Source organism: Sphaerisporangium sp. NPDC051017 (assembly GCF_040683095.1).
Classification (GTDB): Bacteria; Actinomycetota; Actinomycetes; order Streptosporangiales; family Streptosporangiaceae; genus Sphaerisporangium.
On sequence record NZ_JBFBCI010000059.1, the window covers coordinates 1 to 51515 of the forward strand.

48 protein-coding genes and 4 pseudogenes are annotated in these 51515 nt (G+C 71.2%); 31 read left to right on the forward strand and 21 right to left on the reverse strand.

Features of this window, described 5'->3' with window-relative positions:
• The first annotated feature begins 172 nt into the window (after nucleotides 1–172).
• From tnpA to AB0M95_RS32835, 4 genes and pseudogenes are all read left to right on the forward strand, one after another.
• Nucleotides 173–566: pseudogene (tnpA, locus tag AB0M95_RS32820) on the forward strand (IS200/IS605 family transposase).
• 159 nt (nucleotides 567–725) lie between these two features.
• Nucleotides 726–1746, forward strand: a pseudogene (locus AB0M95_RS32825) (DUF4158 domain-containing protein).
• A gap of 42 nt (nucleotides 1747–1788) precedes the next feature.
• A complete protein-coding gene (locus AB0M95_RS32830) occupies nucleotides 1789–1971 on the forward strand; it encodes a hypothetical protein (protein ID WP_363773085.1) in 183 nt (60 codons plus the stop codon).
• A gap of 5 nt (nucleotides 1972–1976) precedes the next feature.
• Entirely contained in the window at nucleotides 1977–2111 is a 135-nt protein-coding gene (locus AB0M95_RS32835) for a hypothetical protein (RefSeq protein WP_363773088.1), read from the forward strand.
• A gap of 60 nt (nucleotides 2112–2171) precedes the next feature.
• Here the strand turns inward: AB0M95_RS32835 and AB0M95_RS32840 are convergent, their stop codons facing one another.
• Entirely contained in the window at nucleotides 2172–2789 is a 618-nt protein-coding gene (locus tag AB0M95_RS32840; RefSeq protein ID WP_363773210.1) for a DUF6264 family protein, read from the reverse strand.
• Between the two features lie 72 nt (nucleotides 2790–2861).
• On the opposite strand from AB0M95_RS32840, the gene AB0M95_RS32845 reads away from it, so the two are divergent.
• Nucleotides 2862–3506, forward strand: coding sequence for a TetR/AcrR family transcriptional regulator C-terminal domain-containing protein (locus AB0M95_RS32845; RefSeq protein WP_363773090.1), 645 nt, complete (start codon nucleotides 2862–2864; stop codon nucleotides 3504–3506).
• Nucleotides 3507–3658: 152 nt separating this feature from the next.
• On the opposite strand, the gene AB0M95_RS32850 is transcribed toward AB0M95_RS32845, so the two are convergent.
• The 5 genes from AB0M95_RS32850 to AB0M95_RS32870 form a co-directional block, all read right to left on the reverse strand.
• Nucleotides 3659–4111: a hypothetical protein gene (locus AB0M95_RS32850; protein ID WP_363773093.1), complete on the reverse strand. Its 453-nt coding sequence runs from the start codon at nucleotides 4109–4111 to the stop codon at nucleotides 3659–3661.
• A gap of 69 nt (nucleotides 4112–4180) precedes the next feature.
• Nucleotides 4181–4438, reverse strand: a complete 258-nt coding sequence (locus tag AB0M95_RS32855; RefSeq protein ID WP_363773096.1) for a DUF308 domain-containing protein — start codon at nucleotides 4436–4438, stop codon at nucleotides 4181–4183.
• 118 nt (nucleotides 4439–4556) lie between these two features.
• Nucleotides 4557–6002: an NAD(P)/FAD-dependent oxidoreductase gene (locus AB0M95_RS32860; protein WP_363773098.1), complete on the reverse strand. Its 1446-nt coding sequence runs from the start codon at nucleotides 6000–6002 to the stop codon at nucleotides 4557–4559.
• Nucleotides 5999–6268 carry a (2Fe-2S)-binding protein gene (locus AB0M95_RS32865; protein WP_363773101.1) on the reverse strand — a complete coding sequence of 90 codons (270 nt, stop codon included), beginning with the start codon at nucleotides 6266–6268 and terminating at the stop codon, nucleotides 5999–6001. The genes AB0M95_RS32860 and AB0M95_RS32865 overlap by 4 nt, the downstream gene beginning before the upstream one ends.
• Nucleotides 6265–7431 carry an FAD-binding oxidoreductase gene (locus AB0M95_RS32870; protein ID WP_363773104.1) on the reverse strand — a complete coding sequence of 389 codons (1167 nt, stop codon included), beginning with the start codon at nucleotides 7429–7431 and terminating at the stop codon, nucleotides 6265–6267. Before AB0M95_RS32870 ends, AB0M95_RS32865 begins: the two co-directional genes overlap by 4 nt.
• 189 nt (nucleotides 7432–7620) lie before the next feature.
• On the opposite strand from AB0M95_RS32870, the gene AB0M95_RS32875 reads away from it, so the two are divergent.
• The 9 genes from AB0M95_RS32875 to AB0M95_RS32915 all read left to right on the forward strand — a co-directional run bounded on the left by AB0M95_RS32875 (nucleotide 7621) and on the right by AB0M95_RS32915 (nucleotide 19210).
• Nucleotides 7621–8691, forward strand: a complete 1071-nt coding sequence (locus tag AB0M95_RS32875) for a sugar ABC transporter substrate-binding protein (protein WP_363773106.1) — start codon at nucleotides 7621–7623, stop codon at nucleotides 8689–8691.
• Between the two features lie 24 nt (nucleotides 8692–8715).
• Nucleotides 8716–10287: a sugar ABC transporter ATP-binding protein gene (locus tag AB0M95_RS32880; RefSeq protein WP_363773108.1), complete on the forward strand. Its 1572-nt coding sequence runs from the start codon at nucleotides 8716–8718 to the stop codon at nucleotides 10285–10287.
• Complete coding sequence (locus AB0M95_RS32885) at nucleotides 10284–11294, forward strand: ABC transporter permease (protein WP_363773111.1); 1011 nt, start codon at nucleotides 10284–10286, stop codon at nucleotides 11292–11294. The genes AB0M95_RS32880 and AB0M95_RS32885 overlap by 4 nt, the downstream gene beginning before the upstream one ends.
• A 59-nt stretch (nucleotides 11295–11353) precedes the next feature.
• Nucleotides 11354–12250, forward strand: a complete 897-nt coding sequence (locus AB0M95_RS32890; protein WP_363773114.1) for a dihydrodipicolinate synthase family protein — start codon at nucleotides 11354–11356, stop codon at nucleotides 12248–12250.
• Between the two features lie 101 nt (nucleotides 12251–12351).
• Nucleotides 12352–13035, forward strand: a complete 684-nt coding sequence (locus AB0M95_RS32895) for a GntR family transcriptional regulator (protein ID WP_363773117.1) — start codon at nucleotides 12352–12354, stop codon at nucleotides 13033–13035.
• A 212-nt stretch (nucleotides 13036–13247) separates the two neighbouring features.
• Nucleotides 13248–14126, forward strand: coding sequence for an LLM class flavin-dependent oxidoreductase (locus tag AB0M95_RS32900; RefSeq protein WP_363773120.1), 879 nt, complete (start codon nucleotides 13248–13250; stop codon nucleotides 14124–14126).
• Nucleotides 14127–14208: 82 nt separating this feature from the next.
• On the forward strand, nucleotides 14209–16293 hold the full coding sequence (locus AB0M95_RS32905; protein WP_363773122.1) for a hydantoinase/oxoprolinase family protein: 2085 nt from the start codon (nucleotides 14209–14211) through the stop codon (nucleotides 16291–16293).
• Nucleotides 16290–18011 carry a hydantoinase B/oxoprolinase family protein gene (locus AB0M95_RS32910; protein WP_363773125.1) on the forward strand — a complete coding sequence of 574 codons (1722 nt, stop codon included), beginning with the start codon at nucleotides 16290–16292 and terminating at the stop codon, nucleotides 18009–18011. Before AB0M95_RS32905 ends, AB0M95_RS32910 begins: the two co-directional genes overlap by 4 nt.
• A complete protein-coding gene (locus AB0M95_RS32915) occupies nucleotides 18008–19210 on the forward strand; it encodes an amidohydrolase family protein (protein ID WP_363773128.1) in 1203 nt (400 codons plus the stop codon). Before AB0M95_RS32910 ends, AB0M95_RS32915 begins: the two co-directional genes overlap by 4 nt.
• A 153-nt stretch (nucleotides 19211–19363) precedes the next feature.
• Here the strand turns inward: AB0M95_RS32915 and AB0M95_RS32920 are convergent.
• The 3 genes and pseudogenes from AB0M95_RS32920 to AB0M95_RS32930 form a co-directional block, all read right to left on the reverse strand.
• A pseudogene (locus AB0M95_RS32920) lies at nucleotides 19364–20074 on the reverse strand (sulfite exporter TauE/SafE family protein); the annotation flags it as partial.
• Between the two features lie 61 nt (nucleotides 20075–20135).
• Nucleotides 20136–21458 carry an MBL fold metallo-hydrolase gene (locus tag AB0M95_RS32925; protein ID WP_363773131.1) on the reverse strand — a complete coding sequence of 441 codons (1323 nt, stop codon included), beginning with the start codon at nucleotides 21456–21458 and terminating at the stop codon, nucleotides 20136–20138.
• A gap of 92 nt (nucleotides 21459–21550) precedes the next feature.
• On the reverse strand, nucleotides 21551–21820 hold the full coding sequence (locus AB0M95_RS32930) for a metal-sensitive transcriptional regulator (RefSeq protein ID WP_363773133.1): 270 nt from the start codon (nucleotides 21818–21820) through the stop codon (nucleotides 21551–21553).
• Between the two features lie 102 nt (nucleotides 21821–21922).
• On the opposite strand from AB0M95_RS32930, the gene AB0M95_RS32935 reads away from it, so the two are divergent.
• Together AB0M95_RS32935 and AB0M95_RS32940 are read left to right on the forward strand one after the other, a co-directional pair.
• On the forward strand, nucleotides 21923–22858 hold the full coding sequence (locus tag AB0M95_RS32935; RefSeq protein WP_363773136.1) for an SDR family NAD(P)-dependent oxidoreductase: 936 nt from the start codon (nucleotides 21923–21925) through the stop codon (nucleotides 22856–22858).
• Between the two features lie 85 nt (nucleotides 22859–22943).
• Nucleotides 22944–23090, forward strand: coding sequence for a hypothetical protein (locus AB0M95_RS32940; RefSeq protein WP_363773139.1), 147 nt, complete (start codon nucleotides 22944–22946; stop codon nucleotides 23088–23090).
• A gap of 168 nt (nucleotides 23091–23258) precedes the next feature.
• Here the strand turns inward: AB0M95_RS32940 and AB0M95_RS32945 are convergent, their stop codons facing one another.
• The 5 genes from AB0M95_RS32945 to AB0M95_RS32965 all read right to left on the reverse strand — a co-directional run bounded on the left by AB0M95_RS32945 (nucleotide 23259) and on the right by AB0M95_RS32965 (nucleotide 26610).
• Entirely contained in the window at nucleotides 23259–23924 is a 666-nt protein-coding gene (locus AB0M95_RS32945; protein ID WP_363773142.1) for a dihydrofolate reductase family protein, read from the reverse strand.
• On the reverse strand, nucleotides 23924–24445 hold the full coding sequence (locus tag AB0M95_RS32950; protein WP_363773145.1) for an SRPBCC family protein: 522 nt from the start codon (nucleotides 24443–24445) through the stop codon (nucleotides 23924–23926). Before AB0M95_RS32950 ends, AB0M95_RS32945 begins: the two co-directional genes overlap by 1 nt.
• Nucleotides 24429–24791: a metalloregulator ArsR/SmtB family transcription factor gene (locus tag AB0M95_RS32955; protein ID WP_363773148.1), complete on the reverse strand. Its 363-nt coding sequence runs from the start codon at nucleotides 24789–24791 to the stop codon at nucleotides 24429–24431. Before AB0M95_RS32955 ends, AB0M95_RS32950 begins: the two co-directional genes overlap by 17 nt.
• Nucleotides 24792–24914: 123 nt before the next feature.
• Nucleotides 24915–25613, reverse strand: coding sequence for a DUF4386 domain-containing protein (locus tag AB0M95_RS32960; protein WP_363773151.1), 699 nt, complete (start codon nucleotides 25611–25613; stop codon nucleotides 24915–24917).
• Nucleotides 25614–25875: 262 nt separating this feature from the next.
• Nucleotides 25876–26610 (reverse strand): NAD(P)H-binding protein, encoded by a 735-nt coding sequence (locus AB0M95_RS32965; protein WP_363773154.1) that lies wholly within the window; start codon nucleotides 26608–26610, stop codon nucleotides 25876–25878.
• A gap of 131 nt (nucleotides 26611–26741) precedes the next feature.
• Here AB0M95_RS32965 and AB0M95_RS32970 point away from each other — a divergent pair, with 131 nt between their 5' ends.
• The 3 genes from AB0M95_RS32970 to AB0M95_RS32980 all read left to right on the forward strand — a co-directional run bounded on the left by AB0M95_RS32970 (nucleotide 26742) and on the right by AB0M95_RS32980 (nucleotide 29215).
• Complete coding sequence (locus tag AB0M95_RS32970) at nucleotides 26742–27416, forward strand: TetR/AcrR family transcriptional regulator (RefSeq protein WP_363773213.1); 675 nt, start codon at nucleotides 26742–26744, stop codon at nucleotides 27414–27416.
• A 294-nt stretch (nucleotides 27417–27710) separates the two neighbouring features.
• Entirely contained in the window at nucleotides 27711–28574 is an 864-nt protein-coding gene (locus AB0M95_RS32975; RefSeq protein WP_363773157.1) for an ATP-binding protein, read from the forward strand.
• Complete coding sequence (locus AB0M95_RS32980; RefSeq protein WP_363773160.1) at nucleotides 28571–29215, forward strand: response regulator transcription factor; 645 nt, start codon at nucleotides 28571–28573, stop codon at nucleotides 29213–29215. The genes AB0M95_RS32975 and AB0M95_RS32980 overlap by 4 nt, the downstream gene beginning before the upstream one ends.
• A gap of 94 nt (nucleotides 29216–29309) precedes the next feature.
• Here the strand turns inward: AB0M95_RS32980 and AB0M95_RS32985 are convergent, their stop codons facing one another.
• From AB0M95_RS32985 to AB0M95_RS32995, 3 genes are all read right to left on the reverse strand, one after another.
• The gene (locus tag AB0M95_RS32985; protein WP_363773163.1) at nucleotides 29310–30524 is read right to left on the reverse strand and encodes an Ig-like domain-containing protein; all 1215 of its coding nucleotides are present in this window, start codon (nucleotides 30522–30524) and stop codon (nucleotides 29310–29312) included.
• A gap of 463 nt (nucleotides 30525–30987) precedes the next feature.
• On the reverse strand, nucleotides 30988–33204 hold the full coding sequence (locus AB0M95_RS32990; protein ID WP_363773166.1) for an ATP-dependent RecD-like DNA helicase: 2217 nt from the start codon (nucleotides 33202–33204) through the stop codon (nucleotides 30988–30990).
• A 164-nt stretch (nucleotides 33205–33368) separates the two neighbouring features.
• On the reverse strand, nucleotides 33369–33947 hold the full coding sequence (locus tag AB0M95_RS32995; protein ID WP_363773169.1) for a CGNR zinc finger domain-containing protein: 579 nt from the start codon (nucleotides 33945–33947) through the stop codon (nucleotides 33369–33371).
• A 125-nt stretch (nucleotides 33948–34072) separates the two neighbouring features.
• Here AB0M95_RS32995 and AB0M95_RS33000 point away from each other — a divergent pair, with 125 nt between their 5' ends.
• The 7 genes from AB0M95_RS33000 to AB0M95_RS33030 all read left to right on the forward strand — a co-directional run bounded on the left by AB0M95_RS33000 (nucleotide 34073) and on the right by AB0M95_RS33030 (nucleotide 42265).
• Complete coding sequence (locus tag AB0M95_RS33000) at nucleotides 34073–35425, forward strand: serine hydrolase domain-containing protein (RefSeq protein ID WP_363773172.1); 1353 nt, start codon at nucleotides 34073–34075, stop codon at nucleotides 35423–35425.
• A gap of 546 nt (nucleotides 35426–35971) precedes the next feature.
• Nucleotides 35972–37774 carry an endonuclease/exonuclease/phosphatase family protein gene (locus AB0M95_RS33005; protein WP_363773175.1) on the forward strand — a complete coding sequence of 601 codons (1803 nt, stop codon included), beginning with the start codon at nucleotides 35972–35974 and terminating at the stop codon, nucleotides 37772–37774.
• Between the two features lie 351 nt (nucleotides 37775–38125).
• On the forward strand, nucleotides 38126–38575 hold the full coding sequence (locus tag AB0M95_RS33010; RefSeq protein ID WP_363773177.1) for an AraC family transcriptional regulator: 450 nt from the start codon (nucleotides 38126–38128) through the stop codon (nucleotides 38573–38575).
• Between the two features lie 5 nt (nucleotides 38576–38580).
• Entirely contained in the window at nucleotides 38581–38991 is a 411-nt protein-coding gene (locus AB0M95_RS33015; RefSeq protein ID WP_363773180.1) for a VOC family protein, read from the forward strand.
• Between the two features lie 211 nt (nucleotides 38992–39202).
• Nucleotides 39203–39424 (forward strand): hypothetical protein, encoded by a 222-nt coding sequence (locus tag AB0M95_RS33020; protein ID WP_363773183.1) that lies wholly within the window; start codon nucleotides 39203–39205, stop codon nucleotides 39422–39424.
• Nucleotides 39425–39447: 23 nt separating this feature from the next.
• Complete coding sequence (locus AB0M95_RS33025; protein ID WP_363773216.1) at nucleotides 39448–41832, forward strand: excinuclease ABC subunit UvrA; 2385 nt, start codon at nucleotides 39448–39450, stop codon at nucleotides 41830–41832.
• A gap of 82 nt (nucleotides 41833–41914) precedes the next feature.
• The gene (locus tag AB0M95_RS33030) at nucleotides 41915–42265 is read left to right on the forward strand and encodes a hemerythrin domain-containing protein (protein WP_363773186.1); all 351 of its coding nucleotides are present in this window, start codon (nucleotides 41915–41917) and stop codon (nucleotides 42263–42265) included.
• Here AB0M95_RS33030 and AB0M95_RS33035 read toward each other — a convergent pair.
• Entirely contained in the window at nucleotides 42217–43020 is an 804-nt protein-coding gene (locus AB0M95_RS33035; RefSeq protein ID WP_363773188.1) for a TioE family transcriptional regulator, read from the reverse strand. The genes AB0M95_RS33030 and AB0M95_RS33035 overlap by 49 nt on opposite strands.
• Before the next feature lie 94 nt (nucleotides 43021–43114).
• On the opposite strand from AB0M95_RS33035, the gene AB0M95_RS33040 reads away from it, so the two are divergent.
• The gene (locus tag AB0M95_RS33040; RefSeq protein ID WP_363773191.1) at nucleotides 43115–45505 is read left to right on the forward strand and encodes an excinuclease ABC subunit UvrA; all 2391 of its coding nucleotides are present in this window, start codon (nucleotides 43115–43117) and stop codon (nucleotides 45503–45505) included.
• 102 nt (nucleotides 45506–45607) lie between these two features.
• Here AB0M95_RS33040 and AB0M95_RS33045 read toward each other — a convergent pair whose 3' ends face one another.
• Complete coding sequence (locus tag AB0M95_RS33045; protein ID WP_363773194.1) at nucleotides 45608–46222, reverse strand: histidine phosphatase family protein; 615 nt, start codon at nucleotides 46220–46222, stop codon at nucleotides 45608–45610.
• Nucleotides 46223–46314: 92 nt separating this feature from the next.
• Entirely contained in the window at nucleotides 46315–47712 is a 1398-nt protein-coding gene (locus AB0M95_RS33050; protein ID WP_363773197.1) for a PEP/pyruvate-binding domain-containing protein, read from the reverse strand.
• Nucleotides 47713–47772: 60 nt separating this feature from the next.
• On the opposite strand from AB0M95_RS33050, the gene AB0M95_RS33055 reads away from it, so the two are divergent.
• The 4 genes from AB0M95_RS33055 to AB0M95_RS33070 all read left to right on the forward strand — a co-directional run bounded on the left by AB0M95_RS33055 (nucleotide 47773) and on the right by AB0M95_RS33070 (nucleotide 51015).
• A complete protein-coding gene (locus tag AB0M95_RS33055; protein ID WP_363773199.1) occupies nucleotides 47773–48168 on the forward strand; it encodes a DNA-binding protein in 396 nt (131 codons plus the stop codon).
• Entirely contained in the window at nucleotides 48165–48800 is a 636-nt protein-coding gene (locus AB0M95_RS33060; RefSeq protein WP_363773202.1) for a transcriptional regulator, read from the forward strand. The genes AB0M95_RS33055 and AB0M95_RS33060 overlap by 4 nt, the downstream gene beginning before the upstream one ends.
• A 248-nt stretch (nucleotides 48801–49048) precedes the next feature.
• The gene (locus tag AB0M95_RS33065; protein ID WP_363773205.1) at nucleotides 49049–49606 is read left to right on the forward strand and encodes a MarR family transcriptional regulator; all 558 of its coding nucleotides are present in this window, start codon (nucleotides 49049–49051) and stop codon (nucleotides 49604–49606) included.
• On the forward strand, nucleotides 49603–51015 hold the full coding sequence (locus AB0M95_RS33070) for an MFS transporter (RefSeq protein ID WP_363773208.1): 1413 nt from the start codon (nucleotides 49603–49605) through the stop codon (nucleotides 51013–51015). Before AB0M95_RS33065 ends, AB0M95_RS33070 begins: the two co-directional genes overlap by 4 nt.
• 22 nt (nucleotides 51016–51037) lie before the next feature.
• Here AB0M95_RS33070 and AB0M95_RS33075 read toward each other — a convergent pair.
• Nucleotides 51038–51515 (reverse strand): annotated as a pseudogene (locus tag AB0M95_RS33075) (monooxygenase); the annotation flags it as partial.

Below are 51515 nucleotides of genomic sequence, written 5' to 3' on the forward strand. Positions count from 1 at the left end.
CAGCAGGTTCCACAGCGCGCGAGCGGTGTGCGCCTGACCGTCCAGCACCGCCGCCTGGGCCACGCTCAACTCCAGGCGGGCCACATGCGCCCGCGTCCGCTTTACCGTCCCCACACCGTGATCGTATCGTTTCGTTGCGTCACCGGGATGGAAAACGAACCCCGACGTCCAGTTGGGGCGCCATGTTGTCTGCAATCTTCACGCGCACTTGGTGTTCGTCACCAAGTATCGGCGGGGGGTGTTCAAAAACGAGATGCCGGCCCGCTGCGAGGAGATCATGCGGGAGGTGTGCGCGGACTTCGAGGTCGAGTTGCGTTGAGTTCAACGGCGAACACGACCATGTCCATCTGCTGATCCACCACCCGCCGAAGGTCGCCCTGTCCAAACTGGTCAACAGTCTCAAGGGCGTCTCGGCACGGCTCTTGGGCAAGGAGTACGCCGCGCATGTCCGCAAGTATGTGTGGGGTGGACACTTCTGGTCCGGGTCCTACTTCGCCGGATCGGTCGGCGGTGCACCGCTCGCGGTACTCACGCAGTACATCGAGCAGCAGCAACGCCCACTGTGACCTGCGGGTGAAGGCACGCTCGCGCCCTAGCGGGCACTCCCGCGCGGGCCTTCACCCCCGGCCTGAAGGCCGGAGCACTGGCCCGCATTTCGGTAGACAGTGCCCTGGGACGCCGCCGCCTCGCCCGCCGCCCCTCGGACACGCGGACCCCGCGCGGTCGTGGCCCTCTACGACGCTGCCGTCAGAGCGACGCCCGGCGCCCACTGGCCTCATCGCGGCGCAGCAGCGCGTCCCCGCCCGGCCCCGAGGAACCGATTCAGGAGTGGCAAGCGCGGTGCCACGCGCCCCGCCCTCGCGATCTTGCTGAAGTTCTACACGCAGTACGGCCGTTTCCCGCGTGGCCGCTCGGAGCTGCCCGACCAGGTCGTCGAGCACGTGGCCAAGCGGGTTCAGGTTCCCGCCTCGGAGCTCGGCTTCTACGAGTGGTCCGGCTCCACGATCGAATACAACCGCAATCAGATCCGCACGCAACTCGGCTTTCGCGCCTGCACGACCGCCGACGCGAGGAAGGTGACGGTGTGGCTCGCCGAGGTCGAAGGGGTCGAGGTCGGCGACCACGTGTTCGGCGAAGGCTCGAGCACCTATGCCGAGTTCTCCGTGCTGTCGGCCTGGGCCCGTATGCCCGAAGGTCTGACGTTCGAAGAGGCGGCCGGGTACCCCTCCGTGGTGGAGACCGCACTGCACATCATCCGCCAGGTCGGTGTGCAGTCCGGGCAGACGCTGCTGGTCAGCGGTGCGTCCGGGGGAGTCGGATCGGCGGTGCTGCAGATCGCCCGCGACCGCGGCATTACGGTGATCGGCACGGCTGGGGCCGCGAACCAGGACTATCTGCGTAGCCTGGGTGCCGTCGCCACGACGTACGGCGAGGGCTGGGTCGAGCGGGTGCGGCAGCTCGGCCATGTCGACGCAGCTTTCGATCTGGCCGGCTCGGGCGTGATCCGGGAGCTCATCGAGCTGACCGGTGATCTCCATCGCCGATCTCGGTGTGCCGGAGCTCGGGGTCTGATTCTCCGGCGTGGCCGGGAGTGTGCCGGAAGCGCTCGCCAAGGCCGTCGGCCTCATCTCGCGGGGAAAGCTCCACATCCCGGTCGAGAAGTCGTACCCGCTCGCCGAGGCCGCGGCGGCGCACATCGACAGCCATGCCGGTCACGCGCGCGGGCGCCGGGTCGTGGTCATCTGAGCCTGATCCTGCGCAGTCGCACGGCCCGGCAAGCTGGATTCCTTGGCGGTGGTGAGCGTGCGTCCCGTCGCCGAGCCCGCCGGGCAGGGATGGCTGCAGGTCTTCGAGCTGGTGCTCGCAGCATGCGGTTCGCGCAATGACCGACGTGGTTGGGTTGCCCGGCTGATCAAGGGTTTCGCCAGTGGCCGGGCGATCATCGTCGCCCTCGTCTCGGAGCCGACCTGATCCGGGTGCTGAACGTGATCGCCGGGATCGGCGCGGTGTTTCATAGGTGGTCGCCTGTGAAACAGGCGATCATCCGGCGGTCCATCTCGGAGAAGATCTCCACCCGCGCCACCCAGCGCCTCGATACGTCGAGCGCTTGAGCGCCGCGACCCCACGGATGACGGTGGGGCCGATGTTCGAAGGTCCCGTACGCCTGGCGGTCATCCCGCCCTTTTCCACAGCAGCATGACTGCTGCGAGACCGGGGATCAAAGGAAGGACCTGAAGCCAGCCCAGCAGCGGCGCAAGACCGACTTCACCGTTGGTGTCCTGGACAGTCACGGCCGCGATCGCGATGCAGACCGCGATCGCGAACATGCCGGATGCCAGCGGGCGGGCCCAGCCTTTGCCGGCGCGGGCGGCCCAGACGGTGCCGAGCCAGCCGAGGAGTCCCAGTACTCCTACGACGGACAGGATCACCGTGTACGCGGTGACGGCGGCGTTGATCTCCCCCAGCCCGTAAGCCGGGTAACCCGCGTGGATGTGGTCGGCCAAGCCGGCCCGGTCAATGAACGCGAAGAGGGTAGCGATCACCGTGAGTCCGGCGCCGCCGTACATCAGGGCGAGAGCTACTTGCTTGTCTGGTTTCCTTGCCGACCTTGTCATGGCATGAGTCCTTCCATTTGCGTGGAGTGGCGAGGTGTGGCTGACGCTTCTTGCGGCTGGACCGCCTTCTTGGCGAGGCGGTACTGGCGCGCCTCGCGGCGCAGTTCGCCTAGCCTTCGCTGGACGATCTTGTGCTTGAACTCGGGGATCGCGACCGCGTCCATCAGACCAGATTCTTACAGCGTAAGTTTGTCATGCCCCCACTATGCTTACGACGTAGGAATCGCCGATGTGAGAAAGGCCACAATGTCCTCGAAGCGCGCCCGCGGCCAGAACGCTGGGCTGACCCGCCAGGCCATCCTTCAGGCGGCTCTGGCGCTGGCCGAGCGCGAAGGGCTGAAGGCGTTGTCGATGCGCCGCATCGGCCAAGAACTCGGGGTCGAGGCCATGTCTCTTTACCAGCACGTCGCCAGCAAGGACGCGCTGCTGGACGGGCTGGTCGAGCAGCTCTTCACGCAGGCCGCGCCGCCGCCGGCCGTGGCGGCCTCATGGCAGGAGTGCCTGCGCGAGTACGCCTACTCGCTGCTGCGCGTCCTGATCGCGCACCCGAACATCATCCCCCTGGTGGTCAGTCGGCCCGCGATCACCCCGCAGAACCTGCACCTCATGGAGGACGCGCTCCAAATGCTGCACACTGCGGGATTGCCGCTGGAGCGGGCATTGGACATGCTGTACGCCGTGACGGGTTTCGTCGTCGGCCACGTCGCCATCCTGGCCGCCGGCGGGCGTGCCCGGCACACGCCGGCCAACCGGATGCAGGCGATACCCGATCTGGACCTGCGGGAGACCCCACTCCTCGCCGAGGCCACACGAACCCGGCGTTCCTCCGGGACGGACCCCCGCTTCGGCTTCGCGCTCGAGGCTATGCTGCGCGGCTTCGACACACGTTGACCCGTCCGGACGAACCCGGGCTCCGTCACGCCGATTCCCCGGATCACGCGGTCAGGCGGCACGCTGAGGTTGATGTTCGTCACTGCGGCCGGGCGAGATATGCGACGGTCGACCTGGACGCCACTATTCCTCGCCGCGCGATCGTGCCTGTATTACATGCCAAGCGATGATCTCCCGCGAGTGGTTGCCGAGTCGCCGTAGGACTCGGCGTTAACGTCGGCAGCAGCGCGCCGCTTCTGGTCGCGATGACCACCGCGTGCCGGGCCGTCAACGTGACCGGGACGCCGTCGTCGACGGTCACCTCGACCACGCCCGGGGACACGATCCGGCCCTGGCCACGGTGCAGAGCGATCGCGGGCCGAATCGAGCCAACCGACTTGACCGTCGTCCTTCCAGTGCGAGGCGAAGGAATCCCGCCGGCCCAGCACCGCGGCCGCGTCGAGACCACCGGTCACCGCCTCGCGCGCACCCGGCAACTGACGCGCCACCCGCAACGCCGCCGCGCTGCGCAGCAACGCCTTGGTCGGCATGCGGGCCCAGTAGGAGCATTCCCCGCCGACGAGCTCGCGCTCGACGACGGCGGCGCCCAGCCCACCCTGCACCACCCGGTCGGCGACGTTCTCCCCGACCGGGCCGGCCCAATGACGACGACGTCGTACGTTTTGCCGTCCATGTCAGTTCCCCTTCGCGGCACGGCCGAGGCGGAAGGCCGAGACGAGGAAGAAGATGCCGCCGGGAATGGCATAGCCGGCCGCATTGATCAACGTCGGGTTGGCCGCGGAGGCGCCGACGATGAACGACGCACCAGCGAGTACGGAGACACCGCCGCTGATGATCATCGGCCACTGGCCGCCCATCTTGCGGCGGGTGACACCCACGATCAGCTGGACCAGCCCGGCCACCACCGCCCAGGCGCCCCACACGCGCAGCACCGCCGGGATGCCGGACGCGCAGTTGGGTGGTGCTGCGCCGCCGGTGGGTACCGGCCATCGGGCACGAGCGCCGTCACTCCTGCGTCAGGCGGCGGTCTTCTCGCGGGGCTGTTCGTGATCAGGGCTCGGGTGGGGTCGCCAGGAGGCCGAGCGGGATGGGGGCGGCGATCGGCCGCTCGGCGAAGGCCCGCAGGTCCGCCTCGCCGACGGGCCGCCGGCCGGCCCGCGCGGTCATGCACGCGGTGGCGAAGCCGCACACGCGGCCCTGGCACCAGCCCATGCCGGGACGGGCGAGCAGCTTGACGGTGCGCGGCTCGGTCGCCCCCAGCTCCGCGACGGCATGCCGGATGGCGCCGGCGGTCACCTCCTCGCACCGGCAGACGATCGTCTCGTCGTCGCACCCGTCGATCAGCGTCTCGGGGACCGGGTAGACCTGGTGCATGGCCGCGGCGAACGCGCGCAGGGCCGCGCGGCGCTTGCGCAGCGCCCCGGCGGGCCGACGGGGCGCCGCGGCGAGTGACGCGGCGGCGGCGTGCCCGGCGAGCTCGCCCTCGATGAAGGCGAGGTCGGCGCCGCCGACGCCCGTCGACTCGCCGGCCGCCCACACTCCCTCCACGCTGGTCCGCTGGTCGTCGTCGACCCGCACCACCAGGCTGGAGTCCACATCGACCCGGGTGGCGCAGCCGAGCTGGAGGTGCAGTTCGAGCTGCGGGGTGAATCCCCAGCCGACGGCGAGCACGTCGCAGGGGATGACCCGCTCGGTGCCCGTGAGCACCCGCCCGTCCCCGCCCATCCTGGCGACGCGCACGCCCTCCAGCCGGTCGCGTCCGAAGGCGCCGATCACCACGTGCCGGTGCCGTATCGGGATGCGGTGGCGCAGCAGGGCGGCGGCGTATTCGGCGGCCTCGCCGACCTTGCGCGACGCGCCGAGCACCGCCCGGGGGAAGCGGGCGAAGGCCAGCGGCGAGTTCGCCTCGGCGACGGCCGCGACCCGCGCGCCGTAGCGTGCCAGGCCGACGGCCACGGGCAGCAGGAACGGGCCGGTCCCGGCGACGACCGCGGTCGCGCCCGCGACGACGAGCTGGCCTTTGAGCAGCGCCTGCGCCCCGCCTGCCGTCATCACGCCCGGCAGGTCCCAGCCAGGGAACGGCAGCTGCCTGTCGTAGGCCCCGGTGGCCAGGACCAGCCGCCGCGCCCTGATCACGACGTCCCGGCGGGCGTCGCCGCGGCGGGGCTCGGCGCCGACCGCGCAGTGCGCCGACCACAGGGCTTCGGTCCGCTCGACGGACCAGACGTGATGCTCGGCGAGACGGGTCACTCGCCCCGCCGCGGCCAGTTCGTCCAGCCTGGCGTCGGCCGAGGTGAAGCGGTGCCATGCGTGGTGCAGGGTGTGCGGCCGGAACGCGCCCGCGCCGGGGGCGGGCGAGCGCCAGTACTGCCCGCCGGGGCGCACGCCCGCGTCGGCGATCGCCACGGTGACCCCGGACTCCGCGGCCGCCAGCGCCGCCGCGAGGCCGGCCGGGCCGGCGCCGACGACCGCGACATCGTAGACAGGGGATTTCATCGCCCGGTTCCTTCCTGCGTGCGCACCTCATCGCCCGGGCGGGCGGGGGTGAGGCACGCCCGCAGCGAGGGCTGCCCGTCCACGGTCACAAGACAGTCGAAGCAGACGCCGATGCCGCAGAACAGGCCGCGTGGCCGCTGCCGGTGCCGGGTCGTCCGCCATGACCGGATCCCGGCCGCGGTCAGTGCCGCGCCGATCGTCCAGCCGTCCCTGCACGGGATCGGCTCGCCGTCGAAGTAGATCTCGAACTGGGGCGGAGTGGTCACGCGGCGGCCTCCGTGCCGAATCTGTCCGGGCGGAACGGGCGGGTGTCGATGTCGGGCGTGCCGCCGGTCAGCGCCTGGGTGACCAGGCGGGCGGTGCCGAGGGACAGGCCGATTCCCGCGCCCTCGTGCCCGCAGGCGTGGTGCAGGCCGGGGGCCCGGGGGTCGGGCCCGATCACCGGGAGGTGGTCGGGGCAGTAGGGCCGGAAGCCGCGGTAGGCGCGCAGTACCGCGACGCCGTCGAGCACGGGGAACAGCCGCAGGGCTCCGGCGGCGAGCAGCCTGAGCGCGGGCAGGGAGAACGCGCGGTCGAAGCCGACGCGTTCCCTGCTGGCGCCGATGAGCACGGTGCCCGCCTTGGTGCCCTCGACGACGGCCGATGTCTGCAGGGCCGCGGAGTCGCTCGCCACGTCGGCGATGTAGTCCGCGAAGTACACCTTGCGCCGGATCATCGGCGGCAGGGGCTCGGTGACCAGGACGAACCCGCGCCGTGGTGCGACGGGAACCGGCACCCCGGCCAGGGCGGCGAGCTCGCCCGCCCAGGTTCCCGTCGCGTTGAGCACGGCGCCGGCCGGGATCTCCCGGCGGGGTGTGCGCACGCCCGTGACGCGTTCGCCGTCGCGCAGGAACCCGGTCACCGGCTCGTGCGGCAGCACGGTGGCGCCGGACGCGCGCGCCATCCTGAGCAGGTGCGCGGCGGCGAGCATCGGCTGGACCTGCATGTCCTGGGGGTACAGGTAGCCGCCGGCGAGGTCGTGGGCCAGGTGCGGCTCGTGGTCGTGCAGCCGCCTCGCCGGTACGGCGACGGCCTGGACGCCGGCTGAGCGCTGCTCGGCCGCCAGCCGGCCGAGCCCGTCCAAGGACGCCTGACGGGAGGCGACCACGAGCCCGCCCTTGTGCTCGAGTTCGACCGCGGCGGCGAAGGTCTCACCGTCCAGTGGCAGGCCGGCGAGCTCGCGCCACTCGCGGTTGGACAGCAGGGCCAGGTCGAGTTCCGGTCCGGGTTCCTTGTCGGAGACGAGGATGTTGCCCTCGCCCGCTCCTGTGGTGCCGCCGGCGATCGGGCCGCGGTCCACGACGGTCACCGACAGGCCCTCGCGGGCGGCGTAGTACGCGCAGGCCGCTCCCACGATTCCGGCGCCGGCGACGACGAGGTCCGCGCTCACGCCCGCTCCGCCTGGGGAGACGCCGGGTGATGAGGTGAAGCGTTCATGAACCTGCTCCTGCTGTTACTCGACTGGCCGGAGTCGTTGACGGGGCAGTTGTAGTGTGACATTGTACTGCGCACTCGGTCGAGGGGCCCGAGAAAACAATCCGCGATCCACCGAGATCGTCGACATCTCCACCCTTGCGAGGTGCCTGTGCCAGGAACCCCACTTCTCCGCATCCGCGCCGCCGCCGTCGCGGCGGCCGCGCTGACCCTTTCCCTGTCGGCCTGCAGCTCCGACGTCACCGCCTCGCAGGAGGCCGGCCCGAGCGCTGGCGGCCAGGCCGGGCACACCGGCCCGGTACGGATAGCGCTGCTGGCCTCCTCCAGCCAGAACGGCTTCAACAAGGCCGTCTATGACGGCGCCGTCGCGGAGGCCAAGCAACTCGGCGACGTCGAGGTGACCATCTTCGACGGCAAGTTCGACAGCCAGACCCAGTTCAACCAGCTACAGAACGTGGCGAGCCAGAACAAGTTCGACGGCATCGTCATCGTGCCCAACGACAACGTCGGCATCGCGGCGGCGGTCCCCGCGGCGGCCCAGGCGAAGATCCCGGTCGTCACGGTGCTGTTCCCCATCGGTCCCGACCTGACCAAGCTGACCCCCCAGGTGCCCGGCATCGTGTCCACCGTCGCCTCGGACGCGGAGGCCGACGCCAAGGCCCAGGCCGAGGACGTGGTCAAGTACTGCGAGGGCAAGAGCCCCTGCAAGGTCGCGCTCCTGATCGGCCAGCTGCAGTTCCCGTTCGACAACCTGCGGTACAAGGCCTACCGGTCGGTCCTCGACCAGCACGCCAACATCAAGGTCGTCGCGACCGGCCAGGGCAACTACGACCGCGACACCTCGCTCAAGGCGATGCAGAACATCCTGCAGGCGAACCCGAAGCTCGACGTCGTGCTGTCGAACGCCGACCAGCAGACCACCGGCGCGCAGATCGCGCTGGAGAGCGCCGGGGTGGACCTGTCGAAGATGTACGTCTCCGGCGGCGGCGGCAACACCGAGGCCATCAAGCAGGTACGGGCGGGCAAGTGGGCCGCCGACCTGGTGAACTTCCCGGTCAGCATGGGCAAGGTCGCGCTCGAGCAGGTGGTGAACGCGGTCAAGGGCAAGCCGGTGACCGCGGTCGTCGACGCCGACAAGCTCGGCGACGTGCCGCTCATCGTCAACAAGGAGATCCTCGACCAGCACCCCGACTTCACCGGCGAATGGTCCGACTGATCCGGCATGGAAGGAGGTGAGGGCGTGGCCGCGGCACGGCATGCGGGAGACGTCCAGTTCGCGGAACCGGCGGTCTCCGTACGGAATCTCTCCAAGCGGTTCGGGTCCACGCAGGCCCTGAGCGCGGTCACGCTGTCGATCGCCAGGGGCGAGGTGCACGGCCTGGTCGGCGAGAACGGCGCGGGCAAGTCGACCCTGGGCAAGGTGATCGGCGGCCTCTACCACCCCGACGACGGCGAGCTGGAGGTGTTCGGCGGACGGGTGCGGCGCTGGGACGTCCGGCGCGCCCAGGACGCCGGCGTCGTCATCATCGCGCAGGAGCTGTCCCTGGTACCCGCGCTCACCGTCGCGCAGAACGTCTTCCTCGGACGTGAGAGGCGGACGCTCGGCGTGCTCCATCCGGGGCTGGAACGGCGCTACCAGGAGCTCGAGCGGGTGTGCGGGTTCGGACTGCCACCCGACGTGCCCGTCGACAGTCTGCCGATCGCCGACCAGCAGAAGGTCGAGATCATGCGCGCGCTCGCCCGCGACGCCAAGGTCATCGTGATGGACGAGCCCACCTCGTCCCTCACCGCCGACGAGGCGGCCCGGCTGCACGACATCATCGCCCGGCTGAGGTCGCGCGGCACCACGATCGTCTACGTCACCCACTTCCTGGAGGACGTGCTCGAGCACTGCGACCGCGTCACCGTGATGCGCGACGGCCAGGTCATCCGCACGGCGGACACGGCGAGCGAGACCAAGGCGAGCCTCGTCGAGGCCATGCTCGGAGAGCCCGCCGACGTGCTGCTGCCCGAACGGCCGCCGGCCCCCGGCCCGGACACCGAGCCCCTGGCGGAGATGCGCGACGTGCACAGCGGAGATCGGGTGCGCGGCGTGTCGCTGACGGTCAGGCCCGGTGAGATCGTCGGTCTCGCCGGGCTGGTCGGCAGCGGCAGGACCGAGATCGCCAGGGTGCTGTTCGGCTGCGAACCCGCCGACTCGGGACGCATCGTGTTCCGGGGCGCCGAGGTGCGCGGGGCATCGGCCAGAGGCTCGATCGAGCGCGGCATGGCGATGATCCCGGAGGACCGGCGGGCGCAGGGTCTCGTCCTGGCGCGGCCCGCGCTCGAGAACGTGACCCTGCCCCACCTGCGGCGGTTCTCCAAGGCCGGGGTGCTCGCCCGCCGCGCCGAGCGCAGCGCGGTCGAGGAGCTCATCGAACAGCTCGGGGTGCGCCCGCGCCAGGTCGACGGCGACGTCTCGGTCTACTCGGGCGGCAACCAGCAGAAGGTGCTGTTCGCCAAATGGCTGCTCGGCCGGCCCGAGCTGCTGATCCTCGACGAGCCGACGCGCGGCGTCGACGTCGGCGCCAAGGCCCGCATCTACCAGCTCATCGTCGGCATCGCCCGCTCGGGTACGGGCGTCCTGCTCATCTCCTCGGAACTGCAGGAGGTGGTGGGGCTGAGCCACCGCGTCTACCTGGTGCGGCAGGGCTCACTGATCGGCGAGATGGCGTCCGCCGACACCTCGGTGGACGTCGTGCTGCAGCGGTTGTTCGGCGTCGGCGACACCCCCACGACCAGCACACCTTCCGGGAACGGGGAGGACGTATGAACAGCATGTCGGCCAAGCAGGACACGCGGGGCGCCGCGGGGGGTCACGCCGCGTCCCCGGCGGCGGGGTCGTGGGCCGCCGGAACGCTGCCCTTCATCCGCAGGAACGCGGTCCTGATCCTGCTCGTGGCCCTGTTCGTGACGCTCAGCGTGTCGACCTCGTCGTTCCTGACCGTCACCAACGTGATCAACATTCTCAACCAGAACACCCCGCTGGCGATCATCGCCTGCGCGGGCACCCTGGTCGTCATCTGCGGCGGCTTCGACCTGTCGACCGGCGCCATCTTCAGCGTCGCGGGGGTCGTCGCGGCGTGGGTCGCGGCCAACGTGGGCAGCCCGCTGCTCGGCCTGCTGTCCGCGCCCGTCGTCGGCGCGGTCCTCGGCCTGGTCAACGGGGTGGCGATCACCCGGCTCAGGATCCACTCGTTCCTGGCGACGCTGGCCTCGAGCCTCGTCTACGGCGGCCTGGCCGTGCTCATCACCGGAGGCTTCCTGATCAGCGTCGGCGACGTCTCCTTCACCGCGCTCGGCCGGGGCGGCGTCGGCCCCATCTACTACGCCGTCATCATCTTCGCCGTGTTCGCGCTGGTCTCGGGGTTCCTGCTGAACTACACGACCTTCGGCAGGTACGTGCTGTCGGTCGGCGGCAACTCGGAAGCGGCCGAGCTGTCCGGCATCCGGGTCGACCGGATCAAGCTGTACACCTTCCTCTACAGCGGGCTGGCGGCCGGGATCGCCGCGGCCATCGGCGTGTCCCGCATCGGCTCCGGCCAGCCCCAGGCGGGAAGCGGGCTGCAACTGCTCGCCATCGCCGCGGTCATCCTCGGCGGCACCAGCATCTACGGCGGCATAGGCGCGATCTGGCGATCCGTCTGCGGCGTCTACCTGCTGGCCCTCATCGACAACGGGTTCGACATCCTCAACGCCAACCCGTTCTTCAAAGATCTGACGACCGGTGTCGTCATCCTCGCCGCCGTGGCCCTGAGCGCGGCGAAGAAGGGCAGATGAACCGGGAACGGCCCCCGGCCCCCGGATCGAGCCTTTCGCAATCAACGATGGGAGCGACTATGCAAGCGCGGCAGAAGCCCTGGCACGGCGTGCTGGTGGCCACGGCGCTACCGATGGACGAGCGGCTCGAGGTCGACCTCGACCGCTACGCCGAGCACGTACGGTGGCTCGCCGCCGAGGGATGCGACGGCGTGACACCGAACGGGTCACTCGGGGAGTACCAGACCCTGACCGACGACGAACGCCGGGCGGTCGTCCGCGTGGCCCTCGACGCAGCCCCCGACGGTTTCACCGTGATGCCGGGCGTCGCCGCGTACGGCGCGTTCGAGGCGCGGCGGTGGGCCGAGGAGGCGGCCGAGGCCGGCTGCCCCGCAGTGATGCTGCTGCCGCCCAACGCCTACCGGGCCGACGAGCGCGCCGTCGTCGGCCATTACCGGGAGGTCGCCAAGGCCGGCCTTCCCGTCGTCGCCTACAACAACCCCATCGACACCAAGGTCGACCTCAGCCCCGCCCTGCTGGCCCACCTGCACGCCGAGGGGCTGATCGTGGGGGTCAAGGAGTTCTCCGGGGACGTCCGGCGCGTCTACCAGATCGCCGAGCTCGCCCCGGGACTCGACGTCCTGGCCGGCTCCGACGACGTCACCCTGGAAATGGTGATCGCCGGCTCGCCCGGGTGGATCTCCGGATACCCCAACGCGCTGCCGCGCTCCTGCGTGGAGCTGTTCAACGCGGCCGCGGCCGGCGACCTGGCCACGGCGCTCCCGCTGTACCGGACGCTGCACCCCCTGCTGCGCTGGGACTCCAAGGTCGAGTTCGTGCAGGCCATCAAGCTGTCGATGGACATCGCCGGCCGGTACGGCGGGCCGTGCAGGCCCCCGCGCCTGCCCCTCACCGAGGAGCAGCATCAGGCCGTACGGGAGGCCACCGAGAAAGCGGTGGCGGCGGGATGCAGATAACGCCATGCGCGTACCGGAATCCATGCCGCCGCCAGGCGTGATCGCTCCCATAATGTCGGCAGAGCCCGGGGAATTCTCGTGCCGGTCGAGGAAGGTGCGCCATGGCGGAGTCGTTGGAGTTGCCGACCCTGCGCGTGCAGCGCAGCGTGCGCGCGCAGGTCGCGCAGGCACTGCGCGCGGCGCTCGTGGCCGGTCAGATGCGACCCGGCGAGATCTACTCCGCGCCGACCCTCGCCGCTCAGCTCGGCGTGTCGGCCACACCGGTACGGGAGGCGATGCTCGACCTGGTCAAGGAGGGCCTCGTCGAGACGGTGCGCAACAAGGGCTTCCGGGCGACCGAGCTGTCCGAGAAGGAGCTCGACCATCTCACCGAGATACGGCAGCTCCTCGAGGTGCCGACGACCGTGAAGGTGATCGGCGTCGCCACCGAGGAGGACCTGGCCAGGCTGCGGCCGATGGCCCAGCGCATCGTCGACGCGGCACGGAAGATGGACCTGATCGCCTACATCGAGCACGACCGGGACTTCCATCTGGAGCTTCTGTCGCTGACGGGCAACACCGAGCTGGTGTCGCTGGTGGGCGAGCTACGGGCCCGCGCCCGGCTGTTCGGGCTCACGCGGCTCGCGCAGACCGGGGAGCTGCACACCTCGGCCCTGGAGCACATGCGGATGCTCGACCTCATCGCGGCGGTCGACCGGCATGGCCTGGAACGGCTGATGGACGCGCACATCGGTCACGTGCGCGGCAAGTGGGCGGGCAGGGAGGAACGGCCCCCGGGCGCCTGACCACGCTCCTCGTCCCCTCCCATCCGGTGGCCGGTCGAACACCGGCCGGCGGGCCGTCATGCCGGCGTGCTCCGGTATCCGGCGGGCACACGCGCTCGGGCACTGCTCGCATCCGGCGCGCGCCGCTGCGCCGTGTGTCGCTGCGCCATGAGTCGAAGCGCCGTGTGCCGCGACCGGTCGCCTATTCGCCCCCATCGAACGGAGGAAGCCCGTTGCTCGCCCTGTCGGCTCTCGTCCTTCCCGACCGCGACCCACCCGCCGCCTTCGTCGCCGACGTCCAGAACGCCGAGGCCGCGGGCGTGCGCACGGTATGGACCTACGACCACCTGACCTGGCCGGCGCTCAGGGAACGGCCCTGGTACGCCGCCGTACCCATGCTGGCCGCGGCGGCGGCCGCCACCGGCCGCGTGCGGTTGGGCACCCAGGTGGCGACTCCGAACTACCGGCATCCGGTCACCTTCGCCAAGGACATCATGACGCTCGACCGGATCAGCGGCGGCCGGCTCGACATCGGCGTCGGCGCGGGCAGCGAGGGCCCGGACGCCCTCGTCCTCGGCGACCCGCCGCGCGACCGCGGCGAACGCGCCGAGCGGTTCGCCGAGTGGCTCGGCCTGCTCGACCATCTGCTCACCCACCGGGTGACCACTCTCAAGGGGACGTGGTTCAGCGCCGTCGACGCCCACCAGATCCCCGGCTGCGTCCAGCGGCCCCGCGTGCCGCTGACCGTGGCCGCCGCCGGCCCGCGCGCCCTGCGCCTGGCCGCGCGTTTCGGCCAGGCCTGGGTCACCTACGGCCCCTACCGGCAGCAGGACGACCCCGAATCCTGGTTTCAGGCCGTCGGCGAGCAGAGCGCGGCGCTGACCCGGGAACTCCAGGCCGCCGGCAGAGCGGCGACATCCGTGCGGCGCGTAGCCCAGATCGCTCTCGATGTGCGATGGCCGTTCGAGAGCGCAGGCAGGTACGCCGATTTCCTCGGCCGCCTGTCGGCGATGGGATTCGACGAGGTCACCGTGCACTGGCCGCGTGGCGACGACGGGCGCGGGCTGCCGGCCGAGAGCCTCGGGGCGATTCTCGCCGCACACGGGCTGTGACCCCTGGCCGGTGGCCGTTGACCGCCACTCCCCCACCCCCCGCCCCACTTCGTACTCCCAGACAGGAAGGCTTGAAAGCACGATGAGCACAACGAGCAGGCTGGCGATCGACGTCGGAGGGACGTTCACGGACGTGGTCGAACTGCTCCCCGACACCGGCGAGCTGCGCTTCGACAAGGTCCCCACCACGCCGGACGCCCCGACCCGCGGTGTCATCAACGCCTTCGGCGTGGCGCGGGCGGCCATGCCGGAGATCGGGATGTTCACCCACGGCACGACTCTGGGGCTCAACGCCCTGCTCACGCGCACCGGGGCGCGGACGGCGGTCATCGGCACCAAGGGCTTCCGCGACGTCTACCTGCTCGGCCGTACCGACCGCCGCACCAACTACGACATCACCTACCGCAAGCCGGCGGCGCTGCTCGAACGGTACGACACCTACGAGGTGACCGAACGCGTCCGGTTCGACGGCACTGTGCACACGCCGTTCGACGTCGAGGACGCGCGTCGCGTCGCGGCGCTCATCGCCGCGCGCGGCTACCAGTCGGTCGCGGTGGCCTTCCTGCACTCCTACGCCGCCCCGGAGCACGAACTGCGGATGCGCGAGGTGCTCGAGGAGACGGCGCCCGGCGTGGCCGTCACGCTGTCGCACGAGCTTTCCCGGGAGTACCGCGAGTACGAGCGCACGAGCACGGCCGTCCTGGACGCCTACGTCAAGCCGATCGTCCACCGCTACCTGCGGAGCCTCGAGGGAGAGCTCGCCGCGGGCGGATTCGACGGCCGCTTCCTCATGACCAGGTCCGGCGGGGGCGCGATGACCGCACGGGCGGCCCGCGAGCAGCCGGTCAGCCTGATCCTGTCCGGGCCCGCCGGCGGCGTGATCGGCGCGGCCGCGCTGTCGCGGCTCCTGGACCGGCCGAACCTCATCACGATCGACATGGGCGGGACCAGCCTCGACGCGTCCCTGATCCTCGACTCCGAGCCCGTCCTGTACCAGGGCGCGGAGTTCGAGCAGATGCCCATCAACACCCCGTCGCTGTACATCCACACCATCGGCGCGGGTGGCGGCTCGATCGCCTGGCTGGACGAGGCGGGCGCCCTGCAGGTCGGACCGCAGAGCGCCGGGGCCGCGCCCGGGCCGGCGTCGTACGGCAGGGGCGGCACCGCGCCCACGTTCACCGACGCCGCGCTGGCCATCGGCTACCTGGGCGGCGAGACCCCGCTCGGTGGCAGGCTGACCCTGGACGCCTCCCTCGCCGACAAGGCGCTGCAGCCGGTCGCCGCCGCGCTCGGAATGAGCGTCCAAGGGCTCGCCCGCGGCATCATCCGCATCTCCAACACCAAGATCATGGGCGCCGTGCGCGCCATCACCGTCGAACTCGGCCGAGACCCCAAGGACTTCGCCCTGCTGTCGTTCGGCGGGGGCGGCGGCCTGGTCGCCGTCGACGTGGCGCGCGACCTCGGCATCCCCACCGTCATCGTGCCGCCCGGCCAGGGAGCCTTCTCGGCCTTCGGGATGCTGATGGCCGACGTGCAGCACGACTTCGCCCGCACCCTGGTGTCGCCGCTGGCCGGGCTCGATCCCGCGGCCGTGGACGCGTCGTACCGCGAGATGGAGGCCGAGGCGCAGGCGCTGCTGTCGGACGAGGGGTTCGGCGAGGGGAGCCGGACGATGGTCCGCAGCCTCGACGTGCGCTACGCGGGCCAGGAGCACTCGGTCACCGTGCCGTTCCCCACGGACGCCGCCGACGCCGACGCCGCCGACATGGCCGGGGCGGTGGAGACGAGCTTCGCCCGGCTGCACGAGCGGCAGTACGGCCACGTCATGGACGACCCGATCGAGGTCACCACGCTGCGGCTGCGCGCGGTGGGCGCGGTGGACAAGCCGGCCCTCCCGCCGGTCGCCGCGCGGACGTCCGGGGAGCTGCGACCGGAGGGCGCCAGGGCCGTGTACCTGTCCGACGACCGGCCCGATGCGCCGTACGCCCTCTACACCCGCGAGGCCCTGCTCGCCGGCGACGTCATCGAAGGCCCCGCGGTGATCGCCGAGCACACCGCCACGACGGTCCTGCACGCCGGCGACGGCCTCGTGGTCGGCTCGTACGGCGAGCTGGTCATTTCCGTGAACCACCAGACCGAACCAGGAGACCGGGAGGTCATCCGATGAGCGACGCCATCACGACAGAGATCATCCGGCACGGGCTGCTCGCCGCGGCGGAGGAGATGGCCCGCAACCTGTGCCGCACGGCGTACAACACGGTCGTCTACGAGATCCACGACTACGGCATCGGCATCCACGACGTCGACGGCGACGTCGTGGCCGACGCGCCCGGCATCGCCGTGTTCACCCGGGGCAACGACCACGGGATCAAGAAGGCGATCGAGTTCCTCGGCCGCGACGCGATGCGGCCGGGCGACGTGCTCATCCTGAACTATCCGTACTGGTCGTCGGCGCACACCCTCGACCCGCTCGTGTTCGCGCCCGTGCACCACGGGGAGGAGCTCATCGGCTTCACCTCGTGCCGGATCCACGTGCTGGACCTGAAGCAGAAGGACCCGGGATACGTCCTGGACTCCACGGACATGTACCAGGAGGGGATCTTCTTCCCGGCCACCAAGCTCTACCGGGAGGGAGTGCAGAACGACGACGTCTTCAACCTGATCCGGTTCAACAGCCGGATGCCGCAGCGCACGATCGGCGACATCCAGGCGCAGGTGTCGGCCTGCGTCACCGGTGTCCGCCGTACCCAGGAGATCGCGGCCAAGTACGGCCCGGAGGTCCTTCTGCGGGCCATGAACGCGATCAACGACCATGGGGAGCGGCTCGCCCGCCTGGCGCTGGCCAAGCTGCCCAGAGGGACGTGGTCGGCGCACGACTTCGTCGACAGCGACGGCGTCGACCTGGACCGGTTGATCAAGATGGCGGTGACCGTCACCATCACCGACGACGAGATGATCGTCGACTGGACCGGCAGCGACCGCGACGTGAAGGGGCCGATCAACCTGCCCCTCGGCCAGACCGAGGCGTTCTGCAGCCTCATATTCAAGGCGCTCACCACCCCGGACACGCCCGTGGTCGCCGGCAACTTCCGGCCCCTGCGGGTGGTCACCGAGCCGGGCTCGGTGATGCACGCGGTCCCGCCGATGCCCACGTTCACGCTCTGGACGGGCCTGCTCGGCGGCGAGGTCGTGCTGAAGGCGCTCGCGCAGGGCATGCCCGGCCGCGTGCCCGCCTGCTCCGGCGGCGACGTCAGCTCGATGATGGGCCTCGGCGTCAACCCCCGCAACGGCGAAACGTGGCTCGAAGCCACCAACGAGGCGGTCGGATTCGGCGCCCACGCCGGCGGCGACGGCGAGGACGGCATCATGCACCTGTCCGAGCCCGGATGCCGCAACAACCCGGTCGAGGTGCTCGAGACCAAGTCGCCGATGTTCATCGAGGCCTACGGCTACCGCCAGGACACGGGCGGGGCCGGACGCTTCCGCGGCGGGGTCGGGGTGGGACGCACCTACCGGTTCACCGCGCCGTCCACCGGCATCTGCCTCGTCTACAAGACCAAGACCAAACCCTGGGGCGTCGCCGGGGGACGGCCGGGCGAGAACAACCACATCATCCTCAACCCCGGCACCGACCGCGAGGTGACGCAGGGCGGCGGCTACAACCACCTGGACGCCGGCGAGGTGCTGGTCAACAACACCGGCGGCGGCGGAGGCTACGGCGACCCGTTCGAGCGCGAGCCCGCCCAGGTCGCCCACGACGTGCGAAACGATTTCGTGTCGGTGTCCGCCGCCGCCCGCGACTACGGCGTCGTGGTCGGCCCCGGCACCTTCGAAGTCGACCACGAGGCCACCCGGCGGCTGCGCGAGGGGCAGCGGCCGGCATGACCGCGGGCAGCCTGACCATCGTCAACGCCGTGGTCTTCGACGGCGTCTCGGGCGAGCTCACCGAGGGCCCGATCCGTGTCAGCGACGGAATCATCGTGGAGATCGGCGGCCCCCACAGGACCGCCGGCACGGTGATCGACGCCAGAGGCGGCACGGTCGTCCCCGGTCTCATCGACGCGCACTTCCACGCCTACGGCACCGAGCTGGACCTGCTCGCGCTGGAGACCAGCCCGCTCAGCTACGTCGCGCTCGCCGGGGCCCGGCGGCTGGCCGCAGCCCTTGGACGCGGGTTCACGACGGTGCGCGACGTGGCCGGGGGGGACCCCGGCCTGGCCAAGGCCATCGCCCATGGCCTGATCGCCGCGCCGCGCTACCTGTACACCGGCCCGGCGCTCTCGCAGACGGGCGGGCACGGCGACCCCCGCCCGGGCGACCAGGACCTGTGCGCGTGCGGAGGCCACATGGCCGAGATCGTGGACGGTGTGGACGCGCTCCGCCGCGCCGTACGCGACCGCTTCCGGCGCGGCGCGCACGCCATCAAGATCATGGCTTCCGGCGGGGTGGTCTCGCTCACCGATCCGATCCGCCTCCCGCAGTACTCCCCTGAGGAGATCCGCGCGGTCTGCGACGAGGCGAGCCGCCGCGGTGGCTATGTCGCGGCGCACGCCTACTCGCCCGAGGCCATCGCCCACGCCGTGGAGAACGGCGTCCGCACGATCGAGCACGGCAACCTGCTGGACGCCCCCACGGCCGGCCTGATGGCCGGGCACGAGGCGTTCCTGGTGCCGACGCTCGCGGCCTACGACGCCATGGACAGGCGGGGAGCCGAGCTGGGTCTGGCCCCCGTGTCCCAGGAGAAGAACCGCGAGGTGCTGGACGCGGGCCGCCGGGCGATCGAGCTCGCCAGGGCCGCCGGTGTGCGGATCGGCTTCGGCAGCGACCTGATGGGCGTGCTCGAGGACGAGCAGCTCACCGGGCTCCGGCTACAGGTCGAGGTCGAGGGGCCGGTGGCGGCGCTCCGCTCCGCGACGTCCGTGAACGCCGAGATCATCGGGCGTCCCGACCTCGGTCGCGTCGAGGTCGGGGCCACCGCCGACCTGCTGATCCTCGACGGGAACCCGTTCGACGATCCGCCGGTCCTGTGGGCGGGGCCCGGGAACAGGACCGTCATCCAGAACGGACGCGTCCACGCCGGCTGACTGCGCGGGGTCGCCTGCCCGGCGACGGTGAAGATCGTGCCGTCGCAGCAGCAGGACGATCCCGGCCGCCACCACCGCCAGGGCCGCCCCGGCGGTCCAGGCGCTGTGCCGCAGCGCGGGCGGCGCCTGCTGGAGGAGCACGAACGCGCCCATCGCGAGCACGAACCAGCCGAACGCCTTGCGCAGCCGGTCGGCGTTGAGCCGGCCGGCGAAGGCGCCGCCGACCAGTCCGCCGGCCACCGCCGCCGCGGTCACCGGCAGTGCCAGCGACCAGTCGACGGGCGTGCTCGCCAGGTATCCGGCCAGGCCGGCCAGGGACTTCATGGCGATGACGAGCAGCGAGGTGCCCACCGCCACCCCCATGGGCAGGCCGCCGAGCAGGACCAGCGCGGGCACCACGAGAAACCCGCCGCCCGCGCCGACGAGCCCGGTCACCAGGCCCACGCCGACCCCGTCGGCGATGACCTGCGGGACGGGCAGTTCGCGGCGCGGGGACCTGGCGGCCGGCATGCGGCGGTCGCGGATCATGGCGACGGCGGTGGCGAGCATCATGGTCGCGAAGGCCGCCATGAGCAGCGCCTCGGGCATGTGCGGGCCGATCAGCCCGCCGACGTACGCGCCCGCCATGCCGGCCGCGCCGAAGATCAGCCCGGTGCGCCAGCGGATGCGTGCGGCCCTGGCGTGACCGAGGGAGGCGACGGCGCTGGTGACCGCCACGACGAACAGCGACATGGCGATGGCCTGCTTGGCCGGCACGCCGGCGAGGTAGACCAGCACCGGCACGGTGAGGATGGACCCTCCGCCGCCGAACAGGCCCAGCGCCACCCCGATCAGGACGGCCGCGGCGAGGGTCAGGACGAACATCGATACTCCGGGGGGTATGCACAGGTCATGAAAGGCCCCTGGTCGGGTGGTGTACGGAGGGTCAGGCGGCGGCGTGCTCGCGCAGTGCGGTGGCGAGCTCGGTGGCGCCTGCCCCGGTGAGCACGATCGGCCGGTAACCCTCGCGGGCCAGCAGCCCGGCGGCGATGGCGGACCGGCGGCCGGAGGCGCACACGACCAGCAAAGGCGGCTCCGGATCGAGCTCCTCGGGGATGCCCTGCGTGAACAAATCGGGCAGGAAGCGCTCGACGGCGCCCGCCAGGCGGATCTGCTCCCGCTCGCTCGGCATGCGCACGTCCAGCAGCTGGGCGCCGGGCCGCTGGGCGAGCCGCTTGACGAAGGCGGCCGGCTCCAGCAGCTCGTACGTCTGCGTGGCGGTCTCGCCCAGGTCGCGGACGACACCGCGGACGGTGTCGATGCCGATCCGGGCAAGCTGAGTGACGGCCTCGCCGACGTCCTGGCCGGGCTCGGCGACCAGCGTGATCGGCTCGGCGTGGGGCAGCAGCCACCCCGCCCAGCTGCCGAAGTCGTCGCCCATCTCGATGCCGTACGAGCCGGGCAGCATGCCCCGTGCCTGGACGTGGCGCGGCCGGATGTCCACGACATGACCGGTGGGCCGGTCGAGCTCGGGCACGCGCACGGGCGGCATCGGTGGCACGCCGAGCGTGTTGGCCGGGCCCATGTACCGGTAGAAGGCGGGGATGGGCATCGGGGCGGCCAGCAGCGCATCGGCGAACTTCTCCGCGTCGTCGACGGCCAGAAGCGGGTTGTCGGCGCGTTCGGTGCCGATGGTGGAGGTGAGCCTGCCTGCGCCGGTGGCGGTGCAGAACGAGCCCTCGCCGTGCGTGGGGTACAGGGAGATGCCGGGTGGCAGCCCGGCCAGGCGGCGCAGCGAGAGGTGCTGGAGGCGGGCCAGGGAGCGGGCGCGTTCGGGGCCGAGCAGGTCGGGCCGGCCGGCCGAGGCGACCAGCAGGCTGCCGCCGGAGAACAGCGCGACCGGCTCGCCGTCGATGAGCACCAGGTAGCTGGTGTGCTCGGGGGTGTGGCCCGGCGTGTGGATCGGGCGGAGGGCCAGACCGGCGCCGCCGTCGATGTCCTCCAGGTGGAAGGCGGGCGTGTGCTTGTAGGCGGGGGCCGCGGCCGCGGGCAGCACCAGCTCGGCGCCGGTGCGCAGCGCGGCCTGCTCCCCGCCGGAGACGTAGTCGTTGTGCAGGTGGGTCTCCAGCACGAACCGCAGGTCGACGTCTCGTTCCGCGGCGGCGTCCAGGAAGCGGCCGATGTCGCGCTGGGGATCGACGAGGACGCCCTTGCCCTCGTGGGTGAACAGGTAGGTCTGGTCGCCCAGGCCGGGCGTCCGGAATGACATGACGTCCATCGTCCGCGGAACTCCCCTCGATACCCCGGGGGGTATCCATAGATCAAAAATGTGCGGCCGCGGGTGAATCGCGGCCGCTGGTGTCAGGCGAGTGCCAGGAAGAGCTTCTCCAGCTCGGCGACGCTCATAGGCGGCTGGTCGCCGTCGTTCTGGGCGGCCTGGCAGTGCCGCATCCCGGAGGCGACGATCTTGAAGCCGGCGCGGTCGAGGGCCTTGGAGACGGCCGCGAGCTGGGTGAGGACCTTCCTGCAGTCCTCGCCCGCCTCGATCATCGCGATCACACCGGCGAGCTGGCCGTGCGCTCGCTTCAGCCGCGTCAGCGCGTCGCCCACCATGTTCTCGTGCAGATCCATAGCATGAACCATACCCTAGGGGGTATATGTGGGCGCAAATCCCATGTCTCATCGAATCGTGACCAAGGCCCTCTTTCGGGCGCGTGCCGGCGGAGGACCCTGGTGACTCGCGGCTTCACGTTGTCGGCGGGCCGGCCGTCCCGTGGCGGCAGCGCCGTCGACATCGGCACCGTCGACATCAGGGGGTCGCGTCGGCAGCAGAGGAAGAACATGAACCAGCCAAAAACGGTCGTCATCACGGGCGGCAGCGACGGCATCGGCGCCGCGGCGGCCCGTCGGCTCCACCGGGAAGGCCACCGCGTCGTCATCGTCGGCCGCTCCCCGCGGAAGACGCAGGCCGTCGCCCGCGAGATCGGCGCGGACCGCTACCTGGCCGACTTCACGCGCCTCGACGAGGTCCGCAAGCTCGCCGCCGAGTTGAACACCGCGTACCCGCGCATCGACGTGCTCGCCAACAACGCCGGCGGCATCTTCGGTGACCGCGCCAAGACCGTCGACGGTTTCGAGAAGACCTTCCAGATCAACCACCTGGCGCAGTTCCTGCTCACCCGGCTGCTGATGGACCGGCTCATCGCGAGCAACGCGACGGTGATCCAGACCGCGAGTGTCGGCGCGCGTATGGCCGGCAAGGTCGTCCTTGACGACCTCGATCACGACAGGGACTTCACCGCGGTCCGGGCCTACTGCACCGCCAAGCTCGAGAACATCCTGTTCACCAAGGAACTACACCGCCGCTATCACTCCGAGGGCATCTCCACGGCCGCCTTCCACCCGGGCACCGTCGCGACGAGCTTCGCCACCGAGTCCGACAGCTTCCTGAAGTACATCACCGGCACCCGCCTCGGCCGAGCCTTCCTCATCACCCCCGACAAGGGCGCCGATCAACTCGTCTGGCTCGCCCAGGGCCGGCCCGGCGTCGACTGGATCTCCGGCACCTACTACGAGAAGCGCAAGCCGGCGAAGCGCAACAACCCCCAAGCCCTCGACGCCGACCTGGCCCGCCGGCTCTGGGACCGCTCCGAGGAACTGCTCGGCTGAGCCTCCTCCCGGCGCCGAGGCCAAATATCCGAATTGACGGACATTTCGCGCGCCGGGCGACGCCTTCCTGTGCCACCGGTTCCTGGTGCGCGCCGCCCAGGCCCACCGGGGCCGCGAGCCGAGGTTCATGTCCCAGACGCCGGTCCTCCTGCGCGAACCGCTGCGCACCGACCGCCCGGACGGCGCGTACTCGCCGCTGGAGACGGCTGTGCGCCATGGCCTCGCCGCCTGAGTACCGCTGAGCATGCCTGAGCACGCCGCGGCGGCGGTGCGGGGGCGCGTTCACCCCGAACGTGCCGGCCGCGATCGACTTCCAGGGCGGGCCGGGCACGGGCGAGAGCCATAGGACCCGGGATCGCCGCAGTTCAGAGGCAACTTCGGCCGCGGCGTGGTGCGCCGGCTACCGCTTCTCGACGGTGTAGGTCAGGTGGGTCACCCGGGATGATGCGTCCGTGCGGGTCTGGTCGAGGGCGAGGCGGGCCGGGTCCACGCGGTCGAACAGGCGGATGCCGGTGCCGAACAGCACGGGCGCGAGGGTGATCGAGAACTCGTCGATCAGGCCGCTGTCCAGGTACTCCTGGATCGTCTCGGCGCCGCCTGCGATGCGGACGTCGCGGTCGCCGGCGGCCTCGCGGGCCTGGTCCAGTGCGCTGGAGATGCCGTCGCTGACGAAGTGGAAGGTGGTGCCGCCCGGCCGCTCCCACGGGTCACGCTTGGTGTGGGTGACGACGAACACCGGGGTGTGGAACGGCGCCTCCTCCGGCCATGCCGGCTCGCCGGCGTCGAACATGCGCTTGCCCATGACGCTCACGCCGGTGCGCTCGTACGTCGCCCGAGCGATGTCGTTGTCGAGTCCTTCCTCGCCGCCCTCGCCGAGCTTGAGGTTCTCCCTGATCCACCGCTGCGGGAACGCCCACGCCTGCAGCTCCGACCACTTCGTCATCCAGCGCTGGACCCTCGGGTCGTTCCGACCTTCGGGCGAGAAGACGAGCTCGACGGGCACGGCCTCCGGCGCCATGAAGCCGTCGAGCGACATCGTCACGCTGAAGAACACCTTCCCGGCCATCAGCCCTCCGCTCCCTTCGGTGTGGTCTCGTTCCAGGTGAGTTCGGCGACGTAGGCCGCCAGGTTGCGCAGGGTCTGCTCGCCGCCCTCGATCGCGTGGTATTTCTCCACCGCCTCCTCACGGAGTTCCTTGGTGGGGAACACCGTGCGCATCACGATCCGGGTCTGTTCGCCGGCCGGCTCGAAGGTCAGGACCGACTCGAAGGCGTTGGGGTCGTCGCGGGACTCGCCGTGCTCCAGTGCGATCCGCTCCGGCGGGACGATCTCGGTCCAGGTGATCCACTCCTGGTAGTCGGTCCCGTCCGGCCCGTGCATCACGAAGTCCCAGGCCCCGCCGACGCGGAACTCGAAGGACCGCGTCGTGGTGGAGAACCCTTCCGGTCCCCACCACCGCGACAGGTGCCGGACCTGCGTGAACGCCTCGAACACCAGCTTCCGTGGGGCGCCGATGACCCGGGAGACCACGATCTCCCGGTCCGCGGTCGTGTGGTCAGGCTCGACGCCGCTACTGGTCGTCGTCATCCGGTGGTTCCTCCTGCCTTGCCTGTTTCAGATCTCGCACGTACTCGTCCAGCCGGTCGAAGGTCTCGTTCCAGAACCGTTCGAAGCCGCCCACCCACTCGTGGACCGGCCGCAGCCCGCGGGCGTCCAGGCCGTACAGCCGCTGCTTGCCCGCCCCGCGGACCCGCACCAGCCCGACCTCGCGGAGCACCCGCAGGTGCTTGGACGCCTGCGGCTGGCTCATCCCCAGGTCCCGCGCCAGTTCGGTCACGGGCCGCTCGCCGCCCCGCAGCAGCACCAGGATCTCCCGCCGCTGCGGCTCGGCGATCGCGTTGAACGCGTCCGAGGTCGTCGCCGCTCGTGCCATGGCGCCAATCGTATGCCTGTATCGGAATGTGTCAACCCGAGGACCGTGTGACCAACGACCGGCTCGGACCGTACGGCATGTGGAAGACCGCAGGATCGACTTCACCACCTTGACCGAGGCGGCCTAAGGAACCCGCGTGTCGGGTTCGGGAACCCGCACGGCCTTGACCAACAGCCACGCGATGAACGAAAGTTCCGCGACCGCCGCAGGGGTCATGGCGAAGGGTGAGATGTTTGCGCCGAAGTCGGGGGCGAGCAGGCGCGCGAACACGTCCACGAGGTGGCCGAAGCATCCGATCACCAGCAGGACGCCCAACACCTTGGGGAAGTAGCCCGACTTGACGACCAGGTAGCCTAGCGGCAGCAGCCACAGGCCGAAGTACGTCTGGGCGATGAGGTACCCGTCGTGTTGCATGGCGGCGAACAGCAGGGTGAGCTGGTCGGAACCTTTAGGGCCAAAGGCGGCGGTGTAGTCCTGGCCGGTGGCGATCGTCAGCGCCGCATGCTGGTTGAGCAGGTTCAGGCTTTGCATCGCGACGCTGACCGCGACGAAGGTGACCATGGCCGCGGCAACCATCTGGTTGACGTGCTTGAGCAGCAGGTACAGGGCCATACCCGTCACCAGAAAGGCCACGGCCCCCACCAACTCGCTGACCAAGCCGATGCGAAACAGGGTGGCCGAGGTGTCGATGTTGCCGGTCGTGGCCGCTGCGTCCCCTGACTCGACGATGCGCGTGTTCACCAGCCCGGCAAAGCTGGTGAGCACGGCGACGATCAGATACAGGAAACCCGCGATCCTCGCGAGTGTCTTCGGCGCGGTCACAGTTTGGTCCTCCCTTGGGTTACAGGGCCGGCGAGCCGGATCTGGCCGTGGCGGGAACGCGCGTCGGATTCGGGACCCCGCACAGCCTTGACGAGCATCCACGTCGTGAACATCGCTTCCGCGATCCCCGCAGCCGCGGAGATCGCAGCGAGTCCAACGCCCGGTGCAGACCAGCCTGGGGCCGAAGATCCGTGGGCGTACCTCGACCCGGCGTCCCGGCGAGTCCCCTCCGTCGCGCGCGGGGCGGACGCGAGCCGGAGGCTCACGCCGGACCGCCGGCGTGAGCGAGGGCCGATGGGGTCAGCCGGCCGACGATGGCCGGGGCCTCATGGATGAGGGCGTCGTTCTCCACCGCCTCGACCATGAAGCGGGCGTAGTCCACGCGACGGGTCAGGTTGCTCGCGAGGACAGGGTCGCCCACGTGTCGGCTCCACACCGGCAGGCCCTGACCGTCGCCCTCCTCCAGGTCGCTGCCACGCACGACCGTCCAGCTGGTGTCACTGGCGAGGATCCTCCGGCACGCCTCCACCTGGTCGTCCACGTCCACGACACGGGCGAGCTTCGCCAGCCGCCCGAACACGGCCGCGTACGCCTTGAACTTCCGGCTGTACACGTCCTTCCCATCGCGGGTGATGTGCCAGCCACAGGAGAACACCAAGCGGGCGCCCGGACGTGCGTGGTCGAGCACAGCCTGGGCCGTACCGGAGGCATAGTGGTTCACCCCCCACGGCACCAGCACCGTGAGCACGGCATCGCATCCGTTCGACGCCCGTGCGATGACCGCACGGGCGTCGGTCGCTCCGGGGATCACCGTGATCCGCCCCCCGAACGCGGCGAGCTTGGAAAGGCTCTGCTCTCGGCAGACACCCACGACCTCGTACCCGCGGTCCAATGCGTGCTGCACCATGTAGCGCCCGAGCTTCCCGGACGCGCCGACAATGCACATCCGCTTGCCCATGCCCGGCATCTCGGCTCCGTCTAAACCGATCGGTTCCACGACCTTCTCCTCAGCGCGCCCGCCACCTCCACCCTTACATCGTTAGGTGGAGGCTAACGGCGTTAGGTTCCACCTAACGATGTAAGGTTGTCAAGCCGTTCAAGCAACCTAGGCGGGAGGACCTCGTGGCCATGGAGTCAACCGGCACGCCCGCACCCCGCCGCAACTCGCTCAGCAGGGAGATGGTGCTCCGCACGGCGGTCGCGCTGGCGGACGAGGCCGGCACCGGTGTGCCGAGTATGCGCAGACTCGGCGAGCGGCTCGGCGTCGAGGCCGCGTCGCTGTACCACCACTTCCGCAACAAGGACGTGATCCTCGACGGCATGGTCGACCTCGTCTTCGGCGAGATCGAGCTCCCGCCGGACGACGTCGACTGGCGGGTCGCGATGCGACGGCGGGCCGTCTCAATGCGCGGCGCACTGATCCGCCACCCGTGGGCGATCAGCCTGATGGACTCACGGACAAACCCTGGCCACGCGACTCTGCGCCACCACAACGCGGTAATCGGCTGCTTGCGGTCGGGCGGCTTCTCGATCGCTGGTGCGGCACACGCACTCTCAGCGCTGGACAGCTACATCTACGGGTTCACGTTCCAGGAGCTCGGCCTGCCCTTCAAATCATCCGCCGCCTTCGAGGACGTGGCGGGCTCGATCCTGAAGCAGATGCCCCGCGATGAGTTCCCGCACCTCACCGAGATGATCGTCGACCGCGCCCTGAAAGGTGGGTATGCGTACACCGAGGAGTTCGCCATCGGACTCGACCTGATCCTCGACGGACTGCAGCAGCAGCGCGAAAGCTGGCTGTAACCCGTCAGCGAACGAGCCGGGGCATACAGGTGGCGGAACTCGTGCGGGTCCCAGGCCGTGACCTCTGCCCCAGGGACCGCGGCCACGGGGACGGCGGCCGTAGCCAGGATCGGGGCCAGGGCCACCGCGGCGATGCCATACGGCAGAGCGCGCCGGGTCCAGCGCATCGGTGTCCTTGAGATCGGGGTTCGAAGCCCCACAGGCTGCCGGTGCTCCCCGGCCCGCGTCGTCACCCCACGGGCATAGGCCGGACGGACGATGCGCCGCCCGGCCGCGGCTTCCTAGGGTTGGGCGATGCGTAATCCTGTGCCACCAGGGCAGCGCGCCCGGGTGTGGGCGGTCCTGGACCTCTGCGCGGCCGCCGGGTACGGCCTGCCGGCGTGGGGCATGCTCGCCCACCGGCACGGTCCCGGCATCCTGGCGGCCGCCGGGACGTCGCTGGCCTGCCTGCCGCTGGCATGGCGCCGCAGCCACCCGCTGACCGCGTTCGCGGCCGTGCTGTCCGCGTTCTGGCTGACGCCGCTGGAACCGCTGATGGCGACGCTCGCGCTGCCGCCGATGGTGGCGGTGCTGTACACGCTCGCCGGGGCGCTGCGTCCCCGCCCGGCCCTGGTCATGCTCGGGCTCGCCCTGACCGGCACCCTCGCCACCGCGCTGCCCGATCTCTCCCGCACCGGCGCGGTCGCCCCGTACTCGTTGATCTTCATCGTGGCGCTGCTCGGCGTCCTGCGCGAGGACGGGGACCAGGACGCCGCACCCGCGCCGCTGCCCGGGCTGGCGGGCCTGGACGCGCTGATCGGCCGCACCGCGCGGGCGGGGCTGGAGGTCGAGCTGGCGGTGAGCGGCGCCGCGCGCGACCTGCCCGCGGGTGTCGACCTGACCGCCTACCGGATCGTCCAGGAGGCGCTCACCAACGTGATCAAGCACGCCGGCGTGTCCCGCGCCCGGGTGGCCCTGGCCTACCAGCCCGGCGAGCTCGTCGTCCAGGTCACCGACGAGGGCCGCGCCCGCCCCGGCCAGGCTCTCGCCGCCGGCCACGGCCTGGTGGGCATGCGCGAACGCGCCGCCGCGTGCGGCGGGGAACTGCGGGCCGGGCCGTTGCCGCAGGGCGGGTTCGAGGTGGCGGCGCGGCTGCCCTGCGCGGAGGACGGCTGGTGAGCGTGCGCGTGGTGGTGGCCGACGACCAGGCGCTGGTCCGGGCCGGAGTGTGCGGGATCGTCGGGACCGCGCCGGATCTGACGGTGGTCGGCCAGGCCGCCACCGGAGCCGAGGCGGTGCGGGTGGCCGAGCGGACCGGCCCGGACGTGGTGCTCATGGACATCCGCATGCCGGGCATGGACGGCCTGGAGGCCACCCGGCGCATCACGGCCTCCGGGTGGGCCCGGGTGGTCATGCTCACGACGTTCGACCTGGACGAGTACGTGTACGCGGCGCTGCGCGGCGGTGCCAGCGGTTTCCTGCTCAAGGACGTCCCGCCGCGCGACCTGCTGGAGGCGGTCCGGGTCGTCGCCGCCGGGGAGGCGCTGCTGGCCCCCCGCGTCACCCGCCGGCTGATCGCCGAGTTCGCCGACCGTCCCCCGCCCGCGCGGGGAGACCTGCCCGGGGTGACCGGGCGCGAGCGGGAGGTGCTGACGCTCATCGCCCAGGGTCTGTCCAACGCCGAGATCGCCCATCGGCTGCACATCGGCCCGGGAACGGTCAAGACGCACGTACGCCACCTTCTGGCCAGGCTCGACGCGCGCGACCGCGTCCACCTGGTGATCATCGCCTACCGTGCCGGACCGGTGTCCCCGGACTGACCCGCCGAAAGACCGCCGGGATCGGGCCGCCGTCTACGTCGTCCTCGTCAACGCGTTCTGACTCCCGGCTCCTGGACCGCGGCTCCGGCGGCCGTCAGGCGTCGAGGGCGCTGCCCTTCTTCCACTGCTTGAACGGCAGCTGCCAAAAGCCCCAGCCGTTGTTCCACTCAAGCGACCGGGTCGTGCCGACGATCTTGACGACGTCGCCGCGGTGGAAGTTCTCGTAGAACCACTTGGCCTGGTCGGGGCGGGCGTTGATGCAGCCATGGCTGACGTTGGCCCGGCCCTGCGAGCCGACCGACCAGGGCGCGCTGTGGACGTACTCGCCGCTGTTGGAGATGCGCACGGCGTGGTCGACGACCTCCTTGTAGTAGCCGGGGTCGCCCTCCTTCTTCCCGGGGGAGATCATGGTGACCGGGCTGCCACGTTCCATGGTCAGGTGAATGCCGTTGGTGGTGGTGTACTCGCGGGTGGTGGCCTTGCCGGCGCTGATCGCCATCCGCTGGACGATCTTGCCGTCCTTGCGGACGACCATGCTGTGGGTCCTGGTGTCGACGGTGCTGATCCACGCCGCGCCCACCTGCATGGTGGTGGCGTAGTTCTTCACGCCGTACATGTCCTTGCCGGCGCGCACGCCCTCCAGGGCCGCGGTGAAGCGGACCTTCTGGTGGGCGGGCCAGTACTTGGCGGGCCGGTAGATGACGTACCTGTCGTCGATCCAGCGCCACGCGCCCACGACGGGCTTCTGCGTGGTGACCTTCAGCGCCTCCTCGACGGCCTTCCTGTCGCCGACGGGCTGGTTGAACCGCACCATGATCGGCATGCCGATGCCGACGGTCTCGCCCTTGACGTTGGGCGTGACGTCGATGATGCGCAGCTCCTGGGCGGGCTTGAGCGTGGTGAAGGAGCTGGTCACCGTGGCCGGGCCGCCGTCGCCGCTGGCCTTGGCCGAGACGGTGTAGCCGCTGGCGGGCGTCAGCGGGCCCTTGGACACCCACTTGGTGTGGTCGGCGTCGAACTCGCCCTCCAGCACCTTGCCGCCCTCGCCCTGGACGGTGACCTCCTCCAGCTCCCCGTTGCTGGCGGTGACCACGACGCTCTTGTCGGGGCGGACCTTGCTGGCGCCCTTCGCCGGGCTGACCTTGATGATGGGCGCGGGCGTGGGCGGCGCGGTCGACTCCGTGCCCGTACCGCCGCCGCCGGGGCCCGGTGACCCGGGCGCGCCGGAGCATGACGCGGTCAGCAGCCCGGCCGTCCCCACGGCCAACACGGCGATCGGAGTCCTCAGACGCTGACGAAAGTCCCGCACAGACCTCTCCCCCACGGCGGCAAAGTCCAATTAAAAAAACCCTAATGGGGGCGCGCGCCCGAACGCACATCTTTTGGGCGAGTTAGATCACATTTCGGTCACTTGCTAGGGGTAATGCGGGCCGCAAAGCCACTACGGGCCGTCAAGAAGATCTTCGCGATAGGTCAGGAAAGGGCCGCGCGGCGCGGCCGTGAACGATCATTCGCCGGGGGCGGCACCGGCGTGGAGCACGGGCTGAGATCACCCGAACGCCCGCGCCGGGCCCCGCCTGCCCGGTCACGGGGAGCATTCACCGATACCGCCCGTGAACCCGCGCCGCTTCACGTACATCCGAACGGGAATTCGCCGTGCCGGGCCGCGCGGCGAGCCCGAAAGCCTCCGCCCGCCCGGCCCGGAAATCGTTTCGCCGCCGCACCGGACGCGGGATCATCGCGCCTTTCACGCCGGCGGCGACGAGGGCGGGTCAGTCCTGGCGCAGGCGGTGGGTGAGGCCGGTGTGGCGGCGGCCGGCGCCGCGGGTGCGCACGGCCTGGCCCAGGGCGCGGCGGGAGCCGACCAGCACGACCAGCTTCTTGGCCCGCGTCACCGCCGTGTAGAGCAGGTTGCGCTGCAGCATCATCCACGCGCTGGTGGCCAGCGGGATCACCACGGCGGGGTACTCGCTGCCCTGGGAGCGGTGGATGGAGACGGCGTAGGCGTGGGCGAGCTCGTCCAACTCGTCGAAGGCGTACTCCACGCTCTCGTCCTCGTCGGTGAGGACGGTGAGCTTGCTCTCCTCCGGGCGCAGGTCGGTGACCACCCCGACGGTGCCGTTGAACACCCCGGCCACACCCTTGTCGTAGTTGTTGCGCAGCTGGGTGACCTTGTCGCCGATCCGGAACACCCGGCCGCCCACGCGCCGCTCGGGCATGCCGTCCCGGGAGGGGGTGAGCGCCTCCTGCAGGGCGGTGTTGAGGTTGGCCGCCCCGGCCGCGCCGCGGTGCATCGGGGCCAGCACCTGAACGTCGCGGCGCGCGTTGAGGCCGAACCTGCGCGGGATGCGCCGGGCCACCACGTCGACGGTGAGCGCGGCGATCTCCTCGGGTTCCTCGCAGGGGAACAGGAAGAAGTCGCCCATGCCCTCCAGGACGGGGCTCAGGCCGGTGTTGATGCGGTGGGCGTTGACCACGACGCCGGACTGCTGGGCCTGGCGGAAGATCTGGGTGAGCCGTACCCGGGGGACGGTGTCGGCGGCGAGCAGGTCGCGCAGGACCTCCCCGGCGCCGACCGAGGGCAGCTGGTCGACGTCGCCGACGAACAGCAGGTGGGCGCCGGAGGGCACGGCCTTGACCAGCTTGTTGGCCAGCAGCAGGTCGAGCATGGAGGCCTCGTCGACGACCAGCAGGTCGGCGTCCAGGGGGTTCTCACGGTCGAAGGTGGCCTCCCCGCCGGGGCGCAGCTGCAGCAGCCGGTGGACGGTGGTGGCCTCGTGGCCGGTCAGCTCGGCCAGGCGCTTGGCGGCCCTGCCGGTGGGGGCGGCGAGGATCACCTTGGCCTTCTTGGCGCGGGCCAGGGCGACGATGGAGCGCACGGTGAAGCTCTTGCCGCAGCCCGGGCCGCCGGTGAGCACGGCCATTTTGGACGTCAGGGCCAGCCGCACCGCGTCGGCCTGCTCGGGGGCGAGCTCGGAGCCGGTGTGCCTGCGCAGCCAGGTGAAGGCGGCCTCCCAGTCGACGGCTGCGAAGGCCTTGAGGCGGTCGTGCCCGGAGTCCAGCAGGCGGCGCAGCCCGCCGGCCAGCGCCCGCTCGGCGCGGTGGAAGGGCGGCAGGTAGACCGCCGGGACCGGGCCCTCGGCGGCGGGGACCTCTTCGCGGACGGCGCCCTCGGCGGCGACCAGTTCCTCAAGGCAGCTCGCCACCAGGTCGGGGCCGACCTCGAGGATCTTGACGGCGTCGGCGACGAGGTTGGGGGCGGGCAGGAAGCAGTGGCCGGCGTCGGCGGCCTGCGACAGGGTGTAGCGCAGGCCGGCCTTGACCCGCTCGGGGCTGTCGTGCGGGATGCCGACGGCCTGGGCGATGGTGTCGGCGGTCTTGAAGCCGATGCCCCACACGTCGTCGGCCAGGCGGTAGGGCTCGGTCCTGACGACGGTGATGGAGGTGTCGCCGTACTGCTTGAAGATGCGCACCGCGATGGAGGTGGACACCCCGACGCCCTGCAGGAAGATCATCACCTCTTTGATGATCTTCTGTTCCTCCCAGGCCGCGGCGATCATCTTGGTGCGCTTGGGGCCGAGCCCCGGGACCTCCACCAGGCGCTCGGGCGAGGTCTCGATGACGTCCAGCGTCGCGGTGCCGAAATGGCCGACGATGCGCTCGGCCATCTTCGGGCCGATCCCCTTGACCAGGCCCGATCCCAGGTAACGCTGGATGCCCTGCACGGTGGCCGGCAGGACGGTGGAGTAGGACCACACCTCGAACTGCCGGCCGTACTTGGGGTGGGAGCTCCAGCGGCCGCGCAGGCACAGGCTCTCCCCCACCTGCGCGCCCAGCAGCGGGCCGACGGCGGTGACCAGGTCGGCGCCGCCCCGCTCGGGGGCGACCCGCGCGATGGTGTACCCGGTCTCCTCGTTGGCGTAGGTGATGCGCTCGAGGACGGCGCGCAGCTCCAGGCCGGGAGGGGAGCCGTCGGCTGGGGTGGTCATGGCGGGTATTCTCCCGCAGCCCGCGGGGCGCGGGGGCTGCGGCGGGCCCGGCGCGACGGCGGCGCTCATCCGGCGCTCATCCGGCGCTCATCCGGCGCTCATCCGGCGCTCATCCGGCGCTCATCAGGCGCTCATCAGGCGCTCATCAGGCGCTCATCAGGTGGTCATCCGGCGCCGCGGGCGCGGTGGTTTCTCACCTTGTGGCGGTTGCCGCAGCGTTCCATCGAGCACCAGCGGCGCGCGCCCGGCCGCGAGGTGTCCACGAAGACCAGGTGGCAGTCGTGGGCGGCGCACTCGCGCACGCGGTCGCGCAGCGGGCCGGTGAACAGCTCGATCGCGTCGCGGGCGATCTGGGAGATCACCTGGTCACCGGTGACCGGCGCCGCCCAGCTCCGCCGCCCGTCCTCGGCCCGGGGCACCGGCGTGGGGCCGGCCGCGGCGGCGTTCAGCACGTCCGGGCCGGTCAGAGGACGGCCGGCGACCCGGTCGCGCGCCAGCCGCCACAGCTCGTCGCGCAGTCGTACGGCGCGGGCGAGCTCGGCGGGGGTGACGCGGACCTCGGCCGGATCCAGGCACAGCCGGGAGGCGGCGGCGAAGACGGCCAGGTCGTCAGGGACGAGCAGCGCGTGATGGCGGGCCGGCGCGCCGGGGCCGCCGGTGGTGAGGAACTCCAGGCACAACGCGCCCGGGTCGAACCGGTAGGTGGTGCCCTCCGGGGAGCGCATCGTCAGACCATCCGCCACGTAACCACCCTAGGCGGTTACACCGGTGGCGCCGCCCTGCGCCGGGGGTCGAGCGCGAGGGAAGATCCCCGATAGTGTGGCAGGGTTGCCGGCGAGCGGCGTACGGATGACGGGGAGGCGGCCGGATGGCGGCGGTTCTGGAGGCCACGGCGCGCGCGCTGCTGCGGCGCGTGGCGATCGAGCAGTCCGAGGCGCGCGCGCCGTCGCTCGCCGTCATGATCGTGCGCGACGGCGAGCCGGTCTGGTTCGCCGCCCGCGGCACGGTCGAGGGCGCCGCCCCCACGCCCGACACCCAGTATCGCATCGGGTCGATCACCAAGACCCTGGTCGCCGTCATGGTGATGCGCCTGCGCGACGAGGGCGCCGTGGAGCTCAACGACCCGATCGGCAAGCACGTGCCCTCCACCCCCGTGGGCGAGGTCACCGTGGCCCAGCTGCTCGCCCACACCGGCGGCCTCACCGCCGAACCCCCCGGCCCCTGGTGGGAACGCACCCCCGGCGTGCCGGCCGAGGCCCTGACCGGCGCCCTCACCGAGGAGACCACGCGTCACCGCCCCGGCCGCAGGTTCCACTACTCCAACGTCGGCTTCGCCCTGCTCGGCGACCTCGTCGCCCGCCACCGCGGCACCGGCTGGGACCAGGCGGTGTCCTGCGAGATCCTCCAGCCGCTCGGCATGCGCGACACCACCACCCGCCCGCGCGAGCCGCACGCCCGCGGCTACGCCGTCCACCCCTTCGCCGACATGCTGCTGCCCGAGCCCGAGCACGACGCGGTGGCCATGGCCCCGGCCGGGCAGCTGTGGTCCACCCCGGCCGACCTGGCGCGTTGGGCGGCGTTCCTGTCCGGCGGCGACGAGCGCGTCCTGCGCCCGGCCACGCTGGCCGAGATGCGCGAGCCCGCCATCGTCGAGGACGGCGACGCCTGGAACGGCGGCTACGGCCTGGGGGTGCAGTTGCTGCGCCACCGGGGGCGGCGCCTGGCCGGGCACGGCGGCTCGATGCCCGGCTTCCTGGCCGTGGTGTGGGCCGACCCGGCCGACCGCACCGGCGTGCTGTGCATGGCCAACACCACCTCTGGGCTGCGCGGGTCGGTCGCCACCGACCTGCTGGACATCCTGGACACCCACGAGCCGGCCATCCCCGCCGAGTGGACGCCCGCGCCCGCCGAGCCCGACCTGCTGGAGCTCACCGGCCCCTGGTACTGGGGCCCGGCCGCCTACCTGCTGCGCCTGCTGCCCGGCCGTGACGTCTCGCTCACCCCGCTCGGCCACCTCGGCCGGGCCTCCCGTTTCGCCGCCCAGGCCGACGGCACCTGGCTCGGGCTGGACGGCTACTACGCAGGGGAGATCATGCGCCTGGTGCGCCGCCCCGACGGCTCGGTCAGCCACCTGGACCTCAACACCTTCATCTTCACCCGCCTGCCCTACGACCCCGCCGCCCCGGTCCCCGGCGGCGTCCAGGAACCCGGCTGGCGCTGACCACCTCCGGAGCCCCGCGTCCCGACCGGCCCGGCCGCACCCGCCCAGGCGGACAGGTGCGGCCGGGCGTGGCCGAGGGAGGCCGCGCGGTTGGTGCTGGCGGGTGAGTATCTGGCACACCTGGCCGACCGGAATCGGGGCTGGGTCGCCGAAGCGGAACGGCACCGCAAGCTCATCGCCCGACCAGCGCGTGATCAGCGTCTCTGATTGGCTCAGCGATCCTGTGCGTTACACAGAATCAAGGCACAACGAGCTGCCCGGTATTCACCGATCGTCTTCGTGCCCTGGTGCCGGCAACCGGAGCCGCCGGCCCGTCGAGCACGTCCCTCCGGACGCCGACCGGTCAGGCGTGCACAGCCCGACCGGGGAGGGTGCCCGACATCGCCTGGGCGCCGGGCGTGCCGGTAACAACATGTCACGACATAACTACGATTCGCTAATCGAATCGGAAAGCCTCCATCAAACCCGGCACTTGAACATGGCGTGCACGCCATGTAGGGATGACCAAGGGACACCCCCCATCCCCCTCAGTTCCTTGGAGCGCGCATGCGCAGACTTCTCGCTCTGGTGCTGGCCGTGTTGGCCGTCACCCTGACCGTCCGGCCCGCCCAGGCCGCCGTCGACGGGACGCTGACGGTATCGTCGGCGTCCATCATGGTCGGCGCCGATGTACAGTTCAGCTACTCCACGCCCCGGCCCAACGCCACAAACTGGGTCGGGCTGTACAGCGACCCCGGCAACGGGCCCGTCAACGAGGCCTTTGTCGGGCCGTCCACCAAGTGGGTGTACGCCGCCTCCGCGAACGGCACCGGCACGCTGCCGACCGCGGGCCTGGCCGCCGGGAACTACAAGCTGTTCTACCTGTACAACGACGGCTACACCTGGCTGGCTCAGCCCATCGCGCTGCAGCTGACCGCGCCTTCGGGCACGCTGACGCTCGCCTCGACGACGGTCACCGCGGGCGACCCGATCCAGCTCAACTACACGACGACCAAGCCGAACGCCACAAACTGGGTCGGGCTCTACCGCAACCCCGGCGACGGCCCCGTCAACCAGTCCTTCGTCGGGCAGTCGCTCCAGTGGACCTACACGCCTGGGGCCGGCGGCTCCGCCTCGCTGCCGACCTCGGGGCTGAGTACGGGCGACTACATCGTCTACTACCTGTTCAACGACGGGTACACGTGGCTCACCCTACCCGTCACGCTGCGGTTGACGAGCAACGCCAAGCCGCGCTTCCCGACGTCGGCGTTCGCACTGCGCAACGCCAAGGTCGGCGCGGCCTACTCGGCGAAGATCGGCGGGCTCGTCCAGGGCGACACCACCGGGCTGAGCTTCACCAAGACCTCCGGGCCCGCCTGGGCGTCGGTCTCCTCCTCGGGCGCCGTCACCGGAACGCCGACGGCGGCCGGTAACGCCACCCTCGGGATCCGCGCCACCACCGCCTCCGGGACGGCCGACGCGACCGTGACCATCCGCGTCCAGTCCGGCGCTCTGGTACCGCAGCTCAAGGCGCTGAGCTGGAACCTGTGGCACGGCGGCACCCGGGTGACCAACAGCCTGGAGAAGCAGCTGAAGTTCCTGCTCGAACGCGACATCGACGTCGTCGGCATCCAGGAGAACCAGGGCACCGTCGTCCAGACCCTCGCGGACTCCCTCGGCTGGTCCTACTTCCAGAACTCCGACGTCGCCGTCATCAGCCGCTACCCGATCACCGGCACCACGCCCACCGTCGCGGGCAGCGCCCTCGCCGCCAAGATCGACCTGGGCTCCCGCTCCCTCCGCCTGTGGAGCGCCCACCTCGGCTACACGCCCTACGGCCCCTACGACGCCTGCTTCGGGCGCATGACCGTCCAGCAGCTCCTGAACCGCGAGTCCACCTCGGGCCGCACCGGACAGATCAACGACATCGTCACCGCGATGTCCGCCGACCTGTCCGCCTCTGCGACCACCCCGGTCCTCCTCACAGGCGACTTCAACGCCCCGTCCCACCTCGACTGGACGTCGGCGAACTCCCGCTGCGGCTACGGCGCCGTCCCTTGGCCCACCTCCACGGCCCCGGTCAACGCCGGCCTCACCGACTCCTACCGCCAGGCCCACCCCAACCCCGCCACCCACCCGGGCACCACCTGGTCCCCGGTTACCAAGACCTTCACCGGCGGCTACGGCTACGACTCCCACACCGGCGAGCCGGAACCGCAGGACCGCATCGACTTCGTCTACTACAGAGGTCCTCTCTCGGTCCTGTCCTCCGAAGCCGTCTGGGAAGGCACCCCCTCCGAGTCCAACCCGTCGGCCAACCTTTGGACCTCCGACCACGCCGCCGTCCTCACCGTCTTCCAGGTGAACTGACACCCCTGGCCGGCCTCCGCCTAGAAGACCAATGAAGATCTTGAGTTCTGGCCCCGCCCTGTGAAGGGTGGGGCCAGACTCGTGTCCCGTGGTGATGGAGCGGTGGGCCGGGCAGATGATCGCGAACGGCCGCCCGAGCATGCCGCCGCAGGCTCACCGCAACCCCCCGCACGGTAGGAAGCCGCGGGCCGCCGGCGCGTCCGCGCGGGGATTACGGCTCGCCCATGGTGCGACAAGCCGGGGTCGACAGCGTTTTCCGGCATGTTGCCACGGGTCGCAGCCACCGACGAGACGTGGTGACGTGGGACGTCGGCGGCACCGGGCAACTCCGGCGCGACATACGATTCCCGGGTGACCAGCACATCCGCATCAGCGCAGCACCTGCGCGACCTCGCGCGGCTGCGCCGCGTCCGTGACCGGATCGACCGGGAGTACGCCCAGCCGCTGGACGTCGAGGCGCTCGCCCGCGGCGTGAACATGTCGGCCGGGCACCTCAGCCGTCAGTTCCGGCTCGCCTACGGTGAGTCGCCGTACGGCTACCTGATGACGCGGCGCATCGAGCGCGCGATGGCGCTGCTGCGTCGTGGCGACCTCAGCGTCACCGAGGTCTGCTTCGAGGTCGGCTGCTCGTCGCTCGGCACGTTCAGCACTCGGTTCACCGAGCTGGTCGGCGTACCGCCCAGCGTCTATCGGCGCCACGCGACGCGCGCGACGGTGGGGATCCCGTCGTGCGTCGCGAAGCAGGTGACCAGACCGGTCAGGAATCGAGAAGCGCGTTCCGCGAAGGCGCAACTAGTCTGACCTGCATGGATATCACCATTCACGCGAGCTTCCTCCCGCAGGACGACCCGGACGCCGCTCTGGCCTTCTATCGCGACACCCTCGGCTTCGAGGTCCGTAACGACGTCGGATACGGCGGGATGCGCTGGATCACGGTCGGTCCCCCCGGCCAGCCCGGCACCTCCATCGTCCTGCATCCGCCGGCCGTGGACCCCGGCATCACCGACGACGAGCGCCGCACCATCACCGAGATGATGGCCAAGGGCACCTACGCCGGCATCATCCTGGCCAGCAAGGACCTCGACGGCGCCTTCGAGCGGCTGCAGGCCGGTAGCGCCGAGGTCGTCCAGGAGCCCACCGACCAGCCGTACGGGATTCGCGACTGCGCCGTCCGCGATCCCGCGGGCAACATGGTCCGCATCCAGCAACTGCCCTGAGCCGTCCGGCGATCGCACGGGATTCGCGACTGCGCCGTCCGCGATCCCGCGGGCAACATGGTCCGCATCCAGCAACTGCCCTGAGCCGTCCGGCGATCGCACGGGATTCGCGACTGCGCCGTCCGCGATCCCGCGGGCAACATGGTCCGCATCCAGCAACTGCCCTGAGCCGTCCGGCGATCGCAGCCGTGACCCGCACGGAGACGGCACCGTGAGGGAGTCCGTCCTCGGGGCCGGTGGCGGCCGCCTGGTGGCCACCGTCACCGGCCCGAGGACGACGTCCCCGGGCCGTTTCAGGACCGATGAGTCCGCCCCCGCTCCCGCGCTCGCGATCGCGCCTGCGGAGGAAAACCAGACATACTGCTCGAACCTGGTCGGATTCGGCCAGGCGGCGCCGGTGGGGACCGCGAAGGCGGCCCCGCCCACCAGATAGACATAGATGGAGACACGGTGAGCATCACGACGAGGACGGACACGCAGTCGCCCACGCTGCACGTCGCCGACAGCCACGATCTGATCCGCGTGCACGGCGCGCGCGAGAACAATCTCAAGGACGTCAGCGTCGAGATCCCGAAGCGCCGGCTCACGGTGTTCACCGGCGTCTCCGGCTCGGGCAAGAGCTCTCTGGTGTTCGACACGATCGCCGCCGAGTCGCAGCGGCTGATCAACGAGACCTACAGCGCCTTCGTACAGGGCTTCATGCCGACACTGGCGCGGCCCGAGGTCGACGTCCTCGAAGGGCTGACGACCGCGATCATCGTCGACCAGCAGCGGATGGGCGCCGACCCCCGCTCCACGGTCGGCACCGCCACCGACGCCAACGCGATGCTGCGCATCCTCTTCAGCCGGCTCGGGCGGCCGCACATCGGCTCGCCCCAGGCGTTCTCCTTCAACGTCGCCTCGATCAGCGGAGCGGGTGCGGTCACTCTGGAACGCGCCGGACAGACCGTGAAGGAGCGTCGCAGCTTCAGCATCACCGGCGGCATGTGCCCACGCTGCGAGGGCCGCGGCTCGGTCACCGACATCGATCTCGCCCAGCTCTACGACGGCACGAAGTCGCTCGCCGAAGGTGCGCTCACCATCCCGGGTTACACCGCGGGCGGCTGGAACTACCGCCTCTACGCGTCCTCGGGCTTCGTCGACCCGGACAAGCCGATCCGCAGGTACACGAAGAAGGAGCTCCACGACTTCCTCTACCGGGAGCCGACCAGGATGAAGATCGAGGGCATCAACATGACCTACGAGGGGTTGGTGCCGCGAATCCGCAAGTCGATGCTCTCCAAGGACAAGGAGGCGATGCAGCCGCACATCCGTGCCTTCGTGGAGCGGGCGGTGACGTTCACCACCTGTCCCGACTGTGACGGCACCCGGCTCAGCGAGGCGGCCCGGTCCTCCAAGATCATGGGGATCAGCATCGCCGACGCGTGTGCGATGCAGATCAGCGACCTCGCCGAGTGGGTGCGCGGGCTGGACGAGCCGTCCGTCGCACCGTTGCTGGCCAGGGTGCGGGAGACACTCGATTCGTTCGTGGAGATCGGGCTGGGCTACCTCTCGCTCGACCGGTCGTCGGGCACGCTGTCGGGCGGCGAGGCGCAGCGCGTCAAGATGATCCGCCACCTCGGTTCCTCGCTCACCGACACCACCTACGTCTTCGACGAGCCCACCGCGGGCCTGCACCCCCATGACATCCAGCGGATGAACGAGCTGCTGCTGCGGCTGCGGGACAAGGGCAACACGGTGCTGGTCGTGGAGCACAAGCCGGAGACGATCGTGATCGCCGACCACGTGATCGACCTCGGCCCCGGCGCCGGTACGGCGGGCGGCACCGTCTGCTTCGAGGGCACCGTCGAGGAGCTGCGGGCCGGCGGCACCCTCACCGGCCGCCATCTCGACGACCGGGCCACCCTCAAGAAGACGGTGCGGACGCCCACCGGCACGCTGGAGATCCGCGGCGCGACGAGGCACAACCTGCGCGACGTCGACGTCGACATCCCGCTCGGGATGCTCGTCGTCGTCACCGGCGTCGCCGGCTCGGGCAAGAGCTCGCTCATGCACGGGTCGATCCCCGCCGGCGCGGGCGTGGTCTCGGTCGACCAGGGCGCGATCCGCGGCTCGCGACGGAGCAACCCGGCCACCTACACGGGACTGCTCGACCCGATCCGCAAGGCGTTCGCGAAGGCCAACGGCGTGAAGCCGGCGCTGTTCAGCGCCAACTCCGAGGGCGCCTGCCCCGCCTGCAACGGCGCCGGCGTCATCTACACCGACCTGGCGATGATGGCCGGTGTCGCCACCACCTGCGAGGAGTGCGAAGGCAAGCGGTTCCAGGCATCGGTGCTGGACCACCACCTCGGCGGCCGTGACATCAGCGAGGTGCTGGCGATGACGGTGACCGAGGCCGCGGAGTTCTTCGGCGCCGGCGAGGCGCGCACGCCCGCCGCGCACGCCATCCTCGCCCGGCTCGCCGACGTCGGGCTCGGCTACCTCAGCCTCGGCCAGCCGCTCACCACGCTGTCCGGCGGCGAGCGGCAGCGGCTCAAGCTGGCCACCCACATGGCCGACAAGGGCGGCGTCTACATCCTCGACGAGCCGACCACCGGCCTGCACCTCGCCGACGTCGAGCAGTTGCTCGGCCTGCTCGACAGGCTGGTCGACTCCGGCAAGTCGGTCATCGTCATCGAGCACCACCAGGCGGTCATGGCGCACGCCGACTGGATCATCGACCTGGGCCCCGGCGCCGGCCACGACGGCGGCCGGATCGTCTTCGAGGGCACACCCGCCGACCTCGTCGCAACCCGCTCCACCCTCACCGGCCGGCACCTCGCCACCTACGTCGGCGGTTAACGCCGCTGTAACCCCCGGCAGGGCACGAAGGCCACATGCGGCGCTGAAGGCGATCCACGACGCGTTCCGGCGGGAGCTGGCCGTGGTCCGCGGGGAGGTCGCACGCTCGGGGCCGGGGCTCGCCGCCCAGTTGCGGGTGAACTGCCTGACCGTCTGCCAGGGCCTGCACCATCACCACGTCGGCGAGGACACCGGCATCTTCCCCTACGTGGCCGGGATGCGCCCCGACCTGGCCCCGGTGCTCGAACGCCTGCGCCAGGAGCACGAGAAGGTCGCCGCGCTGCTGGAAGAACTGCGGCGGGCCGTCTCCACCCCGGACGCGGGGCCGGCCCAGGTGCTCGCCCGCGTGGAGCGGCTCATCGACGAACTGGAGGCCCACCTGGACTACGAGGAGGAGCAGCTCATCCCGGTGCTGGACGCGCCCGCTCCCTGACCCGCGGCACCGTCCTCCCCACCGGCGGGCGTGTCGTCGATGGAGGCGATGTAGTCGTGCAGGCGGCTCGCGCCCTCCAGCATGGCCCTGGCCCGCCCGGTCAGCTCCGCCCGCCGCTGGGCGATGGCCGCGCGCAGCGCGTCGCTGCCGCCCGTGCGGCGCAGGCCGTCCAGAACGAGCCGGATCTGCGGGAACAGATAGCGGCCCTGCCGCAACATGTGGATCATCCGGGCGTCCCGTACGTCGGCCGGCCCGAAGCGCCGGTAGCCGGTGCCGGGGTCGCGCCTGGGGGTCAGCAGCCCGGCCGACTCCCAGACCCGCAGGGTGGACGTGCGCACGCCAAGGTGGGCGGCGACCTCGCCGATGCGCATGCCCGCCCGCGCGGACGCCGGGTCGCCGGGGTCCTGCCCGGCGACCGCCTCCAGCGCCTCTCCGGTGGCCTGGAGCGCGAGCCGCTGCTCGTGCACCATGGCGTGAGCGGCGTCCACCAGGGCCAGCGCCGAAGGGAGGTCCCCGGCGTGCACCCCCCGCATGATCGCCCGGGCGGTGTCCCATCCGAAGCCCGCGGCAAGGGCGCGGTAGGTGAGCAGCGCGCCGCGGTGCCGCTCGTCGAACCTGCGGTAGCCGGCCGGTGTGCGCGGGGCGGGCGGTAGCACCCCGGCGTCGGCGTAGTTGCGGATCTGCTGGGCCGAGACGCCCACCAGCCGCGCCAGATCGACCGGACGCAGCCCCTTCCCCGCCACCGCGGCGTTCACCCAGGAGTTGAGGGTTCAGTGTTCATCCCCCCAGTGTAGGCGGCTGGACATGCGTGAAAGTCTTCATAAGTACTTCAATGAGAGACTTGAAGGCATGAAAGTTGCCGACAACGACGGCGAATCTTCGACCCCCGCTCGTCACATATCCGCGCCACACTCCGGCGACGCCCTTTCCCCGCCAGGCCCCCGTCCCCCCGCTACCGGCCTGCCCCGTGGGCCGGGCCACGCCGCCGCGGACGGCCACGACCTCATCCAGGTCCGCGGCGCCCGCGAGAACAACCTCACCGGCGTCTCCCTGGACATCCCCAAGCGGCGGCTCAGCGTGTTCACCGGGGTCTCCGGCTCCGGCAAGTCATCCCTGGTCTTCGACACCATCGCCGCCGAGTCGCGGCGGCTCATCAACGAGACCTACACCGCGTTCATCCAGGGCTTCATGCCGAGCCTCAACCGCCCGGACGTCGACTCGCTGCGCAACCTGAGCGCGGCGATCATCGTCGACCAGGAGCGGATGGGCTCCAACGCCCGCTCCACCGTCGGCACCGCCACCGACACCCAGACCATGCTGCGGATCATGTTCAGCCGCGTCGGCATCCCCCACGTGGGGCCGCCGTCCGCGTTCAGCTTCAACCGGGCCGAGGGCATGTGCCCCGAGTGCGAGGGGCTGGGCAAGGTCTCCGACATCGACGTCGACGAGCTGGTCGACCGGGAGCTGTCGCTGAACGACGGGGCCATCAAGGTGCCCGGGTTCGCGGTGGACACCTGGTACTGGCAGCTCATGGCGGTGTCGGGGTTCTTCGACCCGGCCGTCAAGCTCAAGGACTACACCCCGGCCCAGTGGGAGGACTTCCTCCACAAGCCCGCCACCAAGGTCAAGGTCGGCGCCAACAACATGACCTACGAGGGGCTGATCACCAAGGTCTGCCGCCTCTACCTGGCCAAGGACCGCGAGTCGATGCAGCCGGGGGCGCGCGCGTTCGCCGACCGGGCGGTCAAGCTCACCCGCTGCCCCGCCTGCGACGGCGCGCGCCTCAACGAGGCCGCCCGCACGGCGACCATCGACGGGCGCACCATCACCGAGTGCTCGGCCATGCAGATCAGCGACCTCGCCGCGTTCGTCGGCGCGATCCGCGACGCCTCGGTCGGTCCGATGCTGGACGCGCTGCGCGAGACCTTGGAGTCGCTGGTGGACATCGGCCTGGGCTACCTGAGCCTGGACCGGGAGTCCTCCACGCTGTCGGGCGGCGAGGCGCAGCGCGTGAAGATGGTCCGCCACCTCAACTCCAGCCTCAGCGACGTCACCTACGTCTTCGACGAGCCCACCGCCGGGCTGCACCCGCACGACATCCAGCGGATGAACGAGCTGCTGCTCCAGCTGCGCGACAAGGGCAACACGGTGCTGGTCGTGGAGCACAAGCCGGAGACGATCGCCATCGCCGACCACGTCGTCGACCTCGGCCCCGGCGCCGGCACCGCGGGCGGCCGCATCTGCTACGCCGGCGACCTTCCGGGCCTGCGCGCGTCCGGCACCCTCACCGGCCGCTACCTGGACCACCGCGTGCGGCTGCGCGAGAAGGTCCGCCCGCCCTCCGGGCACCTGCCGATCACCGGCGCGTCCCTGCACAACCTGCGCGACGTGAGCGTCGAGATCCCCCTCGGGGTGCTGACGGTCGTCACCGGTGTGGCAGGGTCGGGCAAGAGCTCGCTCATCCACGGGTACGTCGCCGGGCGCGACGGCGTGGTCGTCGCCGACCAGTCGCCGATCCGCGGCTCGCGCCGCAGCAACCCGGCCACCTACACCGGGGTGCTCGACCCGATCCGGACGGCGTTCGCCAAGGCCAACGGCGTCAAGCCCGCCCTGTTCAGCGCGAACTCCGAGGGCGCCTGCCCGGCCTGCAAGGGCATCGGCCTCATCTACACCGATCTGGCGATGATGGCCGAGGTCGCGTCGGTGTGCGAGGAGTGCGAGGGCAGGCGCTTCACGCCGGAGGTGCTGTCCTACACCCTGCGCGGCAAGAACATCAGCGAGGTGCTCGCCATGCCGGTGGCCGAGGCCCGCGAGTTCTTCACCACGGGCCAGGCCCGGGTCGTCCTCGACCGGCTCGCGGCGGTGGGGCTCGGCTACCTGGGGCTCGGGCAGCCGCTCACCACCCTGTCCGGCGGCGAGCGCCAGCGGCTCAAGCTCGCCATCCACATGGCCAGGAACGGCACGACCTACGTCCTGGACGAGCCGACCACCGGGCTGCACCTGGCCGACGTGGACCAGTTGCTGGAGCTGCTGGACCGCCTGGTCGACGACGGCAACACGGTGATCGTCATCGAGCACCACCAGGCCGTGATGGCCCACGCCGACTGGATCATCGACCTCGGCCCCGGGGCCGGGCACGACGGCGGGCGGGTCGTCTTCTCCGGGACCCCGGCCGACCTGGTCGCCGCCGGCACCACCCTCACGGCCGTGCACCTGCGCGACTACGTCGACCACCCCTAACCGCCCGAGCCGGTCCGGACCCCCGGCGTCGTTCGCGGCGCTGAGCGGCGATCACCCGGCCGCCGGGGGAGGGAGGAGCGCGTACGGAGAGCAGGAGCCACCTCACGGCCTCACGCTTTTGGGGAACCCGGTCCAGCGCAGGTCGGCCGGGAGGTGGCTCATGTCGTTGAACATCACGATCGTGGGCGGCAGGCCGGTACGGTACTCGATGATGGTCAGCGCGGTGTTGGCGCTGTTCAGCCCGAGCCACCGGGACGGCGGCGCGTCCAGCGCGTGCCGCACCAGCCAAGCGATCGGGTAGGCGTGCGTCACCAGGACCTCGTGTGTGTCGGGCCTGGTCTCCTTCGTGGTCGTGTCGGGGACCTTCGCGAACCGGGCGACCAGAGCCTCGGCGAGCCTCTGGCCCGAGGCCGCCTCGGCGTCGTCGTAGCCGTCGAAGAATCCGGCCCAGGACGGGGGTGTCTCGGCAGCACCGGGGACGTAGGGCACGTGGTCGACGAGTTCGGCGGCCTCGGTCACGGGCACGTCCGGCAGATACCGGGCGAGTTCGCGTGCGCTTGCTACGGCGCGCGGCAGCGGAGAGTGCCATACGGCGTCGACCGGTACGCCGGCGAGCCGTTCGCCCAGCAGGCCCGCCTGCCGGCGCCCGACGTCGGTGAGCTCCCCGAACGCGTCGGCCGCGCCGTGGCGTGCCAGGTAGAGGTGTCGCGTTGTCATCAGCGGTTGGGGGCGCGGTGCCCGTGCGGGACCGTTTCCCCTCTCCTTTCGATCCGCAGGTGTGGGTTCGGCGGCGGGATGCCTGGGTGGGGTCAGCCGTTGGTCTGGCAGAGTCCGAGGAGACCGTGCGCGGCCGGGCGGCGCGATCGTCGTCGGCGAACGGGGCGGGGCGGTTTCCGTTGCGACTTGCCGGCATTCTTGCTACCTCGGCGGCGTGCGGCTTGTGGGAGTGACTCCCGGCCCGGGACGGAAGTGATCGGCCAGGCGTTGGTCGCCGTGACGGTGCCGGTGGTGCCGTCGATGGTGATGAGGGTGTCGTCGTGGAGCCTGATTGTTGCGTTCGGGATGCCGAGGACGGCGGGGATGGCGTGCTCGCGGGCGACGATCGCGGCGTGGGAGAGCACGCCTCCGGTTTCGGTGACGACGCCGGCGGCGATGCGCAGCAGCGGTGTCCAAGCGGGGTTGGTGAAGGGGCAGACGAGGATGTCGCCCGGGCGCACGCGCGCGAAGTCGCCGGGGCCGCGGACGATCCTCGCGGTGCCGGTCACCGTCCCGTGGCTGCCCGGTGTTCCGGTGAGTGTGTCCGAGGCACCGGAAGGCGATGGCGGCGGGGGTGCGGCGGTGACCGGCCGTGCTTGCAGAACCCAGGTGCGGCCGTCGACGATCGCCCACTCGATGTCCTGCGGTCCACCGAATACGGCGGCGATCTCCTTGCCCAGCTGGGCGAGCTGCGTGGCGGTCGCGTCGTCGATCGCCGGTCGGTCCCGGACACGGGTGGGCACGTCGCTCATGACGAGCCGCTTGCCGCGCCGGTCAAGGCGGGTCCGTTTGTCCGCGACGGCGCGGGTGACCGACCCGTCCGCGGCGACGCGGTAGGCGTCAGGGGTGACCGTGCCCCCGACGATGCTGGGTCCAAGGCCCCAGGACGCCTCGATCTCGGTCGCGTCTTTCGGGTCCGCGGGTGTGAACATGACCCCGGACACCTCGGCGTCCAGATGGCGTTGGACGATGACGGCCATAACAAGATCGTCGGACGGCCGGTCGCCGCCGACGGCAGCCCGGTAGTGAACGGCTCGTGGGGAGAACAGCGACGCCCAGCAGGCACGTACGGCATCGGCGACCTCGCTGACCCCGTGCACGGCGAGAAAGCTCTCGTGCTGACCGGCCGCCGATGCCTGACCGGTGTCCTCGTTCGCCGCCGACGATCTCACCGCCACGGGCGGATCGCCGAGCTCGCCGAGTGCGCGTCCCAGCGCGTCGATCACGGTGGTGTGGACCGGGCGGGCCTCGATCGCCTGCCGCGCCGCGTCGAGATCGTCCGGCTCCCTGGCGAGCCGCCCGAGGTCCAGCTCGCGGACGGCGGCGAGGTAAGCGGCGAACGGGACGACGAAGCCGTCAGGAACCGGCAGGCCCGCGCGGAGCAACGCACCGAGCGTGCCGGCCTTCCCCCCGCAGGTGTCGGCGACAGCCTCCATGAGGGGTATGATCATCCGTCCTCCCCTTCAACATATTGTTGACAAACATTTCGTTGATTGTGCATCATGAGTCACATGCAACGCAAGCAGGACATCGCTCATAGCGCGCGCGCCGACCACGTGCAGGCCAAGTGTGAGCGGGACGCGCGTGAGCGTCTTCTGGACCTGGGCGCGGATGCGCTCGACGCCCGTCCGTGGCGACCCCCGCCCGTCCCGCCGTCGGCGGTCGACCTTGTGCAGTTCGCCGTCTGGCGCAACGCCGACCTGGACCCGGAGGACATCCTGAGCGCGCTCGCCCTCCTGCCCGCCGCCCGAGCCGAGGTCGAAGGACTCGAATCCGCCCTGCTGTTCATCGCCCGGAGCGCAGGTCTGACCTGGGCGCAGATGGCGCACGTGATGGGGTTCAACTCCCCGCAGGCGTGCCAGCAGCACTACACCCGGCTGGCGGCACGACAGAACGCCGGCTCGTGACGCGCGACTCTCCGCCCGGCCTCCTGGTCCTGCACGCCGTGCGCATCACCGGGTTCGCGGACACCCCGGTGATCGCTCATCGGTACGGGCTCGACACGGCCGAGACGAAAGAGCTGCTGCTCGACGCCGAGGCACTCGGCTGGGTAGAGCACACCGCCTTCGCCGGCACCGGAGGCTGGTCGCTGACCGAACGAGGCCGAGCCGAGAACGAGCGCGAGCTCGGGGCAGAGCTCGCACGCGTCGGCGGCGCCGGCGAGGTCCGCGACGTCTACCGCGAGTTCCTCCCGCTGAACGCCCTCCTGCTGCGAGCCTGCACCGACTGGCAACTCCGGCCCACCGCCGACGATCGGCTCGCCGTCAACGACCATTCCGATCACGCCTGGGACGCCCGAGTCCTCTCCGAGCTCGCCGGCATCGACCGCGCACTCACGCCACTCGCAGACCGGCTCGGGAGCATCCTCACACGGTTCCGCGGATACGACACACGATTCACCACAGCCCTAGCACGCGCCCGAGCCGGGGAGGGCACCTGGGTCGACCGCACCGACGTCGACTCCTGCCACCGTGTCTGGTTCGAGCTCCACGAAGACCTCATCGCCACGCTCGGCCTCGACCGGCACGCGGAACCCTGACCCACGCTCCGCCGCCCCGTATCCACGACGGCCCTCCAGTCACCTGCCAGGTGCACCACGGCCGGGGGCGGCGCCCCGGGCCGGGGCGCCGGACCCGTGGCGGTGAGCCGCCACGCCCTCGCGCGCCGGGCCTTCCAGGCGGTCGTACGGCAGGCGGGGGCCCTGATGCCAGGCAGGACCGGCGTGGTGGGGGCACAGGCTCGGCCGCAGGACGACCGCGATTCTATTAGCGCTGTTATATTAGTGCTGTGACACCTTTCGACCCGACCGCGTCGCCAGGACGGTGGGACGCGCTTCACGCCCTGCTCGCAGCCCTGGACGCCCAGATCGAGACCGTGTACGCCGAGCGGGGCATCGAAGGGGTGCGTCCCCGTTTCGCCTATCCCTTGATCCGCCTCGCCCACACCGGACCGCTGACGATCCGCGAGCTCGCGGAGTCCCTGGGCCGCTCCCACTCCGCGATGAGCCAGACGATCACGGCGATGCGGCGCGAAGGGCTGGTCGACTCCGAGCCCGGCGCCGACGCCCGTACACGCCGGATCACCCTGACCGGCCGGAGTCGCGCCCTCATCCCCTTCCTCGAGGCCGAGTGGCGCGCGACCGAGGCGGCCGTCGCCGAGCTCGACGAGGAGGTGCCGCACGCGCTCAGCGCCGTCGTCGCCGAGCTGACCCGCGCCCTGGAGCGGCGTCCCATGCGCGACCGCATCCTCGCCCACCTCGTCGAGCCCGGCGCCGAGCCCGACGTGGAGCCCGGCTCCGGGTCGGCGGGGACGTCCGCCTCCGCGCCGATCGAGCCGTCGTGGTGAGCTGGCGCGAGCGGCTGATCGACCTGCGCCCCTTCCGGGCGAGCCGGGCGTTCCGCGACCTGTGGATCGGCTCCTCCCTGGCCTCGATCGGCGGGCAGATCGCCACGGTCGCCGTCCTGCTGCAGGTCTGGGAGCTGACCCGCAGCCCGGTGTGGACCGGCGCCATCGGCCTCGCGACGGCCGTGCCGATGCTGGTGTTCGGGCTGGCCGGCGGGGCGCTGGCCGACGTCGTCGACCGCAGGACCGTCGTCCGGGCCACCACGGCGGGCCACGTCCTCATGGCCGCGGGCCTGGTCGCGCAGTCCGCCGCGGGCAACCGTTCCGTTCTTCTCCTGTTCGTCCTGGTCGCGGCGCAGTCCGCGTGCGCGGCGCTCGGAGCCCCGGCCCGGAGCACGTTCGCCGTACGGCTGTTGCCCGCCGACCAGGTCACCGCCGGGCTCGCCCTGCACAACATCGCCTTCCAGACCTCCATGCTCGTCGGGCCCGCCCTCGCCGGCATCGTGCTCGGGCGGTGGAGCTATTCCGCCGCGTACGCGATCCAGGCCCTCGCCGACGTCGCGTCGCTGATCGCCGTGATCCGCCTGCCGTCGATGCCCGCCCTGCGTTCCGGCGACGACCGGCGGCCCGGCCGCGAGCGGCCCGAGGACCAGCGGGTCAGGGGCGAGCGGGTCAGGGGCGAGCGGCCCGGGGGCGGACGACCTGAGGACGACGCACCCGCGGACGGCCGGCCTGAGAACGGCACGCGCCGGCGTCGCGGCCCCGCCCCAGGCGGATGGGACATCATCTTCCGGCGTCCCGTGCTGTGGGGCGCCTTCGCGACCGACCTCGCCGCGACCGTCCTGGCCATGCCGGTCGCGCTGTTCCCGCTGGTCAACGAGGTCCGCTTCGGGGGCGCTCCCCAGACGCTCGGGCTGTTCCTGTCCTCCATCGCGGTCGGCGGGCTCGCCGCCGGTCTGCTGTCCGGGACGGTCACCCGCCTGCGCCGCAGCGGCCTCGTCCAGCTCGTCGCCGCCACCACGTGGGGACTGGCCCTGGCCGGGTTCGGGCTGGCCGGGCCGCTGTGGCTCGCGCTCGGCTGCCTCGCCCTCGCCGGCGCCGCCGACACCATCTCCGTGGTCACCCGAGGCGGCATGGTGCAGCTCGAGACGCCCGACCGTTACCGCGGGCGCGTCTCCTCGGTCGAGCACATCATCGGCTTGGCCGGGCCCGAGATCGGCAACTTCCGCGGAGGCCTTCTCGCCTCCCTCACCTCGGCCCCCGTGGCGCTGCTGATCGGGGGCCTTTCGGCCGCGTTCACCGTCCTCGCCGTCGGCCTGGTCAACCGCCCTCTTCGCGACCACCGCGTCCCCTCGCCGCCACACGAAGCCCCCGCCGCAGACCCCACGCGCCTCCCCGGCGAACCCGAATGAAGCCACGGTTGCTCAGGCGAAATCAGTTGGCGGGCTTGCCGAACCAGCGGGAGAGGTGGTCGTCCAGGTCCTGCTGATCGTCGCCGATCCAGGCGACGTGGCCGTCGGGGCGTAGCAGGACGCACGGAACATCCAGGTCCGCAGTGGGATCCGCGAGGTAATCGACCCGGTCCGACCAGCCGCCGGCGGTCAGGCGTTCGGTGCGGTCCAGCAGCAGGCCGCGGCCGAGATGCAGAAGATCGTAGAGGTGGCCCTGTTTCACGTCGATGTCGCGCAGGCGGCGGCCGAGCAGGTCGGGGCCCGCGCCGAAGTCGTAGCGGATGCCGATCGCGGTGATCTTCTCGATCAGATGGCGGTTCACCTCGTCGAAGTCCATCAGTTCGGTGAGCAGCCTGCGCACGGCCCGCGGGCCCGGTTCGGTGGACAGCAGTTCCATCTGGGCGCGGGTGTTGTCCAGCACGTCCTCGGCGACCGGATGACGTTCGGCCTGGTAGGTGTCC

Coding starts and splice junctions, on each gene's coding strand:
- AB0M95_RS32845 (WP_363773090.1), top strand. CDS start 2,862: ATGTCCTCGAAGCGCGCCCGCGGCCAGAACGCTGGGCTGACCCGCCAG.
- AB0M95_RS32860 (WP_363773098.1), bottom strand. CDS start 6,002: ATGAAATCCCCTGTCTACGATGTCGCGGTCGTCGGCGCCGGCCCGGCC.
- AB0M95_RS32885 (WP_363773111.1), top strand. CDS start 10,284: ATGAACAGCATGTCGGCCAAGCAGGACACGCGGGGCGCCGCGGGGGGT.
- AB0M95_RS32890 (WP_363773114.1), top strand. CDS start 11,354: ATGCAAGCGCGGCAGAAGCCCTGGCACGGCGTGCTGGTGGCCACGGCG.
- AB0M95_RS32895 (WP_363773117.1), top strand. CDS start 12,352: ATGGCGGAGTCGTTGGAGTTGCCGACCCTGCGCGTGCAGCGCAGCGTG.
- AB0M95_RS32905 (WP_363773122.1), top strand. CDS start 14,209: ATGAGCACAACGAGCAGGCTGGCGATCGACGTCGGAGGGACGTTCACG.
- AB0M95_RS32910 (WP_363773125.1), top strand. CDS start 16,290: ATGAGCGACGCCATCACGACAGAGATCATCCGGCACGGGCTGCTCGCC.
- AB0M95_RS32915 (WP_363773128.1), top strand. CDS start 18,008: ATGACCGCGGGCAGCCTGACCATCGTCAACGCCGTGGTCTTCGACGGC.
- AB0M95_RS32925 (WP_363773131.1), bottom strand. CDS start 21,458: ATGTCATTCCGGACGCCCGGCCTGGGCGACCAGACCTACCTGTTCACC.
- AB0M95_RS32930 (WP_363773133.1), bottom strand. CDS start 21,820: ATGGATCTGCACGAGAACATGGTGGGCGACGCGCTGACGCGGCTGAAG.
- AB0M95_RS32945 (WP_363773142.1), bottom strand. CDS start 23,924: ATGGCCGGGAAGGTGTTCTTCAGCGTGACGATGTCGCTCGACGGCTTC.
- AB0M95_RS32950 (WP_363773145.1), bottom strand. CDS start 24,445: ATGACGACGACCAGTAGCGGCGTCGAGCCTGACCACACGACCGCGGAC.
- AB0M95_RS32955 (WP_363773148.1), bottom strand. CDS start 24,791: ATGGCACGAGCGGCGACGACCTCGGACGCGTTCAACGCGATCGCCGAG.
- AB0M95_RS32970 (WP_363773213.1), top strand. CDS start 26,742: ATGGAGTCAACCGGCACGCCCGCACCCCGCCGCAACTCGCTCAGCAGG.
- AB0M95_RS32975 (WP_363773157.1), top strand. CDS start 27,711: ATGCGTAATCCTGTGCCACCAGGGCAGCGCGCCCGGGTGTGGGCGGTC.
- AB0M95_RS32990 (WP_363773166.1), bottom strand. CDS start 33,204: ATGACCACCCCAGCCGACGGCTCCCCTCCCGGCCTGGAGCTGCGCGCC.
- AB0M95_RS33000 (WP_363773172.1), top strand. CDS start 34,073: ATGGCGGCGGTTCTGGAGGCCACGGCGCGCGCGCTGCTGCGGCGCGTG.
- AB0M95_RS33005 (WP_363773175.1), top strand. CDS start 35,972: ATGCGCAGACTTCTCGCTCTGGTGCTGGCCGTGTTGGCCGTCACCCTG.
- AB0M95_RS33015 (WP_363773180.1), top strand. CDS start 38,581: ATGGATATCACCATTCACGCGAGCTTCCTCCCGCAGGACGACCCGGAC.
- AB0M95_RS33040 (WP_363773191.1), top strand. CDS start 43,115: ATGAAAGTTGCCGACAACGACGGCGAATCTTCGACCCCCGCTCGTCAC.
- AB0M95_RS33045 (WP_363773194.1), bottom strand. CDS start 46,222: ATGACAACGCGACACCTCTACCTGGCACGCCACGGCGCGGCCGACGCG.
- AB0M95_RS33050 (WP_363773197.1), bottom strand. CDS start 47,712: ATGATCATACCCCTCATGGAGGCTGTCGCCGACACCTGCGGGGGGAAG.
- AB0M95_RS33055 (WP_363773199.1), top strand. CDS start 47,773: ATGCAACGCAAGCAGGACATCGCTCATAGCGCGCGCGCCGACCACGTG.